This window comes from Pseudomonas sp. 28 E 9 (assembly GCF_900004785.1).
GTDB classification, from domain to species: Bacteria; Pseudomonadota; Gammaproteobacteria; order Pseudomonadales; family Pseudomonadaceae; genus Aquipseudomonas; species Aquipseudomonas orientalis_A.
Window position 1 is genome coordinate 243,105 of the sequence record NZ_CVTK01000057.1, and the last position, 56,943, is coordinate 300,047.

Annotated in this window: 52 protein-coding genes and 1 pseudogene (2 of these 53 running past the window's edge); 24 read left to right on the forward strand and 29 right to left on the reverse strand. The window is 61.4% G+C overall.

The features are described from left to right. From BFQ00_RS25860 to gap, 4 genes are all read right to left on the reverse strand, one after another. A protein-coding gene (locus BFQ00_RS25860) for a TonB-dependent receptor (RefSeq protein WP_065935138.1) crosses the window boundary here: on the reverse strand, positions 1–1,037 show its beginning. Its footprint begins 1,528 nt before the window's first position; the window shows 1,037 of its 2,565 coding nt (coding positions 1–1,037); its start codon is at positions 1,035–1,037; its stop codon lies beyond the left edge, outside the window. Between the two features lie 117 nt (positions 1,038–1,154). Continuing rightward, the gene (locus tag BFQ00_RS25865; protein ID WP_065887561.1) at positions 1,155–2,123 is read right to left on the reverse strand and encodes a FecR family protein; all 969 of its coding nucleotides are present in this window, start codon (positions 2,121–2,123) and stop codon (positions 1,155–1,157) included. Positions 2,124–2,198: 75 nt separating this feature from the next. Beyond that, positions 2,199–2,717: an RNA polymerase sigma factor gene (locus BFQ00_RS25870; protein ID WP_065887562.1), complete on the reverse strand. Its 519-nt coding sequence runs from the start codon at positions 2,715–2,717 to the stop codon at positions 2,199–2,201. Between the two features lie 192 nt (positions 2,718–2,909). Then, positions 2,910–3,911: a type I glyceraldehyde-3-phosphate dehydrogenase gene (gene gap, locus BFQ00_RS25875; RefSeq protein WP_057723881.1), complete on the reverse strand. Its 1,002-nt coding sequence runs from the start codon at positions 3,909–3,911 to the stop codon at positions 2,910–2,912. A 222-nt stretch (positions 3,912–4,133) separates the two neighbouring features. Here gap and edd point away from each other — a divergent pair, with 222 nt between their 5' ends. From edd to BFQ00_RS25895, 4 genes are all read left to right on the forward strand, one after another. Continuing rightward, positions 4,134–5,960: a phosphogluconate dehydratase gene (gene edd / locus BFQ00_RS25880; protein ID WP_065887564.1), complete on the forward strand. Its 1,827-nt coding sequence runs from the start codon at positions 4,134–4,136 to the stop codon at positions 5,958–5,960. Then, entirely contained in the window at positions 5,957–6,913 is a 957-nt protein-coding gene (locus BFQ00_RS25885; RefSeq protein ID WP_065887565.1) for a glucokinase, read from the forward strand. The genes edd and BFQ00_RS25885 overlap by 4 nt, the downstream gene beginning before the upstream one ends. A gap of 138 nt (positions 6,914–7,051) precedes the next feature. Continuing rightward, positions 7,052–7,786: a response regulator gene (locus BFQ00_RS25890; RefSeq protein ID WP_065935139.1), complete on the forward strand. Its 735-nt coding sequence runs from the start codon at positions 7,052–7,054 to the stop codon at positions 7,784–7,786. 31 nt (positions 7,787–7,817) lie between these two features. Beyond that, on the forward strand, positions 7,818–9,245 hold the full coding sequence (locus tag BFQ00_RS25895) for an ATP-binding protein (protein WP_205929255.1): 1,428 nt from the start codon (positions 7,818–7,820) through the stop codon (positions 9,243–9,245). A 121-nt stretch (positions 9,246–9,366) separates the two neighbouring features. Here the strand turns inward: BFQ00_RS25895 and BFQ00_RS25900 are convergent, their stop codons facing one another. Further along, a complete protein-coding gene (locus BFQ00_RS25900; RefSeq protein ID WP_065935140.1) occupies positions 9,367–10,296 on the reverse strand; it encodes an AraC family transcriptional regulator in 930 nt (309 codons plus the stop codon). Positions 10,297–10,624: 328 nt separating this feature from the next. On the opposite strand from BFQ00_RS25900, the gene BFQ00_RS25905 reads away from it, so the two are divergent. Then, a complete protein-coding gene (locus BFQ00_RS25905) occupies positions 10,625–10,966 on the forward strand; it encodes a putative quinol monooxygenase (RefSeq protein WP_065887569.1) in 342 nt (113 codons plus the stop codon). A gap of 41 nt (positions 10,967–11,007) precedes the next feature. Continuing rightward, positions 11,008–11,253 carry a hypothetical protein gene (locus BFQ00_RS25910; protein WP_065887570.1) on the forward strand — a complete coding sequence of 82 codons (246 nt, stop codon included), beginning with the start codon at positions 11,008–11,010 and terminating at the stop codon, positions 11,251–11,253. A gap of 106 nt (positions 11,254–11,359) precedes the next feature. Here the strand turns inward: BFQ00_RS25910 and BFQ00_RS25915 are convergent, their stop codons facing one another. The 5 genes from BFQ00_RS25915 to BFQ00_RS25935 all read right to left on the reverse strand — a co-directional run bounded on the left by BFQ00_RS25915 (position 11,360) and on the right by BFQ00_RS25935 (position 18,460). Further along, positions 11,360–11,992: a flavin reductase family protein gene (locus BFQ00_RS25915; RefSeq protein WP_065935141.1), complete on the reverse strand. Its 633-nt coding sequence runs from the start codon at positions 11,990–11,992 to the stop codon at positions 11,360–11,362. A gap of 91 nt (positions 11,993–12,083) precedes the next feature. After that, positions 12,084–13,403 carry an MFS transporter gene (locus BFQ00_RS25920; RefSeq protein ID WP_065935142.1) on the reverse strand — a complete coding sequence of 440 codons (1,320 nt, stop codon included), beginning with the start codon at positions 13,401–13,403 and terminating at the stop codon, positions 12,084–12,086. Positions 13,404–13,675: 272 nt separating this feature from the next. Beyond that, a complete protein-coding gene (locus BFQ00_RS25925) occupies positions 13,676–15,001 on the reverse strand; it encodes a sigma-54-dependent transcriptional regulator (RefSeq protein WP_065935143.1) in 1,326 nt (441 codons plus the stop codon). Further along, the gene (locus BFQ00_RS25930) at positions 14,995–16,761 is read right to left on the reverse strand and encodes an ATP-binding protein (protein WP_065935144.1); all 1,767 of its coding nucleotides are present in this window, start codon (positions 16,759–16,761) and stop codon (positions 14,995–14,997) included. The genes BFQ00_RS25925 and BFQ00_RS25930 overlap by 7 nt, the downstream gene beginning before the upstream one ends. A gap of 175 nt (positions 16,762–16,936) precedes the next feature. Further along, positions 16,937–18,460, reverse strand: a complete 1,524-nt coding sequence (locus BFQ00_RS25935; RefSeq protein ID WP_065887574.1) for a fumarate hydratase — start codon at positions 18,458–18,460, stop codon at positions 16,937–16,939. Between the two features lie 214 nt (positions 18,461–18,674). On the opposite strand from BFQ00_RS25935, the gene BFQ00_RS25940 reads away from it, so the two are divergent. Next, positions 18,675–19,607, forward strand: a complete 933-nt coding sequence (locus BFQ00_RS25940; RefSeq protein WP_065935145.1) for an iron-sulfur-binding ferredoxin reductase — start codon at positions 18,675–18,677, stop codon at positions 19,605–19,607. Between the two features lie 597 nt (positions 19,608–20,204). Here BFQ00_RS25940 and pyk read toward each other — a convergent pair. Further along, on the reverse strand, positions 20,205–21,656 hold the full coding sequence (gene pyk / locus BFQ00_RS25945; RefSeq protein WP_065887576.1) for a pyruvate kinase: 1,452 nt from the start codon (positions 21,654–21,656) through the stop codon (positions 20,205–20,207). A 176-nt stretch (positions 21,657–21,832) separates the two neighbouring features. On the opposite strand from pyk, the gene BFQ00_RS25950 reads away from it, so the two are divergent. Beyond that, positions 21,833–22,207, forward strand: coding sequence for a tetratricopeptide repeat protein (locus tag BFQ00_RS25950; RefSeq protein ID WP_065887577.1), 375 nt, complete (start codon positions 21,833–21,835; stop codon positions 22,205–22,207). A 203-nt stretch (positions 22,208–22,410) separates the two neighbouring features. Further along, complete coding sequence (locus BFQ00_RS25955; RefSeq protein WP_065935146.1) at positions 22,411–22,770, forward strand: PilZ domain-containing protein; 360 nt, start codon at positions 22,411–22,413, stop codon at positions 22,768–22,770. Positions 22,771–22,825: 55 nt separating this feature from the next. On the opposite strand, the gene BFQ00_RS25960 is transcribed toward BFQ00_RS25955, so the two are convergent. The 6 genes from BFQ00_RS25960 to BFQ00_RS25985 are packed head-to-tail and all read right to left on the reverse strand — an operon-like array spanning position 22,826 to position 29,493. Next, positions 22,826–24,157: a DUF58 domain-containing protein gene (locus BFQ00_RS25960; RefSeq protein WP_065935147.1), complete on the reverse strand. Its 1,332-nt coding sequence runs from the start codon at positions 24,155–24,157 to the stop codon at positions 22,826–22,828. Positions 24,158–24,164: 7 nt separating this feature from the next. After that, the gene (locus BFQ00_RS25965) at positions 24,165–25,163 is read right to left on the reverse strand and encodes an AAA family ATPase (protein WP_065887580.1); all 999 of its coding nucleotides are present in this window, start codon (positions 25,161–25,163) and stop codon (positions 24,165–24,167) included. Then, positions 25,160–26,317, reverse strand: coding sequence for a DUF4350 domain-containing protein (locus tag BFQ00_RS25970; protein ID WP_065935148.1), 1,158 nt, complete (start codon positions 26,315–26,317; stop codon positions 25,160–25,162). The genes BFQ00_RS25965 and BFQ00_RS25970 overlap by 4 nt, the downstream gene beginning before the upstream one ends. After that, positions 26,314–27,843, reverse strand: coding sequence for a DUF4129 domain-containing protein (locus BFQ00_RS25975; RefSeq protein WP_065935149.1), 1,530 nt, complete (start codon positions 27,841–27,843; stop codon positions 26,314–26,316). The genes BFQ00_RS25970 and BFQ00_RS25975 overlap by 4 nt, the downstream gene beginning before the upstream one ends. Continuing rightward, the gene (locus BFQ00_RS25980; RefSeq protein WP_065935150.1) at positions 27,830–28,804 is read right to left on the reverse strand and encodes a stage II sporulation protein M; all 975 of its coding nucleotides are present in this window, start codon (positions 28,802–28,804) and stop codon (positions 27,830–27,832) included. The genes BFQ00_RS25975 and BFQ00_RS25980 overlap by 14 nt, the downstream gene beginning before the upstream one ends. After that, the gene (locus tag BFQ00_RS25985) at positions 28,801–29,493 is read right to left on the reverse strand and encodes an RDD family protein (protein ID WP_065935151.1); all 693 of its coding nucleotides are present in this window, start codon (positions 29,491–29,493) and stop codon (positions 28,801–28,803) included. The genes BFQ00_RS25980 and BFQ00_RS25985 overlap by 4 nt, the downstream gene beginning before the upstream one ends. A gap of 166 nt (positions 29,494–29,659) precedes the next feature. Here BFQ00_RS25985 and sbcB point away from each other — a divergent pair, with 166 nt between their 5' ends. Further along, the gene (gene sbcB / locus BFQ00_RS25990) at positions 29,660–31,087 is read left to right on the forward strand and encodes an exodeoxyribonuclease I (protein WP_065935152.1); all 1,428 of its coding nucleotides are present in this window, start codon (positions 29,660–29,662) and stop codon (positions 31,085–31,087) included. A 90-nt stretch (positions 31,088–31,177) separates the two neighbouring features. Here the strand turns inward: sbcB and mvaT are convergent, their stop codons facing one another. Continuing rightward, positions 31,178–31,552 carry a histone-like nucleoid-structuring protein MvaT gene (gene mvaT, locus BFQ00_RS25995; protein WP_003175830.1) on the reverse strand — a complete coding sequence of 125 codons (375 nt, stop codon included), beginning with the start codon at positions 31,550–31,552 and terminating at the stop codon, positions 31,178–31,180. Positions 31,553–31,896: 344 nt separating this feature from the next. On the opposite strand from mvaT, the gene purU reads away from it, so the two are divergent. Further along, positions 31,897–32,745, forward strand: coding sequence for a formyltetrahydrofolate deformylase (gene purU / locus BFQ00_RS26000; RefSeq protein WP_019821236.1), 849 nt, complete (start codon positions 31,897–31,899; stop codon positions 32,743–32,745). Between the two features lie 115 nt (positions 32,746–32,860). On the opposite strand, the gene BFQ00_RS26005 is transcribed toward purU, so the two are convergent. From BFQ00_RS26005 to BFQ00_RS26015, 3 genes are read right to left on the reverse strand one after another with little or no spacing between them, the layout of a single operon-like run. Continuing rightward, positions 32,861–33,970, reverse strand: a complete 1,110-nt coding sequence (locus BFQ00_RS26005) for a lysylphosphatidylglycerol synthase transmembrane domain-containing protein (RefSeq protein WP_065935153.1) — start codon at positions 33,968–33,970, stop codon at positions 32,861–32,863. Next, entirely contained in the window at positions 33,958–34,710 is a 753-nt protein-coding gene (locus BFQ00_RS26010) for a DUF2334 domain-containing protein (RefSeq protein WP_065935154.1), read from the reverse strand. The genes BFQ00_RS26005 and BFQ00_RS26010 overlap by 13 nt, the downstream gene beginning before the upstream one ends. Beyond that, a complete protein-coding gene (locus BFQ00_RS26015) occupies positions 34,703–35,815 on the reverse strand; it encodes a glycosyltransferase family 4 protein (protein ID WP_371914215.1) in 1,113 nt (370 codons plus the stop codon). The genes BFQ00_RS26010 and BFQ00_RS26015 overlap by 8 nt, the downstream gene beginning before the upstream one ends. Before the next feature lie 168 nt (positions 35,816–35,983). On the opposite strand from BFQ00_RS26015, the gene BFQ00_RS29730 reads away from it, so the two are divergent. Continuing rightward, positions 35,984–36,346: a hypothetical protein gene (locus BFQ00_RS29730; protein WP_065935156.1), complete on the forward strand. Its 363-nt coding sequence runs from the start codon at positions 35,984–35,986 to the stop codon at positions 36,344–36,346. A gap of 139 nt (positions 36,347–36,485) precedes the next feature. Here the strand turns inward: BFQ00_RS29730 and BFQ00_RS30590 are convergent, their stop codons facing one another. Beyond that, a complete protein-coding gene (locus BFQ00_RS30590; protein ID WP_370671690.1) occupies positions 36,486–37,250 on the reverse strand; it encodes a methyl-accepting chemotaxis protein in 765 nt (254 codons plus the stop codon). 93 nt (positions 37,251–37,343) lie between these two features. Further along, a pseudogene (locus tag BFQ00_RS30595) lies at positions 37,344–38,375 on the reverse strand (cache domain-containing protein); the annotation flags it as partial. A gap of 205 nt (positions 38,376–38,580) precedes the next feature. On the opposite strand from BFQ00_RS30595, the gene BFQ00_RS26030 reads away from it, so the two are divergent. Next, a complete protein-coding gene (locus BFQ00_RS26030) occupies positions 38,581–40,059 on the forward strand; it encodes a helicase HerA-like domain-containing protein (protein ID WP_065935158.1) in 1,479 nt (492 codons plus the stop codon). Positions 40,060–40,062: 3 nt separating this feature from the next. Here BFQ00_RS26030 and BFQ00_RS26035 read toward each other — a convergent pair whose 3' ends face one another. Further along, positions 40,063–40,518: a DUF721 domain-containing protein gene (locus BFQ00_RS26035; protein WP_065935159.1), complete on the reverse strand. Its 456-nt coding sequence runs from the start codon at positions 40,516–40,518 to the stop codon at positions 40,063–40,065. Between the two features lie 305 nt (positions 40,519–40,823). On the opposite strand from BFQ00_RS26035, the gene secA reads away from it, so the two are divergent. From secA to BFQ00_RS26050, 3 genes are all read left to right on the forward strand, one after another. After that, positions 40,824–43,559, forward strand: coding sequence for a preprotein translocase subunit SecA (gene secA, locus BFQ00_RS26040; protein WP_065935160.1), 2,736 nt, complete (start codon positions 40,824–40,826; stop codon positions 43,557–43,559). Between the two features lie 120 nt (positions 43,560–43,679). Next, the gene (gene argJ / locus BFQ00_RS26045; RefSeq protein ID WP_065895085.1) at positions 43,680–44,897 is read left to right on the forward strand and encodes a bifunctional glutamate N-acetyltransferase/amino-acid acetyltransferase ArgJ; all 1,218 of its coding nucleotides are present in this window, start codon (positions 43,680–43,682) and stop codon (positions 44,895–44,897) included. Positions 44,898–45,026: 129 nt separating this feature from the next. Further along, positions 45,027–45,971: a Nudix family hydrolase gene (locus tag BFQ00_RS26050; RefSeq protein ID WP_065935249.1), complete on the forward strand. Its 945-nt coding sequence runs from the start codon at positions 45,027–45,029 to the stop codon at positions 45,969–45,971. Between the two features lie 159 nt (positions 45,972–46,130). Here BFQ00_RS26050 and BFQ00_RS26055 read toward each other — a convergent pair whose 3' ends face one another. The 3 genes from BFQ00_RS26055 to BFQ00_RS26065 are packed head-to-tail and all read right to left on the reverse strand — an operon-like array spanning position 46,131 to position 49,711. Then, positions 46,131–46,709 carry a cob(I)yrinic acid a,c-diamide adenosyltransferase gene (locus tag BFQ00_RS26055; protein ID WP_065935161.1) on the reverse strand — a complete coding sequence of 193 codons (579 nt, stop codon included), beginning with the start codon at positions 46,707–46,709 and terminating at the stop codon, positions 46,131–46,133. A 2-nt stretch (positions 46,710–46,711) separates the two neighbouring features. After that, positions 46,712–48,748, reverse strand: coding sequence for a sensor histidine kinase (locus BFQ00_RS26060; protein ID WP_065887769.1), 2,037 nt, complete (start codon positions 48,746–48,748; stop codon positions 46,712–46,714). A gap of 45 nt (positions 48,749–48,793) precedes the next feature. Beyond that, positions 48,794–49,711 carry a putative 2-dehydropantoate 2-reductase gene (locus BFQ00_RS26065; protein ID WP_065935162.1) on the reverse strand — a complete coding sequence of 306 codons (918 nt, stop codon included), beginning with the start codon at positions 49,709–49,711 and terminating at the stop codon, positions 48,794–48,796. A 123-nt stretch (positions 49,712–49,834) separates the two neighbouring features. Here BFQ00_RS26065 and BFQ00_RS26070 point away from each other — a divergent pair, with 123 nt between their 5' ends. Then, positions 49,835–50,320, forward strand: coding sequence for a YajQ family cyclic di-GMP-binding protein (locus tag BFQ00_RS26070; protein WP_003193880.1), 486 nt, complete (start codon positions 49,835–49,837; stop codon positions 50,318–50,320). A gap of 136 nt (positions 50,321–50,456) precedes the next feature. Then, a complete protein-coding gene (locus BFQ00_RS26075) occupies positions 50,457–51,299 on the forward strand; it encodes a mechanosensitive ion channel family protein (protein ID WP_065887596.1) in 843 nt (280 codons plus the stop codon). A 212-nt stretch (positions 51,300–51,511) separates the two neighbouring features. Here the strand turns inward: BFQ00_RS26075 and BFQ00_RS26080 are convergent, their stop codons facing one another. Further along, the gene (locus BFQ00_RS26080; RefSeq protein WP_065887597.1) at positions 51,512–52,792 is read right to left on the reverse strand and encodes an OprD family porin; all 1,281 of its coding nucleotides are present in this window, start codon (positions 52,790–52,792) and stop codon (positions 51,512–51,514) included. Between the two features lie 742 nt (positions 52,793–53,534). Here BFQ00_RS26080 and BFQ00_RS26085 point away from each other — a divergent pair. Both BFQ00_RS26085 and BFQ00_RS26090 read left to right on the forward strand, forming a co-directional pair. Beyond that, positions 53,535–53,960 (forward strand): HIT domain-containing protein, encoded by a 426-nt coding sequence (locus BFQ00_RS26085; protein ID WP_065935163.1) that lies wholly within the window; start codon positions 53,535–53,537, stop codon positions 53,958–53,960. Positions 53,961–53,963: 3 nt separating this feature from the next. Beyond that, positions 53,964–54,170 carry a SlyX family protein gene (locus tag BFQ00_RS26090; RefSeq protein ID WP_057723846.1) on the forward strand — a complete coding sequence of 69 codons (207 nt, stop codon included), beginning with the start codon at positions 53,964–53,966 and terminating at the stop codon, positions 54,168–54,170. Between the two features lie 70 nt (positions 54,171–54,240). Here BFQ00_RS26090 and BFQ00_RS30260 read toward each other — a convergent pair whose 3' ends face one another. After that, on the reverse strand, positions 54,241–54,843 hold the full coding sequence (locus BFQ00_RS30260; RefSeq protein ID WP_005790922.1) for a cold-shock protein: 603 nt from the start codon (positions 54,841–54,843) through the stop codon (positions 54,241–54,243). A gap of 427 nt (positions 54,844–55,270) precedes the next feature. Here BFQ00_RS30260 and BFQ00_RS26100 point away from each other — a divergent pair, with 427 nt between their 5' ends. The 4 genes from BFQ00_RS26100 to aspS form a co-directional block, all read left to right on the forward strand. Next, positions 55,271–55,744 carry a Dps family protein gene (locus BFQ00_RS26100; protein WP_003193874.1) on the forward strand — a complete coding sequence of 158 codons (474 nt, stop codon included), beginning with the start codon at positions 55,271–55,273 and terminating at the stop codon, positions 55,742–55,744. A gap of 182 nt (positions 55,745–55,926) precedes the next feature. Next, the gene (locus tag BFQ00_RS26105) at positions 55,927–56,265 is read left to right on the forward strand and encodes a ribbon-helix-helix domain-containing protein (protein ID WP_065887599.1); all 339 of its coding nucleotides are present in this window, start codon (positions 55,927–55,929) and stop codon (positions 56,263–56,265) included. Positions 56,266–56,437: 172 nt separating this feature from the next. Continuing rightward, complete coding sequence (locus BFQ00_RS26110; protein WP_003193872.1) at positions 56,438–56,659, forward strand: FmdB family zinc ribbon protein; 222 nt, start codon at positions 56,438–56,440, stop codon at positions 56,657–56,659. Positions 56,660–56,767: 108 nt separating this feature from the next. Further along, positions 56,768–56,943, forward strand: partial view of an aspartate--tRNA ligase gene (gene aspS / locus BFQ00_RS26115; protein ID WP_065895080.1) — the 5' portion only. Its footprint extends 1,600 nt past the window's final position; only the first 176 of its 1,776 coding nucleotides appear in the window; the start codon lies at positions 56,768–56,770; its stop codon lies beyond the right edge, outside the window.

Consider the following 56,943-nt stretch of genomic DNA (forward strand, 5'->3'; position numbering starts at 1 on the left):
TCGTCGCCATAATTCCAGCCCAACTTGGCCAGCACATTGGTGGTGCGCGCGTCTTCCGGGTTGGCGCCGGTGCGGGCGAGGCCGGTGGCGTTGTTGCCATCATAGGATTCGGTTTCGTGGCCGTTGCGCTGGCTCAGGTGCAGCAAGCCGTCGACATCCTGCACGCGGCCGGCGACGGTGGCGGAGGTCAGCCAGCTTTCGTCGGCGGAACTGTAGCCGGTTTTCAGGCGCGCGCCGACGTCCTGGCCGGGCTTGATGATGTCATCCGCGTCGAGGGTGAAATAACTCACTGCGCCACCGATGGCGCTGCTGCCGTACAGGGCCGACGCCGGGCCGCGCAGGATCTCCACGCGCTTGACGATTTCCGGGTCGACGTAGTTGCGCCGGGTCTTGGCGTAGGGGCCGTTGAAGAAGCTGTCCGGCACTTCCACGCCGTCGACCTGGGTCAGAATGCGGTCGCCGTCGATACCGCGAATGTTATAGCCCGCGTTGCCCGAGCGGGTGCCGGCGCCGCCCACGGACACGCCCGGTTCGTAGCGTACCAGCTCACGGCTGTTGTTGACGTTCTGGCGATCCAGTTCCTGGCGGTCGTGCACGCTGACCATGCTCGGTACGCTGTCGACAGCCTGCTCGGTACGGGTGGCGCTGATGGTCACTTGCTGCAGGTTGAGGGCGCTGCCGGCGGCGCGTTTTTCCAGGACGATGTTGTTGTTGCCCAGTTTGCGGTAGCTCAGGTTGGTCCCCACCAACAGCCGCTCCAGCGCTTTCTCCGGCGACAACGCACCGCGCACCCCCGGGGACGACACACCCTGGCCCAACTCGGCCGGCAGGCCGACTTGCCAGCCGGTCACGCCGGTAAACGCGTTCAGCGCCGCCACCAGCGGCTGCTGTTCGATGCTGAAGTGGTAGTTGCCGTGGCTGCGCGGCGCAGGTTCGGCGGCAGTGGCGGCCATTGCCGGCCCGCCGGCCAGCAGGATGGCGGCGGTCAGCAAGGACAGAACGGGGGAACAAGACCGGCGGTTGAAACAAGAGGACATTGAGAGCGCTCCGGAAATACAAATCTTATAGTTGCGAAAAGAAACCAAATAGGAATCAGTTGCATTGGCTATAACGAGACGTATCGCCGGTTAACATCGAGTAAAAATATTTCTCATTCAGTTCAAAATCACCAGCGCCGGGTATTCCGACAGCTTGGCCGAGGTGATGTGGGCCAGGGAACGCACCACGTCCAACGGTTGGTCGAGGCGATAGTTACCGGTGACGGCGACGCTGGCGAGCTTGTCGTTGGTGTTGACGATCCAGCCCGGGTAATAGCGGCGCAACTCCGCCAGCACTTCGCTCATCGGGCAGTTTTCGAACACCAGTCGGCCCTGGACCCAGGCCAGGTCCTTGCCGGCGTCCAGCTTGGCCGGCTGACTAAAGCCCTTGGGGCCGACGCGAATGCTTTGGCCGGCACTCAGGCGCACCCGGGCGTCGTCGAAGGTGTTGCTCAGGTCGACATCACCGCGTTGCACTTGCACCTGGGCTTCGCCGTCCAGATAGCGCACGGCAAATGCGGTGTCGCGCACGCTGGCGCGCACCGGGCCGGCGTCGATTTCCAGCGGCAGGCCACGGGCGGGGGCGATGTCGAAAAACGCTTCGCCCTGGTAGAGGCGGGCGATGCGCTGATGATCCTGGATGCGGCTGGAAAATGCCGAATTGGTGTTCAGCAGTACGTTGGAGCCGTCATCCAGTTGCAGACGCTGGCGCTCACCGACCACGGTGAGGTGGTCGGCCTGCAGGCGTACCGGCAGGTTGCTGAAGCTGAACAGGCCGAGCAGCAGCACGGCAGCGGTGGCCAGGGGTTTCCAATGCGGTTTGACCCGGCGCCAGGCGCTTGGTCTGCGCGGCGCGGCCAACGCCACGGCGGCGCTGTGCACCGGCGCGCCACCCCAGGCGGACTGGGCCTTGCTGAACGCATGGGCATGCGCCGCGTCCTGCGCCAGCCAGGCCTGGAAAGCGGCTTGCTGGCCGGGTTGCGGGCACTGCAAGGCGATCAGCCAATCGAGCGCTTGGTCCATGGCTGTGTCTTGCAGCACCTCATGAGCCAGCTCATGGGGGCGCAGTTTATTCGGGTCCGTCACGGTGTTCCTCGGGTCTTCGCCACGTTTTATTCATTATTTCCTACAGCTTGGATCGATACCTCTGTCGGATGGAGCTTAAGGCTGATCCAACCGTTCGGCCACACCTACACAGATGGCCATGATCAATTTCAGTTCCTTTTGCACGGTGCTCAAGGACACCTGCAACTGATCGGCAATCTCCTGGTAGCTGCAACCGTGGAGGCGACTGAGGATGAAGATACGTTGCTGGCGCGCGCTCAGTCGGCCCAGGCTGACGCTCAGGTGCTCAAGCAATTGCTCGGCCTGGGTGGCGTCTTCGGGCGTGCTGATGGGGGCGGCGACGCTTTGCAGGATATCCAGCGGGACATCTTCCTGCAGGGTGCGGGCCTGGATCCTGCGCGAACGCAGATGGTCCAGCGCCAGGTTGCGCGCGGTCTGGTAGACGAAGGGTTCAAGGTGGTCGATCGGCCGTTCACTCAAGGCCCGAGTCACGCGCAGGTAGGTTTCCTGCAACAGGTCCTCGGCGGTGCTGTGGTTATTCACCATGCGCTGCAGCGTGCGCAGCAGGATCACCCGTTGGGCGAGAAAGACGTGGTTGAAGCGAGATTGGCTCACAGTGATACCAGACTGACATGCAGTGAATGATAATGCTTATCATCAACTGAAATGGCAAGTGGCACTTTGCTAAGCGTTAATCCTGTAGGAGCGAGCTTGCTCGCGAAGGTCGTCAACGATAACGCTGGCAGCCTGAATGAACGCGGTGTTTATGCGTTCTTCGCGAGCAAGCTCGCTCCTACAGTCCGAGCATTACTCGGCGTTACACAGCGCCAGGCAGTTATCCAGCATCCGGTTGGAGAAGCCCCATTCGTTGTCGTACCACGCCAGCACCTTGAGCAGCTTGCCGCTGACCTTGGTGTGGTTGGCATCGAAGATCGACGACAGCGGGTTATGGTTGAAGTCACTGGAAACCAGCGGCAGTGTGTTGTAGCCGAGGATCTTCGAGTGCTGGCTGGCCTGTTTCAACAGCGCGTTGACTTCGTCGGCCGTGGCTTCTTTTTTCAGCTGTACGGTGAGGTCCACCAGCGATACGTTGATCACCGGCACGCGCACGGCCATGCCGGTCAGCTTGCCCGCCAGTTCAGGCAATACCAGGCCGACGGCTTCGGCGGCGCCGGTTTTGCTCGGGATCATGTTCTGGGTCGCCGAACGCGCACGGTACGGGTCGGTGTGATAGACGTCGGTCAGGTTCTGGTCGTTGGTGTAGGCATGAATAGTGGTCATCAGGCCGCTTTCGATGCCCAGTTCGCGGTGCAGCACCTGGGCAACCGGCGCCAGGCAGTTGGTGGTGCAAGAAGCGTTGGAGATGATCTGGTGCGATTGACGCAGAATGTCATGGTTTACGCCATAGACCACGGTCGCGTCCGCGCCCTTGGCCGGTGCGGAGATGATCACCTTGCGCGCGCCGGCGCTGATATGGGCGGCAGCCTTGTCACGGTCGGTGAACAGGCCGGTGCATTCGAACACCACGTCGATCTTGTGCGCGGCCCACGGCAGGTCGGCCGGGTTGCGAATGGCACTCACGGCAATCCGGTCACCGTTGACGGTCAGGCCTTCCTGATCGTGGGTGACCTCTGCGTCGAATGTGCCATGTACGGTGTCGTATTTGAGCAGGTGGGCGTTGATCGAACTGTCGCCCAGGTCGTTGATGGCGACGATCTGCAAATCCTGGCGATAGCCTTGGGTATACAGTGCGCGCAGGACATTACGGCCGATACGGCCAAAACCATTGATTGCGATACGTAGAGTCATTGGAAAAGTGCCTGTCGTCGATTTGTTGTAAGAATTACAAGATTATTCGCATAAAAATAGAAAACAAGCCTTTTTAGTGGCAATATTTTGTTCAATCTACAACGAGTGACCTGAATCAACTGGTCCGATGATCCAAACGACCCCCTGCCATCCCATGAGCCGTGGGCGTTTGATCAGCATAGACTCTCAGGTCGCCACATCCGTTAGCCTGGAGTTCTATACATGCATCCCCGCGTTCTTGAGGTCACCGAACGGCTTATCGCCCGCAGCCGCGCCACCCGCCAGGCCTACCTTGCGCTCATTCGCGGCGCCGCCAGCGACGGTCCGATGCGCGGCAAGCTGCAATGCGCCAACTTTGCCCATGGCGTAGCCGGTTGCGGCACCGAGGACAAAAACAGCCTGCGCATGATGAATGCCGCCAACGTGGCAATTGTTTCTTCATATAACGACATGCTCTCGGCGCATCAGCCGTACGAACATTTCCCTGAACAGATCAAAAAAGCCCTGCGCGAAGTCGGCTCGGTCGGCCAGTTCGCCGGCGGCACCCCGGCCATGTGCGACGGCGTGACCCAGGGCGAGCCGGGCATGGAACTGAGCCTGCTCAGCCGTGAAGTCATCGCCATGTCCACGGCGGTAGCGCTGTCCCATAACATGTTCGACGCCGCGCTGATGCTGGGCATCTGCGACAAGATCGTCCCCGGCCTGATGATGGGCGCGCTGCGCTACGGTCACCTGCCGATGATCTTCGTGCCCGGCGGGCCGATGCCGTCGGGTATCTCCAACAAGCAGAAGGCCGATGTGCGCCAGCGCTACGCCGAAGGCAAGGCCAGCCGCGAAGAGCTGCTGGAGTCGGAGATGAAGTCCTACCACAGCCCCGGCACCTGCACCTTCTACGGCACCGCCAACACCAACCAACTGTTGATGGAAGTCATGGGCCTGCACCTGCCGGGCGCCTCGTTCGTCAACCCGTACACGCCGCTGCGTGATGCATTGACCCGCGAGGCCGCGCACCAGGTCACGCGCCTGACCAAGGCCAACGGCAACTTCACGCCGATCGGCGAGATCGTCGACGAAAAATCCATCGTCAACTCAATCGTCGCCCTCAACGCCACGGGCGGGTCGACCAACCACACCCTGCATATGCCGGCCATCGCCATGTCGGCGGGCATCATCCTGACCTGGCAGGACATGGCCGACCTTTCCGAGGTGGTGCCGACCCTGTCCCACGTGTACCCGAACGGCAAGGCCGACATCAACCACTTCCAGGCGGCGGGCGGCATGTCGTTCCTGATCCGTGAACTGCTCGAAGCCGGCCTGCTCCACGAAGACGTCAACACCGTGGCGGGCAAGGGCTTGAGCCGTTACACCCAGGAGCCGTTCCTGGTCGACGGCGAACTGATCTGGCGCGACGGCCCCATCGAAAGCCTCGACGAAACCATCCTGCGTCCCGTGGCCCGTGCGTTTTCGCCCGAAGGCGGCCTGCGTGTGATGGAAGGCAACCTGGGCCGTGGGGTGATGAAAGTGTCTGCGGTCGCACCGGAGCATCAGGTGGTCGAAGCCCCGGCGGTGGTGTTCCAGGATCAACAGGACCTGGCCGATGCCTTCAAGGCGGGCCAACTGGAAAAAGACTTCGTTGCGGTGATGCGCTTCCAGGGCCCGCGCTCCAACGGCATGCCCGAATTGCACAAGATGACCCCGTTCCTGGGCGTGTTGCAGGACCGTGGTTTCAAAGTGGCGTTGGTAACAGACGGGCGTATGTCCGGCGCCTCGGGTAAGATTCCCGCCGCGATCCACGTCAACCCCGAAGCCCAGAGCGGCGGGCCGCTGGCACGGGTCCAGGATGGCGATATCATTCGCGTCGATGGCGTCACCGGCACCCTGGAGCTTAAGGTGGACGCCGACGTATTTGCAGCGCGTACGCCTGCCACCGGCCTGTTGGGCAATAACGTGGGCGCCGGTCGCGAGTTGTTTGCATTCATGCGCTTGGCCGCAAGCTCCGCAGAGCAGGGCGCCAGCGCCTTTACCTCTGCCTTGGAGACGCTTAAGTGAAGTTAGCGCTGGTCGGTGATATCGGCGGTACCAACGCCCGTTTTGCGTTGTGGCGGGATCAGGCATTGCATTCGATTCGTGTGCATGCCACGGCGGACTACGCCAGCCCTGAAGACGCGATCAGGTTCTATCTGGCGGAAGAAGGCTTGAATATCGGCGATATCGGCGCAGTTTGCCTGTCGGTGGCCGGGCCGGTGAGCGGCGATGAATTCAAGTTCACCAATAATCACTGGCGCCTGAGCAAGACCGCGTTTTGCCAGGCGTTGCAGGTGGATGAATTGCTGCTGGTCAATGACTTCTCGGCCATGGCCCTGGGCATGACCCGCCTGCAGCCCGACGAATTCCGCGTGGTGTGCGAAGGCACCCCGGAACCGTTGCGCCCGGCGGTGGTGATCGGCCCGGGCACCGGCCTGGGCGTCGGCACCCTGCTGGACCTTGGCGCAGGGCGCTTTGCGGCATTGCCGGGGGAGGGCGGCCATGTCGACCTGCCCCTGAGCAGTGCGCGCGAAACCCAGTTGTGGCAGCACATCCACAGCGAAATCGGCCATGTCAGCGCCGAAACCGCCTTGAGCGGCGGCGGTTTGCCGCGCCTGTACCGGGCGATCTGTGCGGTGGACGGCCACACACCGGTGCTGGACACGCCCGAAGCCATCACGGCGGCGGGCCTGGCCGGCGATCCGGTGGCGATGGAAGTCCTGGACCAGTTCAGCATCTGGCTGGGCCGGGTGGCGGGCAACAACGTGCTGACCACCGGCGGGCGTGGTGGCGTGTACATCGTGGGCGGGGTGATACCGAGGTTTGCCGACTTCTTTATCAACAGCGGTTTTGCCAGGAGCTTCGCCGATAAAGGCTGCATGAGCGACTACTTCAAGGGCATCCCGGTATGGTTGGTGACGGCACCGTATTCCGGGTTGACCGGGGCGGGTGTGGCGCTTGAGCAGGCATTTGCCTAGGCTGTGAGGGCCTCATCGGGGGCAAGTCGAATCGTCGCACCGCCCCTCCCACATTTGAAGGTATTCACAACTCGATAGGTGGGAGGGGGCTTGCCCCCGATGAGGCCCTCAAGAACACCCCATAACAAGGAGGACCCCGTGAGCGCAATCAGTAAATCCATTCTCCTCGTCGACGACGACCAGGAAATCCGCGAATTGCTGCAGACCTACCTCAGTCGCGCCGGCTTCCAGGTCCGTGGCGTGGCCGATGGCGCGGGGTTTCGCCAGGCGATGAGCGAGGCGCCGTGCGACCTGGTGATCCTCGATGTGATGTTGCCGGATGAAGACGGTTTCAGCCTCTGCCGCTGGGTTCGCCAGCACCCGCGCCAGGCGCAGGTGCCGATCATCATGCTCACCGCCAGTTCCGACGAAGCCGACCGCGTGATCGGCCTGGAACTGGGCGCCGATGACTATATCGGCAAGCCGTTCAGCCCCCGCGAGTTGCAGGCGCGGATCAAGGCGCTGCTGCGTCGCTGCCAGTTCGGCCAGGAACGCAGCAGCGGCGGCGAAGTGCTGGTGTTCGACGAATGGCGCCTGGATACGGTCAGCCACCGCCTGTTTCACGTGGACGGCGAAGAGGTGATCCTCTCCGGTGCCGACTTTGCCTTGCTCAAGCTGTTTCTCGACCACCCGCAACAGATCCTCGACCGCGACACCATCGGCAACGCCACCCGTGGCCGCGACCTGATGCCGTTGGACCGTATCGTCGACATGGCCGTCAGCCGCCTGCGCCAACGCCTGCGCGATACCGAGAAACCTGCGCGACTGATCCGCACCGTGCGCGGCAGCGGCTATCAATTGGCAGCCAGCGTGGTTGCCGGCAATGCCCACTGAACACCTGAGCGAACGCCGCCGCCGTTTTCCCGTGCCACGCTCGTTGCTGGGGCGCATGTTGCTGCTGACCTTGCTCGCCGTGTTGTTCGCCCAGGCGCTGTCCAGCGTGATCTGGCTCTCGCAGCTGCGCGCCACGCAGTTGGAAGGCCTGGTCACCAGCGCCCGTAGCCTGGCGCATTCGATGACCGCCAGCGTGAGTTACTTCCGTTCATTGCCGGTGGCCTATCGCCCGCTGGTGCTCGACCAGTTGCGCAGCATGGGCGGCACGCGTTTTGTGGTGACCCTCAATGATCGTCCGCTGGACATGCAGGTATTGCCCGAAACCCCGCGCAAGCAGGCGGTGCTGGTGGCTGTGGACGACGTGTTGCGCCAGACCCTCGGCGCCGATGTGCATATCTCGGTGGAGTTCGTCAGCGCCGAAGACCTGCGCATCTTCAATGCCGGCCTCAAGCTCGACGAACTGCCGCGCTCCTGGGCCCACTACGCGCTGACCCTGGAGCCGGTCAACCCGCCGGTGCTGGTCACCCAGATTCAGCTGGCGCAGGGGGAATGGCTGTACATCGCCTCGCTGTTGCCCGAACCCTACACCAGCCTTGAAGAGCAGGGCCTGCCCGCCCAGCAGGTGTGGTTTATCGTGTTGACCAGCGGCTTCCTGCTGCTGTTTATCGGCCTGCTGGTGCATTGGCAAAGCCGACCGCTCAAGCGCCTGGCGCGGGCGGCGCGGGACATGTCCCTGGGCGCGGATGTGGAACCGGTGGCCGAAGGCGGCGGCAGTGAAGTGGTGGAAGTGGGGCGTGCGTTCAATGCCATGCGTGAGCGCATCAGCCGCTACCTGACCGAGCGCAGCCAGTTGTTCAGCGCCATCTCCCACGACCTGCGCACACCCATCACGCGCCTGCGCCTGCGCGTGGAGCTGCTCGACGATGAGAACCTGCAGACCAAGTTCGGGCGTGACCTGGATGAGCTGGAATTGCTGGTCAAGGGCGCGCTGCAATGCGTGAAAGACACCGATATCCACGAGAACATCCAGCCGGTGGACCTCAACCACGTCCTCGAATGCCTGGTGGAGCCCTACCTTGCGCCCAACGGCAACGGGCGAGTGACCCAGCATGGGCAGGCCCTGGCCACCTACCCGGGCAAGCCGCTGGCGCTCAAGCGCTGTATTGGCAACCTGATCGACAATGCGCTGAAATACGGACAAAACGCCCATTTGCACATCGAGGACGATGGCGCCGAGTTCATCCTGCACGTGGACGACGAAGGCCCCGGCGTGCCGGAACAGCGCCTGGAACAAGTGTTCGAGCCCCACTTTCGCCTGGCCGGGCAGCAGCAGGGCTATGGGCTGGGGTTGGGCATTGCGCGCAACATTGCCCACAGCCATGGGGGCGAAGTGAGTTTGCAGAACCTGCGCGAAGGCGGCCTGCGCGTCACCCTGAAGCTACCCCGCGGATTGGACTGACTGAACGCGGACCAATGTGGGAGGGGGCTTGCCCCCGATAGCGGTGTATCAGTCAGCTCATTTGCAACTGACCCACCGCAATCGGGGGCAAGCCCCCTCCCACATTTTGAAACTCATTGTGTCAGATGCTTTGGCGCAAGCGGGCCAAGTCGCGCAAGGGCGGCGCACCAAACAACCGGCTGTACTCCCGGCTGAACTGCGACGGGCTTTCATACCCCACTCGATACCCCGCCGCCGAGGCCTCCAGCCCTTCGGCAATCATCAGTCGCCGAGCTTCCTGCAGGCGCAGCTGTTTCTGGTATTGCAGCGGGCTCATGGCAGTGATCGCCTTGAAGCGGTGGTGCAGCGTCGAGACGCTCAGGTTCACTTCCCGGGCCAGGTCATCGATGCGCAGCGGCTGTTCGTAGTTGCCGTTCAACCACTTGATCGCCTGGCTCACCCGGTGGCTCTGGCTGTTGGCGACGGCAATTTCATACAGGCGATAGCCCTGGGGCCCACGTAACAAACGGTAGAGAATTTCGCGGCTGATCAGCGGCGCAAGCATCGCGATATCTTTGGGCGTATCCAGCAGGCGGGTCAGGCGCAGCACGGCGTCGAGCAGTTGATTGTCGATGCGGTCGACGTACATGCCACGGGACGTGGGACGCGACGGCACGCCCATCGGCCCGGCTTCGGCAATCAATGCGGTGAGCTGGGCCGGGTCGATATTGATGCGCACCGACAGGTTGGGGTCTTCCGGCGTGGCCTCGATAATCCGCCCGGCCACCGGCATGGCCACCGAGAACACCAGATAGTTGAGCGGGTCATAGGCGAAGATTTCATCGGCCAGGCGCACTTCCTTGCTGCCACTGGCGAGGATGCACAATGCCGGCTCCACCAGCACCGGCATGAAGTCGCGCGGCGTGTTGTGGCGGTTGAGGTACAGCGAGGTGATCGCCGTGCCGTAGGAACCGTCTTCCCAGGTATGGCGGTGCACGATGCTGGCCAGTTCGGCACGCTGCTTTTCCATCTCGGCATCGAGAGGCGTGGGCTTAAGGTCGGGCGACGACATGAGGCGTCCTCTACACGCGGGTTTGATGGGGCTCAGCTTAGCGGTGGAGTTGCAAACAGTGTTACGTCGATTCTGCACAATCCTTGCCTGATCCTGCGGCCTTTCGTGAATCAGGCAAGCAAAGCGCCTGTCATGTCCCTGAAACAAGCCGCTCGGGCGTGGAATAAAACGGCTGCGCAAGCGTCCTGCCTACGCTTCTCGCAGGATTGTGCAATAAGCCTGCAGGAATTGACTAACCGCGCCCTACCCTGCGCCGCTATCTTTGATCCTGTGGCAACACGCCCTCACAGTGCTTGCCGAGCATCACTTCTCAACGGGAGAGTCGAACATGTCCACCCCCATTCCCGCGAGCCATATGGCCTTTATCCGTGCCCGTAACGGGTGCAGCACCGAGCTGGGTGCACGCTTGAGCAGTTTGATCGAACCGGGCCGACAGGCTCAGGGTTGCCTGCAATTTTCGTTGCAGCATTCCCAGGTCGACCCCGATGTGTGGTTGGTCACAGGTTTATGGAGCAGCGAGCAGGCGATGAGCGCCTACTTCAATTCCCCGGCCCTGATGATCTTCACCGAGTTGTTGAACGACATGGTCGTGCGCAGCATGGACTTCCAGACCTTCACCGACGCATCCGCCGTCAACGCCTACGGCGAGTACCTGCAACTGGCCGGTTAGGGGTTAGAATGGCCGACTTTTCATTGGCCAGGACCTGCAACATGGCACGTAAACAGTTTGCCCACCACGAAGCCGTTTCCGCCGTCGTACCGGGAGAGAGTGGCTACAGCGCCGCCGTTGCCGTCAAGGCACTCGATGGCATGGGCGCTCCGAGGTTTCACAAGATCCTGGACGGTCAGACCTTCAAGACCGCGTCCGATGCCGATGATGCGGCGGCGGTGGAGCTTGAGCGCCTGGTCGATGTGGATGCGGAAGGCCAACTGGTTTGGGCGCCTGCCGCTGACTAAATGTGGGAGGGGGCTTGCCCCCGATAGCGGTTTGTCAGCCAGCAAATTTGCAACTGATACCTAGTCATCGGGGGCAAGCCCCCTCCCGCATTTGATTGCATTTCAGTCAGGGTTTTGTGGCGCCTGGTCGGTACATTTTGAACAGCGCTTCAGGGCCTAACTGGAAATAATCCGCCGGGCCGCCACCGCGCAGAATCGGCTCGGCGGCTGCCGTGTCGTAGATCCCATCCTTGAGCAGCCATTTGGCGATATGCACCGCGACCACTTCGCCCAGCACCAGCCAGCTGGGGACCAATTGCTGGTCGGCGCGTTGCAGCTGGATAATCTGCGTCACCTTGCATTCGAACGACACCGGGCTCTCGCCCACTCGCGGTACGCCGACGACTTTCGAAGCCACCGGCGTCAGGCCGGCCAGTTCGAATTCATTCACGTCCGGCGAAACAGCCGCGCAACTCTGGTTCATCCGCTCGGCCAGCGGGCGGGTCGCCAGGTTCCACACAAACTCGCCGGTCTGCTCGATATTGTTCAGGCTGTCTTTACGCCCGACGCTGGAAAACCCAATGATCGGCGGGACGTAGTTGAACGCGTTGAAGAAACTGTAAGGCGCCAGGTTCAGGCGACCTTCGCGGTCGTGTGACGAGATCCAGCCGATCGGACGTGGGCCGACGATGGCATTGAACGGATCATGGGGAAGGCCGTGGCCGTTGGCGGGTTCGTAGAAGTGGATATCGTCGGACATGGGCCGGTCCTGCTCTCAATTCTGGAGCCCACATCATATCCAATGTGGGAGGGGGCAAGCCTCCTCCCACAGGTTTTATCTCATCATCCAGTTAGTCGGTGGTGATCCGCGAATGCTTGCGGGTGTCTTTCATGGTCACATAGACCAGCAACGACACCGCAATACACGCGGTCACGTACCAGTAGTAGCCGGTCTCCATGCCGATGCTCTTGAACCACAAGGCGATGTATTCAGCGGTACCGCCGAAGATCGACACGGTCAGGGCATACGGCAGGCCAACGCCGAGGGCGCGGATTTCGGTCGGGAACAGCTCGGCTTTGACCACTGCATTGATCGAGGTATAGCCGCTGACGATGATCAGCGCGGCCATGATCAGGAAGAACGCGCCCCACCAGGTCTGGATGGTGTGCAGGGTGGTGAGGATAGGCACGGTGAACAGGGTGCCGAGGACGCCGAAGGCGATCAGGATCGGGCGCCGGCCAATCTTGTCCGACAGCCCGCCTACCAGGGGTTGCAGGCACATGAACAGAAACAGCGTCGCCGCCGAGATAGTGGTGGAATCGGAGATGCTCATGCCGACGGTGTTCACCAGGTATTTCTGCATGTAGGTGGTGTAAGTGTAGAACGCCAGGGTGCCGCCCATGGTCAGGCCGACCACGGTGAGCAGTTCCTTGGGGTGGCGCATCAAGGTGCGCATTGCGCTTTCCTTGGCTTTTTCCTTCTTGGTGAACGACTCGGTCTCTTCCATGCCGCGACGCAGATACAGCGCCACCACTGCACACAGGGCGCCGATGGCGAACGGAATGCGCCAGCCCCAGGCATACAGCTGTTCGGTGGTCAGGGTTTGCTGCAGCACGATCAGCACGCCCAGCGCGATGAGCTGGCCGGAGATCAGGGTGACGTACTGGAAGCTGGAGTAGAAACCGCGGCGTTCGCGGGTCGCCATCTCGCTGAGGTACGTGGCGGAGGTGCCGTACTCGCCACCTACCGACAGCCCCTGCAGCAAGCGGGCAAATACCAGCAGGATGGGCGCACCGATACCGATGAGTTCATAGCTTGGGCTCAGGGCGATCAACAGTGAGCCGAAGCACATCAGGTAGACCGAAGCCATCAGGGCTTTTTTACGCCCGACTTTGTCGGCGTAGAGGCCCATCAGCCAGCCGCCGATAGGGCGCATCAGAAAACCCACGGCGAAGATCGCGGCGGTGTTGAGCAATTGGGCGGTGGTGTCGCCTTTGGGGAAGAAGGTCTTGGCGAAGTACAGCGAGAAGGCGGCATAGACGTACCAGTCATACCACTCGACCATGTTGCCGACGGAGCCGCTGAAGATCGATTTGATCCGGCTGGAGGTCGTGCGTTCTTTCGCCGGCGCAGCAGCCGACCCCAGAGGCAAGGTATTGGAGTTATCCATTGAAGGATCCTTCATCTAGTTGTTTTTATGAAGCGTGCCTGAGCACTGCCTGGCTTGGGCTATAGCAGAAGCTGTGCCATGTGGATGAAGGCCCGGGATAGAAGGGTTGCGAGGTTTTTTTGAGCGGAAAGTCGCTGATGGTTTTGGGGGGATGAGCGGAAATCCGCTTATGGCTGCGGGCGCCATCGGGGGCAAGCCCCCTCCCACACTTGGATGTGTTCACAAATCAAAATGTGGGAGGGGGCTTGCCCCCGATGGCGATCGGAAGGCCGCTAGAGAAACATCTCCCTTACCAATCCATGCCGCTGCATCTTTTCATTGAGGGTGCGGCGCGGCAGTTGCAGCTCCGCCAGCACCGCCTTGATATCGCCTTTATGCCGGGCCAGCGCAGCTTTCAGGCAATGCGCCTCGAAGGCTTCCTGTTGCGCCGCCAACGATTGCCCGGCCTCGACACCTTCAGGTTCCGGCTCTCCAAGCCCCAGCACCTGGCGCTCGGCAACGTTCGCCAGCTCACGTACGTTGCCCGGCCAGTCATGGCTGAGCAGGCGCCCCAACTGCGGCCCGCTCAAGGGCTCGACCTGGCGGCCCAAACGCTCGGCAGCGCTTTGCGCAAAATGTTCATACAGCAACGGGATGTCTTCGCGGCGCTCGCGCAGCGCCGGCAGGCGCAGTTGCGCGACGTTCAGGCGATACGCCAGGTCTTCGCGAAAACGCCCGGCACGGGCCTCTTCCAGCAGGTCCGGCTTGGTGGCGGCAATGATGCGCAAATCCACCTGGATGCTTTGATTGGAGCCCAATCGCTCCAGCTTCTGCTCCTGCAGCACCCGCAACAATTTCACCTGTTGGGCCAGGGGCATGCTTTCGATTTCATCGAGGAACAGCGTGCCGCCGTGGGCATATTCCAGCTTGCCGATACGCTTGCCCTGGGCGCCGGTGAACGCGCCGCTTTCATGGCCGAACAACTCGGCCTCGAACAACTGCTCGGGAATGGCCGCGCAATTGAGCGCGACAAACGGCTTCTTCGCCCGTGGGCCGAAATCATGCAGGCAGCGGGCGACCAATTCCTTGCCGCTGCCGGTCTCGCCACGGATCAACACATTGACCGGCAGCGTGGCCAAGTCCAGCACCTGGCGGCGCAGGTTCTGCAGACTGCGGGACACCCCCAGCAGGCTGGATTCGAGCTGGGCGCGGTGGTCGGCCTGCTGATGCAAGCGGCGGTTTTCCAGGACCAGGCCGCGTTTGTCGAGCGCTCGACGCAGGCTATTGAGCAGGGTATCGGGGCTGAAGGGTTTTTCCAGGAAGTCGTAGGCGCCGTCGCGCATGGCGTCGACGGCCATGGGGACATCGCCATGGCCTGTGAGCAGGATGACCGGCAGGTCGGCATCGCGCCGCTGTACTTCAGCCAGTAACTCCAGGCCGCTGAGGCCGGGCATACGCACATCGCTCAGGATCACGCCGGGGAAGTCCCTGGGCAACTGCGCCAGGCATTCTTCGGCACGGCTGAACAGCTGCACCTCGAAACCCGACAGGCTCAACCATTGTTCGACGGCCGTACGAATGCTGGCTTCGTCATCAACCACAATCACCGCGTTCAACATAGATCGGGCGTCTCCAGCGCGACAGGCAAGGTCAAGGTAAACACTGCGCCGTCGCCCCGGTTGCCGGCGATCAGGCGTCCGCCCAGTTCGTGCACGATAGCGTAGGACACCGCCAACCCCAAGCCGAGCCCGTCGCCCACCGGCTTGGTGGTGAAGAAGGGGTCGAAGACGTTGTTCAAGTGCTCTTCGGCAATCCCGCCACCGCTGTCGCTGACGCTTAACTGCCAGAGCTGCTGGTCGGCGTGCAAACGAATCTCCAGGCGTTTGCGCGGTTTGTCGGCCATGGCATCCAGGGCGTTGCGCAGCAGGTTGATCAACACCTGTTCGAGGCGAATCGCGTCGCCGCGTACCCAGGCAGGGCGGGTCAGGTCCAGCGCTACGCCGATATGTTCATCGCGCAGGCGCGCGTCGAGCAGGTGCAGGGACTGGTCGACCACGGTGGCCAGGTCCAGGCGTTCGCGCAGGCCGCTGGGGCTTTTGCGGGCGAAGGTCTTGAGGTGGCCCGTCAGCGCCGCCATGCGCGTGAGCATGTCGTCCAGCGGTGTGAGTGCCTTGTAGGCATCGTCCACGCGGCCGTGGTCGAGCAACAGCCGCAGCGTCGCCAATTGCATGCGTTGCGCGGTCAGCGGTTGGTTGATTTCGTGGGCAAGAGCAGCGGACATCTGCCCCAGCGCCGCCAGTTTGGCCGACTGCACCAGGCCATCCTGGGCGGTGCGCAGAGCCTGGGTGCGCTCCTCCACCAATTGCTCAAGCTCTTCGCGGCTGCGTTGACGCAGGCGCGCCAGGCGCCAACGCTGGCTCAGGAACAGCACAAGGAACACCAGGGCCAGCCACGAACCGGCGGCGGCAAGGCCGGCGTTGCGCTGGTCTTCCAGCGGGAACTGGGGTTTGCGCAGCAGGTGCAGGGTCCAGCCTTCGGCCTTGAGCGGCAGCGACTCCCAGATGTAGTTGGCACTGCCGTCGGGGCCGTTGACGCGCATCAAGTGGCTGTTGTCGTCGAAGCGTTGCAGGGTGCGGGTCTCCAGCGGCTGCAGTTGTTTCTTGTCGTATTGACGGGTGGCCTTGAGTTCAGCCAGGTCGCTCTCTGACAACGGCCGCAGGTTGCGATAGCGCCAGCCCGGCTGGTTGGCGATAAACACAATGCCGCGTGCATCGCTGACCAGCAGCAAGTCATTGCCCTGGGCCCATTCGCGTTCCAGTTCGGGAAACTCCAGCTTGACCACCATGGCGCCGAGGAACTGCTCGTGCTCATCGACCACCGCACTGGAAAGGAAGTAGCCCGGGATGCCGGTGGTCACCCCCACGGCATAAAAGCGCCCGGTGCCCTGGCTCAGGGTCTGGCTGAAATAAGGCCGAAATGCGTAGTTGTGTCCCACGTAACTGCTGGGCAGCTTCCAGTTGCTGGCGGCCACGGCCAGGCCGGTGCGGTCCATCAATTCCAGGGTGGACGACTGCGCGGCGCTGTTGATGCGCTCCAGTTTGCGGTTGAGCAGGTCCTGGGTGCCGGAATCCAGCGGGCCCTTCAAGGCGTTGATCATCTCCGAGTCCAGGGCCAGCACGGCGGGCAGGGCGCGGTAGCGTTCGATCAGGGTGTGCAGCGAGTTGGCATACAGCGCGAGCTGCTGGTTGGCGCGAGCGGCATCGTCCACCAGGGCCTGGCGTTCGGCATGGCGCGTGGCCAGGGCGGCAGCCAGCACGGCACCGGCGATGATCAGCAGGGAATAGAACGTCAGGCGCAGGGGGCGAGGGATCGCGATCATACGATGATGAACAGGCCGGTAAGGGGCGAGCACCATACCATGAGCCATTGGGTAGTGCAGTGAGGGGGCTTGTGTGGGAGGGAGCAAGCCCCCTCCCACATTTGACTGCACTCATCATGAAAAAAGGCGACTGGGCCGTGGGGCCGCAGTCGCCTTTATCCTTGGAGGGAGGTGCTTACTGCACTTCCACCGCCAGGCTCTCACTGATCTTCTTCTGCCAGATGGCAGGACCGGTGATGTGTACCGACTCGCCGTTGCTGTCCACCGCAACGGTGACCGGCATGTCCTTCACGTCGAACTCGTAGATCGCTTCCATGCCCAGTTCGGCGAAAGCGACGACGCGCGATTTTTTGATGGCTTGGGCCACCAGGTAAGCGGCGCCGCCTACGGCCATCAGGTAGACGGCCTTGTGGTCCTTGATCGCTTCGATAGCGGTCGGGCCGCGCTCGGATTTGCCGATCATGCCCAACAGGCCGGTTTGTTCGAGGATCTGACGGGTGAACTTGTCCATCCGCGTCGCGGTGGTCGGGCCTGCCGGGCCAACCACTTCTTCGCGCACCGGATCAACCGGGCCGACGTAGTAGATGAAGCGACCCTTGAGGTCCACCGGCAGGGTCTCGCCCTTGTTCAGCATCTCGACCATGCGCTTGTGCGCGGCGTCGCGACCGGTGAGCATCTTGCCGTTGAGCAACACGGTTTCGCCCGGCTTCCAGCTCTGCACTTCTTCCGGGGTCAGGGTGTCGAGGTTGACGCGACGGGCCGATGGGCCGGCCTCCCAGACGATCTCCGGGTAGGCGTCCAGCGGTGGCGCTTCCAGCGATGCCGGGCCTGAACCGTCGAGCACGAAATGCGCATGGCGGGTGGCGGCGCAGTTGGGGATCATGCACACCGGCAGGGAAGCGGCGTGAGTCGGGTAGTCCATGATCTTCACGTCGAGCACGGTGGTCAGGCCACCCAGGCCCTGGGCGCCGATGCCCAGTTGGTTGACCTTCTCGAACAGCTCCAGGCGCATCTCTTCGATACGGTTCTGCGGGCCGCGCTTCTTCAACTCATGGATGTCGATGGATTCCATCAACACTTCCTTGGCCATCACCGCGGCTTTCTCGGCGGTGCCGCCGATGCCGATGCCGAGCATGCCCGGTGGGCACCAGCCGGCGCCCATGGTCGGAACGGTCTTGAGCACCCAGTCGACGATCGAGTCGGACGGGTTGAGCATGGCCATTTTCGACTTGTTTTCGGAACCACCGCCCTTGGCGGCCACGTCCACTTCCACGGTGTTACCCGGGACGATGGAGTAGTGGATCACCGCCGGGGTGTTGTCCTTGGTGTTTTTGCGCGCGCCTGCCGGGTCGGCGAGGATGGATGCGCGCAGGACGTTTTCCGGCAGGTTGTAGGCGCGACGCACGCCTTCGTTGATCATGTCGTCCAGGCCCATGGTGGCGCCATCCCAACGTACGTCCATGCCCACGCGCACGAACACGGTGACGATGCCGGTGTCCTGGCAGATCGGGCGATGGCCGGTGGCGCACATGCGCGAGTTGATGAGGATCTGGGCGATGGAGTCACGGGCCGCCGGCGATTCTTCGCGCAGGTAGGCCTCGTGCATCGCCTGGATGAAATCAACCGGGTGGTAGTAGGAAATGAATTGCAGGGCGTCGGCAACGCTCTGAATCAGGTCGTCTTGCTTGATCACGGTCATGAGTCGCGCTCCTCTATAAGGGAACATTCAATAAAGGTGGCTTCAGTGTTGCATCGGTCGGCTGAAGCCACCTTCCACAGGCACGCCATTGGTGCAGGCGCGACGCTAAAAAGGCGCGGCAGTATAACCCGTGGCGGTGGCCGATACACCCGACTATGGTCAAACTGTCGCAGGCATGATTCCCTGTGCGCGTCCCTTCTGATAGAGCCTTTATATGCCTGAACTGCACGTCGGCGAACGCCACTGGTCGGTCGCCACCGGCAGCAACCTGCTGGATGCCCTGAACCAGGCAGGTGTGGCCGTGCCCTACAGTTGCCGCGCCGGCAGTTGCCATGCCTGCCTGGTACGTTGCCAGGGCGAGGTTCAGGACCGCCAACCTGACGCGTTGAGCCCGCAGCAACGCCAGCACGGTTGGCGCCTGGCGTGCCAGTGCCAGGTGGTTGGCGATCTGCAGGTCGAAGCCTTTGATCCTGTGCGCGATGGCGTGGCGGCGCAGGTGGTGGGTGCCGATTGGCTGACGGCGTCGGTGCTGCGTCTGCGCCTGCAACCGCAGCGCGGCCTGCGGTACAGCGCGGGGCAGCACTTGGTGTTATGGGCGGGGCAGGTGGCGCGGCCATATTCCCTGGCGAGTTTGCCGCAGGAGGATCCGTACCTGGAGTTTCATCTGGATTGCCGTTTACCCGGCGAATTCAGCGATGCGGCGCGGCAGTTGAACCTGGGGGATTGTCTGCGCCTGGGCGAGTTGCGCGGCGGGGCGCTGCATTACGATCCGGACTGGCAGGCGCGACCGCTGTGGCTGCTCGCCTCCGGTACCGGGCTGGGGCCCTTGTGGGGGGTGTTGCGTGAGGCGTTGCGGCAGGATCACCAAGGTGCCATTCGCGTGGTTCATCTGGCGCATGATGCTGATGGGCATTATCTGGCCGGGCCCCTGGCGGAGCTCGCCGCGCAGTATTCCAACCTGACGGTGGAGCTGTGGACGGCGGCGCAGTTGGACCAGGCATTGGGGCAACTGCGGCTTGTTTCGCGGCAAACTCAGGCTTTACTGTGCGGGCACCCTGGCAGTGTCGAGGTGTTTGCCAAGCGTTTGTTTTTGGCGGGGTTGCCGCGTAGTCAGTTGCTGGCTGATGTGTTTGTGCCTCGTGGTTGAGGGGGGACGCGATTAACTGTGGGAGGGGGCTTGCCCCCGATGGCGGCCTCTGGGCCGACCAGGATTTTGTGTCGAGCCTGGCCCAAATGTGGGAGGGGGCTTGCTCCCGATGGCGACCTCTGGGCCGACCAGGATGTTGGATTGGACCGAGTACATATCCGTTTCTGCGGTAACGGCTGCTAATGGTTCCGCTTTTACAGCGGCTCACTTTTGAAAAGCGCAAAAGTAAGCAAAACGCTCTTGCCCCACCACTCGGCACCTCGCTTAGGCTCGGTGTGCCCGTAATCCGCCATGGATTTGGGGGGCCGCCGCCACGCGCCATCCATGGCGCGGGGCGGCTAAACCGGCATCCCTGCCGGTTTACCCCCCAAATCCATGGCGAATTCCGGCCAGCGTGGTTTAACGGGGCGCCTAAGATCAAAAGCGAGATCAAGAGCAAGAGCGACTCGCTTCGCATCGTGGTTACGGTTGAGCGCTACAGAGTTGTGTAGATACCTTTGCCCCGATGAGGCCTGACGGTGCAACACCTCGACCGGCATTTGAAATGAAAAAGCCCCGCCATTCTCATGGCGGGGCTTTTGTTTTTTTGCGTGTCACTCAGTACTGCGGGTCGCCTACGTGCAGGATCTTCATGCCATTGGTGCCACCGGTGGTGTGGTAGCTGTCGCCTTTAGTCAGGATGACCCAGTCGCCTTTCTCTACGACGCCGCGTTTGACCAGTTCGTCGATGGCTTTCTGGCTGACTTCGTTGGGTGCCAGCGAGGCCGGATCGAAGGGGATGGTGTACACGCCGCGGAACATCGCCGCGCGGGCCTGGGCTTCGCGGTGAGGGGTGAACGCGTAGATCGGCACCGAGGAACGGATGCGCGACATGATCAACGGCGTATAGCCACTTTCGGTCAGGGCGATGATTGCCTTGACGCCCGGGAAGTGGTTGGCGGTGTACATGGCCGCCAGGGCGATGCTCTGGTCGCAGCTTTCGAAAACCTTGCCGATGCGGTGGCTGGAGGTCTTGCTGGTGGGGTGCTTTTCAGCGCCGACGCAGATGCGCGCCATGGCCTGGACGGCCTCCAACGGGTACGGGCCGGCGGCGCTTTCAGCCGAGAGCATCACGGCGTCGGTGTAGTCGAGCACGGCGTTGGCCACGTCGGACACTTCGGCGCGGGTCGGCATCGGGTTCTGGATCATCGACTCCATCATCTGGGTCGCAACGATCACCGCTTTGTTGTGGCGGCGCGCGTGCAGGATGATTTTCTTCTGGATGCCGATCAGCTCGGCGTCGCCGATTTCCACGCCCAGGTCGCCACGGGCAACCATCACGGCGTCCGACGCCTTGATCAGGCCATCGAGGGTTTCGTCATCGGCCACGGCTTCGGCGCGTTCGATCTTCGCCACGAGCCAAGCGGTGCCACCGGCTTCGTCGCGCAGTTTACGGGCGTATTCCATGTCGGCGGCGTCGCGCGGGAAGGACACGGCGAGGTAGTCCACTTCCATCTCGGCGGCGAGCTTGATGTCGGCCTTGTCTTTTTCAGTCAGGGCCGGCGCGGTCAGGCCACCGCCGCGACGGTTGATGCCTTTGTGGTCGGACAGCGGGCCGCCGATGATCACGGTGCAATGCAGTTCGGTCGGGGTCGCGGTGTCGACGCGCATGACCACGCGGCCGTCATCGAGCAGCAGTTCGTCGCCGACGCCGCAGTCCTTGACCAGGTCCGGGTAGTCGATGCCGACGATGTCCTGGGTGCCTTCAGTCAGCGGATGGCTGGTAGAGAAGGTGAATTTGTCACCGATCTTCAGCTCGATCCGCTTGTTGGCGAATTTGGCGATACGGATCTTCGGGCCTTGCAGGTCACCCAGCAGCGCCACGAAACGACCGTGTTTGGCGGCCAGGTCACGCACCAGCTTGGCGCGAGCCTTGTGCTCGTCCGGGGTGCCGTGGGAGAAGTTCAGACGGGCAACGTCCAAACCAGCCAGAATCAGCTGTTCGAGGACTTCCGGCGAGTTGCTGGCCGGGCCAAGGGTGGCGACGATTTTGGTACGACGGACGGACATGCACAGACTCCTGAGTTCAAGCGCTGGGGAAGGCTACTATGCTCTTTCGTTGTAGTCATTGTTCGTTTGCACTACTTATTGACGAACGGCTTGTTTTTGCTGAGGTTGAAAAGACGAACAGCCTTGAAGATTTTCGGCGCGGGGTCGATACACTGCACAAGACAGGAGAACCCCCCATGCGAATTTTGCTCGTTGCTGCCCTGGCCGTCAGTGTTGTCGGCTGCACCCGCTGGTCAATGGACCACCATTTGAACAACGCTTACCGTGCCTATGGGGTGGGCGATTGCGCGCGGGTCACGCTGGAGTTGTCCCAGGTCGACCGCGAGAGCCGCACCCGTCGTTATGTGCAACCCGAGGTTTCGATGCTGCGCGGGCAGTGCCTGGAGCGGCAGAAGCTGTTCGTCGATGCCGCGCAAACCTATCAATTCATCATCAGCCAATACCCGTCCAGCGAGTACGCTTATCGCGCCCGTGCCCGGCTCGATACCTTGCGGCAGTTGGGGCATGACTCCGGCGCAAGTGTGGCGCAACCGCGGCCGACTTCTTTGTAATGATATTTGTCGTTTGATAACTGGCCTGTTGCCAGTCTTGAGCTATTCTTTGAATGCATATTTGTACAACTTTCTATTCGAAAGAATGCAACCCGGGTTCGGTAGCTGTCTCGTGACGACGACCGTTTGTCACACCGATATCCAGGGAGGGCGGGCGATGGGCTCGTTCCGAATCACTGGCTTTATGGGATGGCGACTTCACCATGTTTATCGAACGACGGATCGAACGGCATCAACTGCCTTATTTCTTGCAGGTGTTCAATCGGCTTACGGACAAGCCAATCGGTTTTCTGGGCGACGTTTCCGAGGACGGGTTGATGCTGATCAGCCATTTACCGATGATGATCGGTGCAGACTTCGAGCTGCGCTTGAAGATTCCCGGGCCGCACGGCGAATTCCAGGCTGTCGATCTTACCGCGACCTGCCTGTGGAGCCGGGAAGACGTCAACCCGCAGCATTACGACTCGGGGTTCCGCGTGCTTCAGTCATGCGAAGAATACGCACAGCTGATCAGCGCCTTGTTGCATTACTTCAGTTTCGATCCGCTGCAGGCATCCGCCTGAACGGCGAGTGCAGTCGGCTACGGCGGCCGTGTCCACCGTCGCCATGCGCTTGCGTTCAGAACACGCCGGCTTTTTTCCAGCGCAGGTAACGCGTCACCAGCGCGGCGCCCAATGTTGACGGCAAGCTATCCAGCACGGTCAGCCCATGGGCACCCAGGCGGTCATGCAACTGGTTACGCATGTTGAGGTAGTCAATTGCGCCGCTGTAGGCCAATGCTTCGGGCAGGGTTTGTACCGGGGCCTGGCGCAGTTGATCGAGCACTTCCTCTCGCAAACTCGCGATCAGCACCCGATGGTGCCGACCAATGCGCTTGATCGCACTCACCAGTGCTTCATCGTCTTCATCACGCAGGTTGGTGACCACGATCACTAATGCGCGCCGTGTTTGCCGAGCCAGCAATTGGCTGGCGGCGGCCTCGTAGTCGGCTGTCTTGCGTGTGCTGTGCAAGTCATAGACGGCATTGAGCAAGACGTTCAACTGACCGCTGCCCTTGACCGGCGCCAGGTAACGCGGCTGGTCGCTGGCAAAGGTACACAGCCCGACTGCATCGCCTTGGCGCAAGGCGACGTAACTCAGTAACAGACAGGCATCCAGAGCGTGGTCGAAGTGGGACAACTCGTCGTCCTGGCTGCGCATGCGCCGGCCGCAATCGAGCATGAACACAATCTGTTGGTCACGTTCATCCTCATATTCCCGGGCAATCGGCGTGCGTTGTCGTGCCGTGGCTTTCCAGTCGATCTGACGCAGGCTGTCACCGTCGCGAAACTCGCGTAATTGATGAAACTCCAGGCCCGGTCCACGCCGCTGATGCTGGCGGACACCCAGTTGGCTCAGCCAGTTATCCACCCCCTGCAACTGCGCACCGGATAAGCGTGCGAAGTCCGGGTACACGCGAGTGGCGTCCGGGACGTCGAGCCAGCGCCGCGCCGACCACAACCCCAGGGGGCTGGGCAGATGGATTTCGCAGCGGCTGAAGCTGAAATGTCCACGTCGCACGGGGCGCACACGATAGCCCAGTTCACCACGCTCGCCCGGACGCAGCAAAATGGATTGCGGCAGGTTATCCACAACCAGCCCGTCGGGCACGTGATCGAACACCTGCACGGTCAGCGGCTGTGGATAGTCGTGTTCCAGTGACAGGCGCACTTCTCCCCAGCGCCCCAATGCCAGGCTGCCGGGCAGTGTCCTGCGCACACGTACCGAAGGGCGGCGGCGTAACCGTATGGCGTCGAGCATCGCCAGCACCAGCAGGGCCAGTAGCAGGCCCCAGGCGATTGCGTGCAAGGTCTCGGGCACCTTGACCTGCAAGGCCATCGACGCGCCCAGCAGGATACTGAGGGCCAACAGGACACCCAGCCAGGTCAGGAACAGACGGGTCGGTTTCATGCCGGCGTTACTGCCTGGGGGCCGCAATCTGGTCGAGCAACTGCTTGATCACCTGGTCCACTTCCAGGCCATCGATGTCCAGTTCGGGCGCGAGCCGTACGCGGTGACGCAGCACCGCCAGGGCGCATCCCTTGACGTCATCCGGGGTCACGAAGTCGCCGCCGCGCAACAGCGCACGGGCACGGGCGCCGCGAATCAGGGCGATAGAGGCCCGTGGGCCTGCGCCGATGGTCAAGCCCGGCCAACTGCGCGTGGCCCGCGCCAGGCGCACGGCATAGTCGAGCACCTGTTCATCCAGAGGCATGCCGCTGGCGATCTGCTGCATCTGTACCACGTCTTCGGCCTGCAACACGGTACGCAACGGTTGCACATCGAGCATGTCGGCCCTGGATGAGCGCGTCACTTCGCGCACCATGTCCACTTCCTGCTGCGCGTCGGGATAGTCCATGCGCACCTTGAGCATGAAGCGGTCCAACTCGGCTTCGGGTAACGGGTAGGTGCCTTCCTGCTCGATCGGGTTCTGGGTGGCAAGCACCATGAACGGCGCGCCGATGGGCAATGCCTCGCCCTCCAGGGTGACCTGGCGCTCCTGCATGGCTTCGAGCAGTGCCGCCTGGGTCTTGGCCGGAGCGCGGTTGATTTCGTCGGCCAGTAACAAGTGGGTGAACAACGGCCCCTTGCGCAGCTTGAACTGTTCGGTCTGCAGGTCGTACACCGCGTGGCCGGTGACATCGCTGGGCATCAGGTCCGGCGTGAACTGGATGCGCGCGAAATCGCCGCCGAAACAACGGGCCAGCGCACGCACCAGCAACGTTTTGCCAAGACCGGGTACACCCTCCAGCAGCACATGGCCACCTGCAATCAACGCGGTGAGCACGTCATCGATCACCGCGTCCTGGCCAATCACTGCCTTGCGTAATTCAATGCGCAGGGCCTGGGCCTGTTGCGTGGCGTTTTGGACAGTCTGTTCTGCGGTCAGGGTTGTAGCCGTTGGAGAGTCGCTCATAGGGCATTCCTGAGGGTTTGCAGGCACGCCACCTGTTGGCTGAAATCGGCGCTGGAGAGCCGTTTCAGCGCAGGTGCGCCGAGTGCCTGGCGGATGATAGGGGAGGGTTGTTGCGTCAGGTGTTCCAGCACCTGACATTGTTCTGCCATGTCGAGGTGTTCAAAGCCGGGGTGACGGCGCCGGGCGGCGCGCAATAAATCCTGCTGCAAGGCTTGCAGCAAGGCGCCCTGGCCGCTGCGGCGTAGCAGGAAGTCGGCGCTGGCGCGCAAATGCTCCTGTAGCTGTCGACGCGCCTTGGGCGCGGGTGCCTGGATCGGGCCCTGGCGCATGCCGGCGTGCCAGAGTGCCAGGGCAAGCAGTGCGACCAGCGCGACGAGGGCCTGGGGGAAGTAACGGACAAGCAGGGTCAGCAGGTTGTCCGCGCCGCTGTTGAACAGCAGGGTGACGTCGGTGCCCTGGTTCAGGTACCACAGCAGCCAGGCATTGTCGTGTTTGCCGATGCTCGGGGTTTTCCACAGGTCGCTGTCGGTGAGCACCGTGACGCGGCCTGACCCGAGGTCAACTTGCATCAGATGGCTGGACTTGGCGCTGTTGGCTGAAAACTGCGCCAGGTGCCTGGGGTCGGTAAGGTTGAAGTCGGTGTCAAAACTGAAATACGCCGGCGCGGTTTCATTGTCGACATACAGTTTAGTGAGGTCCGGCGCGATCTTTTTGCGCGGCGCCGCCGGCTCGTCGAAGTCATCGCTAAGGGTTTGGTGAAGATTGAGACGATCGAGCAGCAGGTCGCCGCTTTTACCGGTCTCTTCATCCCATAACGCCTCGGCCACCAGTAACAGGTGCCCCCCGGCTTTTGCCCACGCCAGCAGTTGTTCGACCTGGCCTGGGGTCATGTTGCCACGCTCCCCCAGCAACAGCAGGCTATGGCCTGGGGCGGGCAGATCGGCAAGCCGCTCGAGCCCGTTGGCATGTGTTACCGCCAGGTCTTGCCGGCGCAGGAAGTCCTCCGCCGCGAGGTAGGGGTTGGCCAGTGCGTCCGGCGATGGGCCACGATCCACAACCTCCTCATAGGGAATTGCCTTGTGCCAGGCATACAGGCCGCCCGCTCCCAACAGGCAGGCCAGCAGTGCGGCAATCCACAGTAATGGCCGTTTCATTGGCTGGCCCTGCTACTGAAGAGTGCGCGCCAATCGCTGCACAGCTTTTGCTGGGCGGTGCCGGGAGGCAGTCGATGGCCATAGGCAAGGTTTTGCCAGTGAGCGGTCAATTCGCGGCTGAATGCCAGCAACTGCGGTTGCTGCAACTGATGAACACGCTCCAGTACCTGGCCCTCGGTGTCGGCACTTTTGAGTGGCAGGTCGAACTCATGCAGCAGCCGGCTGAGCAGGCCGCGATACAGCAGGCCGAGGGCTTCCCGCGGGCGGGTGGGCCATAGCTGTTCGGCGGCGCTGGCGATATCGTCGGGCAATGTCTCGACCCCCAGTTCCAGGCCGAACAATTGGGCAGGCGCAGGTCTTGCGGTGATGGGCTGAGGTCGCCGCCTGCGGCTGACAAATGTGCGCAGCCATTCACGGTAGCGCCACACCACCAGGGCCAGCCCGCCAATCACCACGCTCCATAGCAGTATCTCCAAGCCTTGGGCCACGTGCCTGAAGGTGTTGCTGTTGAGGTTGTCGAGCAATTGCTGGAGCCAGGCAGGTAATTTACCGTCCCCGTGGGCTTTGCGGGGCGTGGCGGGTTTTTCCTCGCCAAAACGATAACGGGTGACGGTTTGCGGATTCTTGAACGGCGGTTTTTCCAATAGCGCCTTGATCGATTGGCTGGCCGCCTGGGTGCCGAGGGGCTTGGGCTCAGCTGTCTGATCGGCCAGCGCCGAAGGGCTCAGTTGCACCAGCGTGAGCCCGACGACCAGCAGCAACAGCGGCGCGACACCGCTCAGGCGTTGGCGCAACCGGCGAAACACCAGTTCCAGGTCCCAGGCTTCCAGGACGGTGCGACGGTTGAGGTACAGGCTGAAACCGCAGGCGACGTAGATGGGTTCCCAGAACACCAGGACCAGCGCGTAGAACGCGTTGCTCAGGTGTTCCAGCCACAGCCCCTGCGGGCCTGTCGCCAGTACCAGCCGCTGCCAGTCCCACTGCAGTTCAACCTGCTCGGGGATGAACAGATAGAACAGCGCCATGCACCCGAACCATAGGCCGATCTCCAGATGCACCCCGATGATCGTCAGCCAGCGCGCGGCGCCTGCATTACGCTGTTGCAGTATGCCCAGGCGCTGTTGACGCAATGGCCCATCCAGGCCTTCGAGCTGGCTCACCGGCAGCATGAAGCTGCGGCTCAGGCTCAGCCGGCGCCAGGTCAGGCTGGCGAACAGTTGCCCCCTGAGCAGGCGTGGCCACTGGCGAACGGCCTGTTTCAGGCTCGGGGTTTCACCAAACAGGGCCTTGGAAAGAATGTACAACGGCAAGCGTTCGAAGGCGGGCTTGAGCCACCAGAACAGGAATAAGGCGTAAGACGGGTACTGCCACAGCAGCGCGGTGAGCAGCAGGAACACAGGCAGGCTGACCAGGGCCCAACTGCCCATCAGCACTGCACGATGTTCCCGGGCCATCAGTACGCCGAGGTCCATGGCTTCCCAGGAGGTACGCGGGCGGATGACCACGCTGGCGTCAGTCAGGCGCATGGCGAGTCCGGCCGGCGAAGATCAGGTAGGCGGCCACCAGCAGCCATAGTGCGCTGCCCACCAGGTATTTGATCCAGGGCGCAATGCTTGTGGTGGATGACCAGTAGGCTTCGATGAACGCTGCGATCAGCAGGAACACCATGACTCCGCAGAGCATCTGCACGCTTTTGCGGGCCGCCAGGCGCAGGGATTCGCTACGTGCCAACGGCCCTGGCGCGATCAGTGACCAGCCCAGTTGCAGGCCCGCCGCACCGGCCAGTGCGATGGCGCTGAGTTCGAAGGCACCATGGCCGATCACGAATGACCAGAAGGTCTGGCCGTAGCCGATTTCACTCAGGTACCCGGACACCGCCCCGATGGTCACGCCGTTGAAGACCAGGAAGAACACGCTGCCCAGGCCGAACAGCAAACCGGCGGCAAAGGTCTGGAAGGCGATGCCGATGTTGTGCATCACGTAGTAGCCAAACATCATCCAGTCTTCGCTGGAGGCGCGTTCGGCCGCGCGGCCCAGGCGACTGGCGGCGGGGTCGTACATGCTTTGCATCTCGGCCACCTGTTGCGGGCTGACGATGCTGTAGATCAGGTCGGGAAACAGGTAGACCAACAGGGCTATGCCCAGCAGGCTGCCAAAGAACAGCAGGCTGGCGATCAGCACGAACCGCCATTGTTCGCGTACCAGGCGCGGGAAATCGGCGAGGATGAAGGCCACCACGTTCGCCGTCGTTTGGCTGCGATGGCGATACAGTTGCTGGTGGCCGCGCAGCGCCAGTTGTTGCAGGCGGTCCACCAGGTAACTGCTGTAGCCGCGCTCCTGGGCCAGGGCCAGGTGTTGGCACAGGCGTCGATAGTGATAAGGAAAGTCGGTCACCTCGCAGGCTTTGCCTCGCTCCAACTGTTTCAGTTGTTCGGCGAAAGTCTGCCATTGCTGCTGGTGCCGGCTTTCAAAAAGGCTCTGCTTCATGTCGGCCCCAACAAACCACGGGCCACACCGTTAAGTTGCTCCACGGCGCGAGCCGGGGACACCTGCAAGGGCGCCGCAAGGATTGCAGCCAGTTCGTGCACCCGCTCGGCAGACAGGTCGGCCTGGCGTTCGGCGAAACCGAGGATTGCGCGCTGTTCGCTCAACGCCAGCGCGAAGGGCAGGCGCAGGGCGGCTGCCTGAGGTAGGGGCGGACGGGCCAGCGACTGTTCGCGGTAGACCACCAGCGTGCCCGCTGCGAGGTCGCCGAGCCGCTTGAAGTGCGCATGTTGCAGGCAACTGATGGCGCCGAAGAAGTAGCCGAAGGGCAGCATGTCGACAAACCGCAGCAGGTTGCGGATCAGTGACGCCGACCAACCGATGGCGGTGCCGTCGTCCTGTACCACCCGCAGGCCCATGACCTGCTTGCCGGGCGAGCAGCCCTGGTTGAGCACTTCGAACAGCACCATGTACCACCAACTGACCAGGAACAGCAGCAGCGCGCCCAGGCCGAGGCCGAGGTTGCCAAGCAGCGCGAGGGGCACCAGCAGGATGCCCATGATCACGCCACGCGCGAGCAGATCGAAGGCGTAGGCCAATGCCCTTGGCGCAAGGCCGGCAGGGCGCAAGGGCAGGTCGATACCCTCGGGGGTCTCGATCTGGTAGCAGGTATCCAGAGGAGCTGTTGGCATTGCGATCCTTGGCAGTGCGAAGCGACTGTGAGACACGGATGCTAGCAGTGTCGAAGCGGGAAGCAACCCTTCAAGATTTTACTGGATGTTTGTCCAGTAAGGTATCGCTGGCCCCTGGCCCCCTGCAGCGCCTAGACTTTGCCGGTCTTCAGCACAGGAACAGCCCGTGACCTCCATTTTCTGGTACGACTATGAAACCACCGGAATCAACCCGCGCAGCGATCGTCCGCTGCAGGTAGCCGGCATTCGTACCGACCTCGAGCTCAACGAGGTCGGCCCGCCGATCAATCTGTATTGCCGGCCCAGCGACGATATCCTGCCCCATCCGGCAGCGTGTGCGATCACCGGTATCACGCCGCAGATCCTGGCGCACAAAGGCCTTGCCGAAGCGGACTTCATGACCCGGGTGCACGCCGAACTCGCGGCCCCCGGCACCTGCGGCGCGGGTTATAACACCCTGCGCTTTGACGATGAAATGACGCGCTACAGTCTCTATCGCAATTTTTTCGACCCATACGCACGCGAATGGCAGGGCGGTAACAGCCGCTGGGACTTGATCGATGTGATGCGTACCGCCTATGCCCTGCGCCCGGAGGGGATTGTATGGCCCGAGCAGGACGGGCGCGTGACGCTCAAGCTCGAACGCCTGACGCAAGCCAACGGCATCGACCACGGCCAGGCCCACGATGCGTTGTCTGACGTGCGAGCGACCATCGCCCTGGCGCGATTGGTGCGGGACAAACAACCCAAGCTGTATGAGTGGCTGTTCCAGTTGCGGAGCAAGCAACGGGTGATGGACCAGGTGCGCCTGTTGCAGCCGTTGGTGCATATTTCCGGACGCTTCAGCGCCGAGCGGCATTATCTGGGGGTGGTCTTGCCATTGGCCTGGCATCCGCGCAATCGCAATGCATTGATTGTGTGTGACTTGGGGCTCGATCCCCAGGCCCTGCTCGAACTGGATGCCCAAACGTTGCGCGAGCGCCTCTATACGCGGCGCGATGAGCTGGCGCAGGGTGAGCTGCCGGTGCCTCTGAAGTTGCTGCACATCAACCGCTGTCCGGTCGTCGCGCCCTTGAAAGTGCTGCGCGCGCAAGATCGCGAGCGGCTGCAATTGGATATGGAGGTTTACCAGGCACGGGCGCTGCGACTAACTGACGCACAGGAAGTTTGGCGTGACAAGTTGGCGAGCGTTTACGCCGAGGAGGAATACGCGCCGAATGCCGATCCGGAGCAGCAGCTCTATGAGGGTTTTATCGGCGACCGTGACCGGCGCTTATGTGAACAAGTTCGCATGGCAGAGCCGGTACAACTGGGACGCCAGCAATGGCCGTTCGATGATCATCGATTGCCTGAATTATTATTCCGCTATCGCGCGCGTAACTTTCCTGAAACCTTGAACAATGAGGAGCAAGAGCGCTGGAGACTTTTCTGTCAGCAACGGTTGTCAGACCCGGTATGGGGCGCACCCAATACCCTGGCGGCATTTAAGCTGGCCCATCAGGAATTGAAAAACAGTGCGACAGCGTTTCAGTGCCAGGTACTGGATGAATGGCAAGACTATGCCGATTCTTTAGCGGCCCGCCTGAATCTGTAGCCGAGCAACTGCAAAACATTCAGACAATAAAAAACGCCAGCGAGCTGGCGTTTTCAATGTGTCGCGTATCGGGTGCAGATCCGACCAGGCTTAGCCCAGCAGGGTAGCCCAACCTTCTACCACGTCACCGCCCCACTTGGCTTTCCACTCTTTCAGCGTCTTGTGATTGCCACCTTTGGTTTCAATCACTTCACCGTTGTGCGGGTTTTTGTACTGCTTGACCTTGCGAGCACGTTTGGTGCCGGTAGTTTTCACAGCGCCACGCGGTGCTTTAACTTTCGATTCCGGATCCAGCAGCGCGATGATGTCACGCAGGGATTTGGAGTATTCGCCCATCAGGGTGCGCAGTTTGCCTTCGAATTCCAGCTCGGTTTTCAGCTTGTCGTCTTGCGACAGGTTCTTCAAACGGGCTTGCAGCTCTTTGATAGCTTCTTCGGTGGCGCGGTATTCGTTGATCAGAGACATGTGGACTACCTTATGTAGAACGCTGATTGACAGGGTGAGTGGCCTAATAATAGTCAGGCAATTTCATCAAGTAAACATTTAAGCAGCTATTTACCTGAATTAGATTGAAGTTTTTCGCCCCGGTGTGAAGTCGAGTTAATTATCGGGCGCGCGGCTAAAAACAAACAGCTTAATTCTGCTAATTGCCGAGCTTGCTGTGTAAGGCCATATAACGCTGGTAAGACCTTACGCTGTTAAGGGGTGTTGCCAGCGCCAGGGATCAGAATAAGGCACAAGGAGTACTGCAGTTTTTCTGCGCAATCGCTAGAATGGCGGCCTTTGCGAAGTTCTGGAGTTTCCCCCTAATGCGCACTTTTCGGCTGGTGATTGCTTGCCCGGACCGGGTTGGCATCGTTGCCAAGGTCAGTAACTTTCTAGCTTCTCATAACGGTTGGATCACCGAGGCGAGCCATCACTCGGATGATCTCAGCGGTTGGTTTTTCATGCGTCACGAAATCCGTGCCGATACGTTGCCTTTTGGTCTGGAAGCCTTCCGTGAGGCGTTTGCGCCGATCGCCGAAGAGTTTTCGATGACCTGGCACATCACCGACACAGAGCAGAAGAAACGCGTCGTGCTGATGGCCAGCCGTGAGTCCCACTGCCTGGCGGACCTGCTGCACCGCTGGCACAGCGATGAGCTCGATTGCGAGATCGCGTGTGTGATCTCCAACCATGACGACCTGCGCAGCATGGTCGAATGGCATGGCATCCCGTATTACCACGTGCCGGTCAACCCGCAGGACAAGGAGCCGGCGTTCGCCGAAGTGTCGCGCCTGGTCAAGCAGCACGATGCCGACGTAGTGGTGCTGGCGCGCTACATGCAGATCCTGCCGCCGGAACTGTGCCGCGAATACGCGGGCAAGGTGATCAACATTCACCACAGCTTCCTGCCGTCGTTCGTGGGTGCCAAGCCTTATCACCAGGCGTCCCTGCGCGGCGTGAAGCTGATCGGCGCAACCTGTCACTATGTCACCGAAGAGCTGGACGCCGGTCCGATCATCGAGCAGGACGTGGTGCGCGTCAGCCACAGCGACAGCATCGAAGACATGGTGCGTTTCGGTCGTGACGTCGAAAAGATGGTGCTGGCCCGTGGCTTGCGTTATCACCTGGAAGATCGTGTGTTGGTGCACGGCAACAAAACCGTGGTGTTCTGACCGACGCGCCTGGTTGAACAAGCAAGGGTCCGGGAGTAAAACTCTCCGGACCCTTTTTATTTTCAGGAGGCGACCATGACCGACCCACTCGACAAGGCGACTTCCAGGCCACCCGCTACCCTGGGCGAGGGCTGTCTGAGTCGCTACGACCCGGATGCGCTGGGTGCTGAGGATGGTACTGACTTTCCCGGCGCCGCCCAGTTGTGGGAGCAGTTGCAGGGGGATGAGAAACCGTGTGCTTCTCCCGAAAAAGACGCTTGAGCAGCGGCTTGCCCACCATCAACAGAAACACGGGCGCACCGGCCAGCAGATAGAAGTAATAAGTCACTGCCCGCCAGATCAGAATGGCCGCCGCCGCTGTGGCATTGCCTACCATCGGCGCGAGCAGTGCCGCCGACGTCAACTCCGCCGCCCCGGCCCCGCCTGGCAGCAGGCTCAATTGCCCTGCAGTCAATGACAGCATCTGGATCAGGAAGCTTAAGGCCCACTGCACCTGCCCACCCAGGCCGCGCAGCGCCAGGTACAAGACGCTGTAGCGTAATAACCAATGCAGGCTGGTCAGCGCGAACACCCCGAGCAGGGTGCTCCAGGGCAATTTCAGCGTTTGGGTGAAGGCCGCAAGGAAGCGCAGCAACCGACGGGCCCAGCGCCGGCGGGTGCCGGCGCGCACCTTCATGGCCTTGAGTGCCCGTCCGGCCAGGCGAATCAGGCGGCGATGAAAGCGCACCACCACCACGCAGCCGACGACGCCACCGACCATCGACACGGCACTGAGCCCCAACAGCTCTTCCAGGCGTGGGCTGAGGCTATGGAACAGCGCATACAGCACGATGCCCAGCAGTGCGCAGAAAAAGAACAGCAAGTCACTCAACTGGTCCATGGCGAACACCGCGCTGCCATGGGCGGGCCGTATGCCGTTGCGTGCCAGCAGGCCCATCAGCGTGAGGGGCCCGCCGCTGCCGCCAGGGGTGGCGCACATGGCGAATTCGGTCGATATCACCACGCCCAGGCTTTTGCGCCATCCCAACCGACTGCGCTGCTGGCCAAGCAACAACCGTATGCGCAGGCTGTTGATCAGCCAGCAGCCGATGATCATGGCAAACATTCCCAGTAACTGGAGCGGGGGAAACTGGCGCAGGCGCGCAACGGTTTCGCCGCCACCCAGCCACACCGGGATCACCAGCGCGACCAGCAGCGCCAGTCCCAGCCAGATCAGCCGGCGCATGGCAGCGTCGACAGCCACGCGGACTTGGTCTGTGGCGTGCGTCCATCGTCAAGCAGGCGCTCCAGGGTCTGCAGCCAATACTGACGGGAAAATTCGTGACGCATATCGACGGGGTGCAACCCTAATCGGATCACCGGTGCGGCCTGCCAGCGTTGCTCGCGTCGATCGCTCAAGACCTTGGACAAGCCTCGGCGCCATGCACTGCGAGCGCTCCACACCAGGCCCGGGGCGTGGACGGGCGTGAAGTCGGGCAGGCGATACAGGTGCTGCGGGTCGCTGGTGTAGCTCAGCGGTAACTGGCGCAACGCCAACCGGGTGCCCTGGCTCATCAACCAGGCGGGTGCAACAAACCCTTGCAGGGGCCAGTCATTGCGTTGGAATACCTCGATGCCGTCGGTCAGGCGCTGCAAGGCTTCGGCTTGCGATAACTGGTAGAACTCGCCCTCATGGGTATAGATGCACCGCATGAACCATTCCCGGGGTGTACGCGGCCGGGGTTGGTCGTCGCAGTGGTAATACCCGTGCAAGGTGAGTTCATCGCCCTTGGCTACCCGGTTGTCGAGCAGGCGCCGGAAGTCGGCATGGGTGGCCAGGGCGTTGTGATGATGAAAGTCCGGGACCACCAGCCAGGTCACAGGGACATTGCCGATGGCATCGACGGCTTCGACAAAGGGCCGGTAATCGGCCCAGGTGCTCGGCGCCACGTCGTGCAGCACCAGCATGACTGAACGTTCAACCATGGGCGAGCATCGGCTTTTGTGTACCCAGCACGGCGTGGTAGTGCCCTAGCAGGCTGTCCACCACCGCATCCCACGCGTAATGCTGTTCGACATGGCGCCGCGCCTGTTCCCCGAGACGGCGACTGTCGGCGCCAAACAGTTCGCGTACCGCATCGGCCATTGCCTTGGGGTTGTTGGGCGCGCAGAGCAGGCCGCAGCGCTCGTCGACAATCTCGGTAAAGGCTCCCGCCGCCACGGCGACCACCGGAATGCCACAGGCCATGGCTTCCAGAATGACCAGGCCGAAGGTTTCCTGGTCCCCGCCATGCAATAACGCATCGGCGCTGGCCATCAAGCGCGCAACATGATCCGCCGGGCGGAAGCCATCGACTACGGTGACATTGTCCGGCACATGGGCCGGCATGCCGGAACCCACCAGCAATAGGTGATAACCTTCGCCCAGGCGCTTCATGCAGTTGAGTAGCACCGGCAGGTTTTTTTCCTTGGAGCCACGCCCGGCGAAAATCAGCAGCCGGGTGTCTTCATCGATCCCCAGTTCGGCGCGCAGGCCGGGGTCGCGTACCTGTGGCGTGAAGGTTTGCAGGTCGACGCCCAAGGGTTGCACGAAGACGTTTTTTACCCCAAGTCCAATGAGTTTGTCGGCCATTACCTGGCTGGGAGCCAGTACCCGGTCAAAATTCCCATAGAGCTTGCTGACATAAGCTTCGACGTTGGGGGTAAACCAGGCGCCCATGCGGTTACGCACCAGCAGGGGGAGGTCGGAGTGGTAAAAACCGATGACGGGCACATCCAACTGGCGCCGGGCGTCCAGGGCGGCCCAGGCGGTCAGGTAGGGATCGCCGACTTCGATCAGGTCAGGCTGCAAATCGTGCAGGACATTTCGCCATGGCGCCAGGCGCAGGGGGAAGCGGTAGCCTTTGCCGAAGGGCAGCGGCGGCGCCGGCACCTGGAAAATGCCATCGCGCTCGCTCAAGTGGGCGCCCGGCACCAACAGGCTGTGGCGAATGCCGGGCTTGAGCGCCAGGCGCCGGTGCTTGGCGTCCAGATAAGTGCGTACGCCACCGCTGGCCGGGGCGTAGAACATGGTTATGTCAGCGATATGCACGATGAACATCCCTCCGATCCATTGCTCTCCTTAACGTGGACCTGAGGTAAGGATAGATGTTCGATCGGGATTGGGGTCGTGCTGCGTGTTCGAGCTTGAAATGATGGAGGAGGGTGCTTGCCCTGATACCAGTCAGTTAAGCGAACACCGCCGTCTGTAGGAGCGAGCTTGCTCGCGAAAAACTTACAGGCACAGCGTTCATTCAGGAAGCACGCGTTATTGTTGACGTTTTTCGCGAGCAAGCTCGCTCCTACAGACGGCGATGCCCCCACCCTAACCACGATGCGAAGCGAGCCGCTTTTGATCTTGATCTTAGGCGCCCCCGTCAAACCACGCTGGCCGAACGCAGGCTTGAATCCGTGGGCAACCCGGCAGGACGCCGGGTTAGCCGCACTGGGCCATGGATGGCCCATTGCGGCGGCCCACGGATTCAAGCCGGAGAGAGGGCACACCGAGCCCAAGCGAGGTGCCGAGTGGTGGGGCAAGAGCGTTTTGCTTACTTTTGCGCTTTTCAAAAGTGAGCCGCTGTAAAAGCGGAACCATTAGCAGCCGTTACTGCAGAAACGGATATGTACTCGGTCTGATCCAACATCCTGGTCGGCCCGGAGGCCGCCATCGGGGGCAAGCCCCCTCCCACATTTTACCGAGTACCGCCAAGCACCTCTGTGTATCAGATGCGGAAGCTGCCCACCAATTGCTTCAGGCGCGACGCCTGTTGCTCCAGGTCCGTGCAGGCGCGCAGCGTCGATTGCAGGTTTTCCACGCCTTCCTGGTTGAGGGTGTTGATTTCAGTAATGTCCATATTGATCGACTCCACGACCGAGGTCTGCTCTTCGGTGGCGGTGGCCACGGACTGGTTCATCCCGTCGATCTCGCCAATGCGCTGGGTCACGCTGTTCAGGCGCTCGCCGGCCAGGTTGGCGATTTCCACGCTGTCCTGGCTGTGGCGCTGACTTTCACTCATGGTGCTCACCGAGTCGCGGGCGCCGACTTGCAGTTCCTCGATCATCTTCTGCACCTGTTGCGCCGATTCCTGGGTGCGGTGCGCCAGGTTGCGCACTTCATCGGCCACCACCGCGAAGCCGCGACCGGCTTCACCGGCACGCGCGGCTTCGATGGCGGCGTTGAGTGCCAGCAAGTTGGTTTGCTGGGAAATACTGGTGATCACTTCAAGGATCTGGCCAATGTTCACCGTCTTGCTGTTCAGCGCCTCGATATTGCTGCTGGAGGCGCTGATCATGCTCGACAGCTGGGTCATGGCCTTGATATTGCGCTCTACCACCTGCTGGCCGTCTTCGGCCAAATGCCGCGCATCACTGGCCTGGCTGGAGGCCTGCGCCGCGTTGCGCGCGATTTCCTGGGCGGCAGCGCCCAGCTGATTGATCGCAGCGGCAACGCTGTTGGTGCGGTTGGCCTGTTCGTCTGAATTGACCATCGACGAGTTGGACGCGCTGACCACCCGCAGTGCCACTTCATTGACCTGCTCGGTGGCCGACGACACTTCGCGGATCGAGGTGTGGATGCGTTCTACGAAACGGTTGAACGCGGTGCCCAGGGTGCCGAACTCGTCGTTGTTCTGGATGGTCAGGCGCCGGGTCAGATCGCCTTCGCCGTCGGCAATGTCCTGCATGGCGCGGGTCATCACGTGCAGCGGTTGCAACAACACGCGGATCAGCATGCCCAGCAACGCGATAATGATCACCACGGCGATGAGGGTGGCGATGACTGCCGACGTGCGGAACTGGGTGAGCATGGCGAACGATTTGGCTTTATCCACCGAAATGCCCAGGTACCAGTTGACCGAGGGCAGGCCCTTGATCGGGGTAAACGTAACGATATTGGTCTTGCCATTGGCCTGCACTTCGCTGAAATCAGCGCTGATCTTCGGCGTGTCGTTGGGGTACACGTCAGCCAGGGTCTTCATGACCAGGGCCTTGTCCGGGTGCACCAGCACTTTGCCGTCGGCACTGACCAGGAACGCGTAACCCATGCCGCCCAGGTCCAGCGCGCCAATGTTGTCCACCAGAGTTTGCAGGCTCAGGTCACCGCCCACCACGCCGATGCTCTGGCCGGCCTTGGCACTCGGTGTGGCGATGGAAATAATCAAACTCCCCGTGGCCGCGTCGATATAGGGCTCGGTCAGGGTCGAGCCGTTGCTGTTCTGGGCGTCTTTGTACCAGGGGCGCACACGCGGGTCGAAACCGTCGGGCATCCTGGTGTCGGGGCGGATCGTGAACTTGCCCTGGCTGTCGCCGACGTAGGTGGCCATGAACGATGAGGTCAAGGCTTTCTGCTCCAGCAGGCTGGCAACCACGGCAGGTTCGGGATTGAGGGCGATATTCTGTGCGGCGTTTTCGACCAGTGCGATACGCCCGGTGAGCCAGGTCTGGATACTGCCGGCGGTGACGTCGCCCATTTCATGCAGGTAGCTATTGAGATCGTCACGAATCGCATTGCGCTGAAGGTAGTCGTTATAGAGGGTAAACAACGCAAAGGCGGCGATGACGATAAGGGAGGCTGCAAGCAAAATTTTGTGGCTGAAGCGCAGGTTTTTATTCATGGCTTGTAAGGTCCGCTAAGGTCTTGATGTCCGGGGCGCGCCCTCTAGACAAGGCGCAAAATGGCAGCGTAAAAAAAGGTGTGATATTTCTGCTGATAGCTCCGTTGGTCCGTATAGGAATTATCTGACTATTTTTTAGTCTTTGTCGGGCTTATATCCGTCTATATCGACCTCGCGGCACTAAAGATTAACCATAGGTGACGAAATGCCTGACTCCACACAACTGCTTATCGGTGCCGGCCCGGATGGCCAGCCCATCGCCCAGCCCATGCGCCTGGCCAACCGTCACGGGTTGATCGCCGGCGCCACGGGCACCGGCAAGACCGTCACCTTGCAGCGCCTGGCGGAAGCGTTCAGTGACGCGGGGGTGGCGGTATTCGCCGCCGACATCAAGGGCGACCTGTGCGGCCTGGGCGCTGCGGCCAATCCCCAGGGCAAAGTCGCCGAACGCATCGCCGGGATGCCCTTCCTTGATTACGCGCCGAAGGCTTATCCGGTCACGCTGTGGGATATCCACGGTCAGTCCGGTCATCCGTTGCGCACCACCATCAGTGAAATGGGCCCGTTGTTGCTCGGCAGCCTGCTGGAACTCACCGACAGCCAGCAGTCGGCGCTGTACGCGACGTTCAAGGTGGCTGACCGGGAAGGCCTGTTGCTGCTGGACCTTAAGGACCTCAAGGCATTGCTCAACCACCTGCGTTATCACCCTGAACTGTTGGGCGACGATGCGGCGCTGATGACCACCGGTTCCAGCCAGGCGTTGTTGCGGCGCCTCGCGGTGCTGGAGCAGCAGGGCGCCGAGGCCCTGTTCGGCGAGCCGGCCCTGCAGCTCGAGGATATTTTGCAGCCCGCCGGCGACGGGCGCGGCCGTATTCATCTGCTGGACGCCAGCCGCCTGGTGCATGACGCGCCGAAGGTCTATGCGACCTTCCTGTTGTGGCTGCTGGCGGAACTGTTCGAGCAGTTGCCCGAGCGCGGTGATGCGGAAAAACCGCTGTTGGCGCTGTTTTTCGATGAAGCGCACCTGTTGTTCGCCGACACTCCCAAGGCGTTGCAGGACCGTCTGGAGCAAGTGGTGCGGTTGATTCGCTCCAAAGGGGTGGGCGTGTACTTCGTCACGCAGTCGCCGGGCGACTTGCCTGACACGGTGCTGGCGCAACTGGGCCTGCGTATTCAGCATGGCCTGCGGGCATTCACCACCAAGGAGCAAAAATCCCTGCGGGCGGTGGCGGACGGTTTCCGCCCCAACCCGGCCTTCGATGCCCTGGCGGTGTTGACCGAGTTGGGCACCGGTGAAGCGCTGGTGGGCACCTTGCAGGAAAAGGGCACGCCGGAGGTGGTCCAGCGAGTGCTGGTCGCACCGCCACAGTCGCGGATCGGGCCGCTGACCGAGGCCGAACGGGCGGCATTGATCGCCCGTTCGCCGCTGCAGGGCCGTTACGACAAGCCGATTGACCGCGAATCGGCCTACGAGGTGCTGATGGCGCGCAAGGACTTGGGGCCGACCGAGGAGACCAAGCCTGCGACGCAAGAGCCCAGCTTTACCGACAAGGCCGGTGCGTTCCTGGGGACCACGGCAGGCAAGGCGCTGAAATCCGCCATGCAGCAGGCCGCCAATCAGATGGGGCGGCAGTTGGTGCGCGGCTTGCTGGGCTCGTTGCTGGGCGGCAGCAAGCGCAAGTGAGGTTCAGGGTTTGGGCCTGGCATGGGCGGCCAGCCGTTGCAGTGCCGCGCGCAGACCCGGATCGTTGATCCCTTCAGCGGTGGCCTCAAGGGTTTCGGCGGCATTTTCCGACAGGTCCATCGTATGCCCCGCCGTGCTGCGCAGCACGGTGGGCGGCTGGACCTTGAACTGGATACGCACCAGGCCGGCAAACTCATCGAACACCATCAATTGGCGCTGCAGGCGTTTTTGCTGGTAACGCAAACGGGTCGCCCAATGGCCGTCAGTGACAATTAATAGCAGATTGCCTTCACGCCAGGACGCCACATGACAGTGTTCGCGCGCGGCCGGTTGCAACTGGCTTTCGAGCAGGCGTTGCAAATGCCCGAGCCGTTTCGCGTGGCCGAAGATGGCTTTCAACGGCTTGGCTTCGCGAAGCAACACGCCGGGAGCGCGGGCTGGAAGAGGGCGAAAGGCCATGTTTAGACACCTTAGGTAACAGAGCCGCCATCTTAACAGAAAGCGTCCGTGGGCCCCGAAGCCATGCATCGGCAGGGCTTTTCCCGTGAAATCAATAAGTAACTTCTGCGCTTGATGGGTTGAAGTTCCAGCAAAAGCCCTTATTTTAAACAGGCCCTCTCACAGCGCCGTGCCCGCATCCGGGAACAACGCCACTTTCCTCACCCACGATTCCGGGTAGAATGCGCGTTCGCATGCGGCCGTGAGGGCTGCTCGGGCCACTGACGGTGCGCCCTCCATCCCTATGTGTGGAAGAACCTGCCGATATGTTTGCGCCTTTGTTAAAGAAACTTTTTGGAAGCAAGAATGAGCGCGAAGTCAAACGCATGCTCAAGACGGTGCAGCTGGTCAATGCCTTCGAAGAGCAGATGGTTGCCCTGTCGGACGAGCAATTGCGCGCCAAGACCGAAGAGTTCAAGGCCCGCATAGCCAAAGGTGAAACCCTCGACAAGCTGCTTCCCGAAGCCTTTGCGGTCGCCCGTGAAGCCGGTAAGCGCGTCATGGGCATGCGCCACTTCGACGTCCAGTTGATCGGCGGCATGACCTTGCATGAAGGCATGATTGCCGAAATGCGCACCGGTGAAGGCAAGACCCTGGTGGCAACCCTGGGCGTTTACCTCAACGCATTGTCCGGCAAGGGCGTGCACGTTGTGACGGTGAACGACTACCTGGCTCGCCGCGACGCCAACTGGATGCGCCCGCTGTATGAATTCCTCGGCCTGACCGTCGGCGTGGTAACGCCGTTCCAGCCGCCGGAAGAGAAGCGCGCCGCCTACGCCGCCGACATCACCTACGGCACCAACAACGAATTCGGTTTCGACTACCTGCGCGACAACATGGCGTTCAGCATGGAAGAAAAATTCCAGCGCGAACTCAACTTTGCCGTGATCGACGAAGTCGACTCCATCCTCATCGACGAAGCCCGTACCCCGCTGATCATCTCCGGCCAGGCCGAAGACAGCTCGCGCCTGTACACCGAGATCAACAAGTTGATCCCGCGTCTGGAGCAGCACATCGAGGAAGTCGAAGGCGTGGTGACCAAAGAAGGTCATTTCACCATCGACGAGAAGACCCGTCAGGTCGAACTCAACGAAGCCGGTCACCAGTTCGTCGAAGACATGCTGACCCAGATCGGCCTGCTGGCCGAGGGCGAGAGCCTGTACTCGGCGCATAACCTGGGCCTGCTGACCCACGTGTATGCCGGCCTGCGCGCGCACAAGCTGTTCCATCGCAACGTCGAATACATCGTGCAGGACGGCCAGGTCGTTCTGGTCGACGAACACACCGGCCGTACCATGCCCGGTCGTCGTCTGTCCGAAGGCCTGCATCAGGCCATCGAAGCCAAGGAAATGCTCAACATCCAGGCCGAGAGCCAGACGTTGGCGTCCACCACCTTCCAGAACTACTTCCGTCTGTACAACAAGCTGTCCGGCATGACCGGTACGGCCGACACCGAGGCGTTCGAATTCCACCAGATCTATGGCCTGTCGGTGGTGGTCATCCCGCCGAACAAGCCACTGGCGCGTAAAGACTATAACGACCTGGTGTTCCTGACCGCCGAAGAGAAATACGCGGCGATCATCAACGACATCAAGGACGGCATGGCCAAGGGCCGCCCGATCCTGGTGGGTACCGCGACCATCGAGACGTCCGAGCACGTGTCCAACCTGCTCAACAAGGAAGGCATCGAGCACAAGGTCCTCAACGCCAAGTTCCACGAGAAGGAAGCCGAGATCATCGCCCAGGCCGGTCGCCCCGGCGCACTGACCATCGCCACCAACATGGCCGGTCGTGGTACCGACATCCTGTTGGGCGGTAACTGGGAAGTGGAAGTGGCCTCCCTCGACAACCCGACCCCCGAGCAGATCGCCCAGATCAAGGCGGACTGGCAGAAACGCCACCAGGCCGTGCTGGAATCCGGCGGTTTGCAGGTGATTGCGTCCGAGCGTCACGAATCGCGGCGTATCGACAACCAGTTGCGTGGTCGTGCCGGTCGCCAGGGCGACGCCGGTTCCAGCCGTTTCTACCTGTCCCTGGAAGACAGCCTGATGCGTATCTTCGCCTCGGACCGGGTGAAGAACTTCATGAAGGCCCTGGGCATGCAGTCCGGGGAAGCGATCGAACACCGCATGGTGACCAACGCCATCGAGAAGGCCCAGCGCAAGGTCGAAGGGCGTAACTTCGACATTCGCAAGCAACTGCTCGAGTTCGATGACGTCAACAACGAACAACGTAAAGTGATCTATCACATGCGTAACACGTTGCTGGCCGCCGACAACATTGGCGAAACCATCGCTGACTTCCGTCAGGACGTGCTCAACGCCACCGTCAGCGCGCACATCCCGCCGCAGTCGCTGCCTGAGCAGTGGGATGTGGCCGGCCTGGAAGCCGCGTTGAAAAGCGACTTCGGCGTCGACCTGCCGGTTCAGCAATGGCTGGACGAAGACGATCACCTGTACGAAGAGACGCTGCGCGAGAAGCTGATGACCGAGCTGCTGGCCGCGTACAACGAGAAAGAAGAGCAGGCGAGTGCCGAAGCACTGCGCACCTTCGAGAAGCAAATTGTCCTGCGCGTGCTGGACGACCTGTGGAAAGACCACCTGTCGACCATGGACCACTTGCGCCACGGTATCCATTTGCGTGGCTACGCCCAGAAGAACCCGAAGCAGGAGTACAAGCGCGAGTCGTTCACGTTGTTCTCCGAGCTGCTGGATTCGATCAAGCGCGACTCGATTCGCGTGCTGTCCCACGTTCAGGTGCGTCGCGAAGACCCGATCGAGGAAGAAGCACGCCTGCGTCAGGAAGCCGAGGCACTGGCTGCGCGCATGCAGTTCCAGCATGACGAAGCGCCTGGCCTGGACGCGCCTGAGGTATTGGGCGAAGAGGTCGATGTGGCCCTGGCTCAAACCCCGGTACGCAATGATCAGAAGCTGGGCCGCAATGAGCTGTGCTACTGCGGTTCGGGCAAGAAATTCAAACACTGCCACGGCCAGATCGAATAAGATTTTCGCCTGACGCTGCAACATCCTGCGCCGCGACCGGCATCAGCCGTCGCGGCGTTTTGCCATTAATTCCCGTCGACAGTGACGGCATACACATCCTCTCTCTCAAGGAGCGCATACATGGCTGTTGGTCTTGGTCCTTTGCCCACATTGCACCCGGTCGCCGGTTTTGAACTCGGTATCGCTTCGGCCGGTATCAAGCGTCCGGGGCGCAAGGATGTGGTGGTGATGCGCTGCGCTGAAGGCTCGACCGTCGCCGGTGTGTTCACCCTCAACGCCTTTTGCGCTGCGCCGGTGATCCTGGCCAAGCAACGTGTGGCCGGGTCGATTCGTTACCTGCTGACCAACACCGGCAACGCCAACGCCGGTACCGGCGAGCCTGGCCTGGTCGCCGCCGCGCGCACCTGCGCCAAGCTGGCCCAGTTGACCGGCGTAGACGCCAGCCAGGTGCTGCCCTATTCCACCGGTGTGATCGGTGAGCCGCTGCCGGTGGAGAAAATCGAAGGCGCCCTGCAAGCCGCGCTGGATGACCTGTCTGTGGATAACTGGGCGGCTGCGGCCACCGGCATCATGACCACCGACACCTTGCCCAAGGGCGCGAGCCGTCAGTTCGTGCACGATGGCGTCACCGTCACGGTGACCGGTATCAGCAAGGGCGCCGGCATGATCCGCCCGAACATGGCCACCATGCTCGGTTATATCGCCACTGACGCCAAGGTCTCCCGCGATGTGTTGCAGCGCCTGATGCTGGACGGCGCAAACAAGTCGTTCAACCGCATCACCATCGACGGTGACACCTCCACCAACGACTGCTGCATGCTGATCGCCACCGGCCAGGCCAACCTGCCGGAAATCACCTCCACCGAAGGCCCGCTGTTTGCAGCGTTGAAGCAGGCGGTATTCGAGGTGTGCATGGACGTGGCCCAGGCCATCGTGCGGGACGGCGAGGGCGCGACCAAGTTCGTCACCGTTGAAGTCAACGGCGGCGGCAACCATCAGGAATGCCTGGACGTGGGTTACACCGTGGCGCACTCGCCGCTGATCAAGACCGCATTGTTCGCTTCCGACCCGAACTGGGGCCGCATCCTCGCAGCCGTTGGTCGCGCCGGGGTGCCTGACCTGGACGTGAGCAAAATCGACGTGTTCCTCGGCGACGTGTGCATTGCCAGCCGTGGCGCCCGCGCCGAAACGTATACCGAAGCCCAGGGCTCGGCAGTGATGCAGCAGGAAGAAATCACCATCCGCATCGAGCTGGGTCGCGGCGAGTGCAGCGAAACCATCTGGACCACGGACCTGTCCCACGAATACGTGAAGATCAACGCGGAATATCGCACCTGAAAGCAGGAGCGAGCTTGCTCGAGAAAAACTCAACGCCACCGCGTTCATCCAGGGTGTACGCGTTATGGTTGACGTTCTTCGCGAGCAAGCTCGCTCCTACAAGGGTTACAACGAGAGGAAGCAGTGGCGGTGAAACGAGTGCATGTAGCAGCAGCGGTGATCCGCGGTGTCGATGGCAGGATCCTGCTGGCACGCCGCGCCGATACTCAACATCAAGGCGGCCTCTGGGAGTTTCCCGGCGGTAAGGTGGAGGCGGATGAGTCGGTCCCCACGGCCTTGTCCCGCGAATTGCAGGAAGAGCTGGGTATCCAGGTCACCACCGCGCGGCCGTTGATCCAGGTGCAACATGACTACCCGGACAAACAGGTGCTGCTGGATGTCTGGGAGGTCTCGGCCTTCACCGGCGAGCCCCACGGCGCTGAAGGGCAGCCGTTGGAGTGGGTGACGCCACGGGACCTGGTCAACTATGCGTTCCCAGCGGCGAATACACCGATTGTCGCTGCTGCGCGCTTGCCCGCCGAGTACCTGATCACCCCTGGCGAGCTGGAAACCCCGACGCTGCTGCGTGGCATCCAGAAGGCTATCGCCGGTGGCATCAAGCTGGTTCAACTGCGCGCACCCAACGGCTACGACCCCAAATACCGTGACCTGGCAGTGGATGCAGTGGGCCTGTGTGCCGGCAAGGCGCAATTGATGATCAAGGGGCCGTTCGAATGGCTGGGGGATTTCCCCGCAGCCGGCTGGCACATGACCTCGGCGCAATTGCGCAAATATGCGAGCAAGGGCCGTCCGCTGCCTAAGGATCGTTGGCTGGCGGCTTCTTGCCACAATGCTGAGGAGCTGGCGCTGGCGGAATTGATGGACGTGGATTTTGTCACGCTGTCACCGGTTCAGCCGACTCAAACCCATCCCGAGGCCCAGCCGTTGGGTTGGGAGCAGGCAGCGGAGCTGATCCGTGGGTTCAGCAAGCCGGTGTTCTTACTGGGCGGAGTTGGGCCTGCGCAGCGTGAACAGGCGTGGGCGGCTGGAGCGCAGGGTGTGGCGGGGATTCGGGCGTTTTGGCCCGAAGACTGATGCTGCTCTGGCGGGCGCTATCGGGATGTAGGAGCGAGCTTGCTCGCGAAAAGCGTCAACGATAACGCGAGCTTTCTGAATGGGCGCGGCGCCTGTGAGTTTTTCGCGAGCAAGCTCGCTCCTACACCCGATGAGGCCCTGTCAGTCACCCGGGAAACATCAGTGTGGCTTGGCCGCCGCCTGCCACAACACCTCGGCAACCCCTTGGCGCCTGGCAATCACCCTGGCCGCCACAAACAGCAAATCCGACAACCGATTGATATACGCCAACCCCACCCCCTCCAACGGCTCCAGCGCATTCAAATGCTGACAGCGACGTTCGGCACTGCGCGCCAAGCTGCGGCACACATGGGCCTGGGCGATCAGCGCTGAACCACCGGGCAGGATGAAATTCTCCAACGGCCCCACCTCTTCGTTCCAGCGATCGATTGCCGCTTCCAGCCGATCCACTTCCGCTGCAGTCAACGCCTTGTAAACCGGCATCGCCAGCTCGCCGCCGAGGTCGAACAATCGATGCTGACAGGGCGTGAGCACTTCGATGACATCATTCAATTCGGGGTGCTTGCCGCTCTGTTCCTCCAGATTGGCCAACAGCAACCCCAACTGACTGTTCAGCGTATCCACCTCGCCAATGGCCTCGACCCTGGGGTGATCCTTGGGCACGCGGCGGCCGTCGCCGAGGCCGGTTTCGCCCTGGTCGCCGGTGCGGGTGTAGATCTTTGACAGGCGAAAGCCCATGGTCATTGCTCCAGTCGGGTGAGTTCAGCAGGGGATAATTGGCTGCCGGCCAGCGGCAGGCGCAAGGTGAAACACGTGCCTTGGCCGAGGGTCGAGTGCACTTCCATCTGGCCCTTGTGGTTATTGGTAATGATGAAATACGACACCGACAACCCAAGCCCGGTGCCCTGGCCTATTTCCTTGGTGGTGAAGAACGGCTCGAAGGTGCGTTTGCGCACGTTTTCGCTCATGCCGATGCCATTGTCTTCCACCTGGATCTCGGCCCAGGGCGGGTTGAGGCGGGTGCGCAGGATGATGCGCCCCGGTTCGCTGTCGTCTTCACGCAGGTGAATCGCCTGGGCGGCATTTTTCAGCAGGTTGAGCAGCACTTGCTCCAGTTCGTTGGCCGTGCCCGGCACCGGGCCCAGTTGCGGATCGAACTGGCGGATGATTGCCTGGCCCTTGAAGTCAAAGCCGATGGCCAGGTCGAAATCGTTACCCGCGATCTCCACGGCCTGGTCGATCAGGGCCGGCAAGTCGCAGGGCGCCATTTGCCGATTGCTGCGTCGGCTGAAGCTGAGCATGTGCGTGACGATTTTCGCTGCACGCGCGCCCGCCTGTTGAATGCCGTCAAGTAACTGCGGGACTTCGCGCGCTTGCAGGTAACGATTGACCGTTTCCAGTTCGATACCTGCCTGTTCGGCGTGTTCCAGGTTCCTGGGCAGGTCGGGTGACAGGCGCCGCCGGATGTTTTGCACGTTGTGCAGGATCGCGCCCAGCGGGTTGTTGATTTCATGGGCCATGCCGGCCGCCAGACCACCGACCGAGAGCATTTTTTCCGATTGCACCATCATTTCTTCCAGGGACAGGCGCTGGGTGATGTCGTCGATGCGGATCACCACGCCACGCCCGGCACCGCCCATCAACGGGTAGAACGTCAGGGCGTAGTGCTTTGGCTCGTCGTCCTTGACCCAGGTGACCCGCTCGATCCGCTCCACCGTGTGCTGTTCCACCGTGGCCTTGATTTGCGGCAGGTACGGCTTGAGCGGTTGGAACGCGAGGAAGATCGGCTGATTGAGGGCTTCATCCAGGCGCGTGCCGGAAAGCGCAGTGGCTTCCTGATTCCACTGGGTGACGTAGAGCTGTTCGTCCAGGGCAATCAGCGCTGAAGGCATTGAGTCGATAATGCTGTTGAGGTAATTCTGAAAACCGGTGAGCTTTTTCTCGATTTTGCTGCGCACCTGGACTTCCAGTTCCAGCTTGCGGTTGGTATGGCGGGTTTCCTCGGCCAGGCCCTGGGCCTGGTCGTAGGCGGCCTGGGAATCATCCCGCGCACGTTTGAGCTGTTGTTCACGGGCCTCGATGCGCGACAGCATGGTGTTGAACGCTTCCGCCAGGCTGCCGATTTCGTCACGGTTGCCGGGGCCTGCGCGCAGGGCGTAGTTCTCTTCGCGCGTCACCTGGCGCGACAGTTCCTCAAGCTCATGGATGGGGCGGGTGATCAGGCGTTTGATCTGCCGGGCAATCACCAGCCACAGCAAGACGCTGAAAATCAGGATGCCCAGGCTCGCGGTCAGGGTGCCGGTATAGAACGCCACCGGTAGCTCACTGCTGGCCACCAGCAACAGATGCCCCGAAGGCTGGCCGGGGCGGGGCAGGGTGATGATCTGGTTGCTGCGAAACTCGGTGAGGCGCCAGGCTTCGACATGCCGGTAATTGTCGGGCAGGTGCAGGCGGTCGCCGTGTTGCATCTGCGCCAGGCGATTGCCCTCGCCGTCGTACAGGGCGGCGGCGCGCAACGGTGAATAGCTGGTCAGCTCATTGAGCAGGGCATCGGCCTTGTCCGGGGATTGAAGGGCCTCGGCGGCGAGTGCCGGGTTGGACACCAGTCGACCGATGGCCTGCAACGCCTGGGGCGCCATGCTTTCCTGGGAGATCCAGTAGGCGGCGCTGATAAAGGTCAGGTTGGCCACCAGCAATACGGTGGTCAGCAGTACCAGCAGGGCGGCCAGCAATTTCTGCCCTACCGGTAAGTTTTCAAGACGCTGGCGCAGTGGCATCAGGTTTTTCGCAGGCAATATATATAAGGCAGGGTAGCGCGTGCCTCAGTCGTGGGGCAATCGGCGTGCAACCAAGTGTTCGATCAAACGCGCCTGCACCTGCTGCAGATGCGGCAGCACCCGTCGATGGCGCGCCGCCGCCTGGCAGGCGTAGCCCAATAAGTAGCTGATTTCGGTACGCCGCGCGTTGGCCACGTCCTGGTACATGGACGAGTAGTTGGCCGCGGTGGCCTGGATCACCCGTTGCACTTCACTGAGCAAATCCTGCGCAGCCGCAGGCTGGCCGCAGCACTCCAGCAGTTCGCTCAATTCGGCGCACAAGGTGGCGACTTCGCATTGATGGGCCTGGAGTCCCCCGTTGCGGCAGTGGTAAAGCACGGTCAGTGGGTTGATCGCGCAATTGAGCGCCAGCTTGCGCCACAGGCGCGTGAGAATATCGGTGCTCCATTCATGGGCAATGGCGGCGGCCTGCAAGTCCTCCAGCCACAGCGGCGCGGTCGGGCGCGCGGGGTCCCCCAGCCAGGTGTAGCCGTGGCCGGCAAATACCACGCGCCACTCGCCATCGCGGAACGCGCCTTCGGTGCTGGAGGCAAAGATGCAACGCGCCTGCGGCACCTGCGCGGCGACGGCATCCTGGCTGCCGAGGCCGTTTTGCAGCAGGATCAGTTCCGCGTCAGGCGCCAGGCGATGTTGCAACTGTGCGACAGCGCTTTGGGCGTCGTAGGCTTTGCACGCCACCAGCAGGCGGTGGATAGGTTCAGGGCTGTCGGGCGTTTCGCCGGTTACGCGGTAGGTGTGCGCAACGCCTTGTTCGACCAGGGTCAGGCCCGCGCCCGACGCATAGCTGGCCAGGCGCGCCTGATCGCGCAGGATCAACCGCACCGGCACGCCCGCCCGCGCCAGACGCGTGGCCCAGAGGGTGCCCAGGCTACCGGCGCCGAGAATATGCCAGGTGGTCGCCATCAGTGTGTGCTCCTTGGGGTCGCCAGCGGTGAACGCGGCGAAAGAACCGCTATAATGCCCCGGCATTTTAGCTCGGGCGCGCTCCATCTCTACTGAGCCCGCCCCTTATATTGGAGAAATGACATGCCTTCGTTCGACGTGGTATCCGAACTGGACAAACACGAAGTCACCAACGCCGTCGAAAACGCCGTCAAGGAACTGGACCGTCGCTATGACTTGAAAGGCAAGGGCAGCTTCGAATTCAAGGAAAAGGAACTGACCGTCAACCTGACCGCTGAAGCCGATTTCCAGCTGGAAGCGATGATCGAAATCCTCAAGCTGGCCCTGGTCAAGCGCAAGATCGACGTGCAGTGCCTTGAAGTCAAGGACGCCTATGCTTCCGGCAAGCTGATGAAGCAGGAAGCCGTGCTCAAGGAAGGCATCGACAAGGAACTGGCGAAGAAGATCGTCGCCCACATCAAGGATGCCAAGCTCAAAGTCCAGGCGGCCATCCAGGGCGAACAGGTGCGTGTCACCGGCAAGAAGCGCGACGACCTGCAAGAGGCCATCGCGGCCCTGCGCGCCAAGACGTTCGACATGCCGCTGCAATTCAATAACTTCCGCGACTGATGGCCATTTGTGGAACCTGTGGCCGTTTTTGACGTCCCACGGCCCAGAATCGGCGCCTACAATTGAGCCCTACGGGCTCAATTGCGTTTTCAGGCAGTCAATCAAGCCGCATATCCGCTAAGACAGGAGAAGCTACATGGATTTAAACGCAGAAGTGGATCACTTGATCAAAACCTCGCAGTCCTGGATCCCGATGATCATGGAATACGGCAGCCGGGTGCTGCTGGCCGTTATCACCCTGGCCATCGGTTGGTGGCTGATCAACGTGTTTACCCACCGCGTAGGGCGCCTGCTGGCGCTGCGTAACGCCGACCTGGCGCTGCAGCACTTCATCACCAGCCTTGCGAACATTGCGCTGAAAGTCATGCTGATCGTCAGCGTGGCGTCGATGATCGGCGTGGCGACCACCTCGTTCGTCGCCGCCATCGGTGCGGCTACCCTGGCGATTGGCCTGGCACTGCAAGGCAGCCTGGCCAACTTCGCCGGCGGCGTGCTGATCCTGCTGTTCCGTCCGTTCCGTATCGGTGACTGGATCGAAGCCCAGGGCACCTCGGGCACCGTCGACAGTATCCAGATTTTCCACACGGTGCTGCGTACCGGCGACAACAAGACCGTGATCGTGCCGAACGGCATTCTGTCCAACGGCATCATCACCAACACCAACCGCCAGCCGACCCGCAAGGTCGTATTCGATGTGGGCGTGGACTACGAGGCTGACCTGCAGAAAGCCCGTGAAGTGTTGCTGGAACTGGCCAAGGACCCGCGCGTGCTGGCGGACCCTGCGCCCGTCGCAGTGGTATCGACCCTGGGCGACAGTTCCATCACCGTTTCCCTGCGCTGCTGGACCAAAACTGCGGATTATTGGGATGTTGTGTTCATGCTCAATGAACTGGCGCGCGACCGCTTGAAAGCGGCGGACATTGATATTCCGTTCCCGCAGCGCGTTATTCGCGTGATGCAGGAAGCCCCGGTGAAGTGATAAAGCCGTGTTGCCTTTAAGTTGGCCGAAAGGTCAGCTTAAACGCGACAGTGAAATATCGTTATTGGCTGTCATACGGAATAGTTACTTAGCTTGCTAGTTACTTTTTCGTTGCCATATAACTGCAATAAAAAAGCCGCTCCCTTGTAAACAGGGGAGCGGCTTTTATTCAAGGTCGAAACCTTAAGTCATCGTTGTAACGGCTTGCGCAATTACAGGATGTTCAACGGGTAGTTCGCGATCAGACGCAGTTCGTCGATCGAAGGCGAACCGTAGTAAACGCCATCACCGGAACGATAGGTCGCTTGACGCAGACGCAGGCTGAGGTTTTTAGCCGGGCCGCTCTGGATCACGTACTTGGCTTCGATGTCACGTTCCCACTCTTTACCGTTGCTGGTGGTGGCCGTGTTGGCGCCGCTACCGGTAACGTAACGGGTCATGAAGCTCAGGCCGGGAATGCCGAAGGTCGCCATGTTGATGTCGTAACGCGCCTGGTAGGACTTCTCGCCTTCGGCGTTGAAGTCGGAACGGGCGATGGAGTTGGCCAGGAACACGGTGCCGCCGCCATCTACGCCATAGCCGTAGTCGCCGTCGCCGGAAACCTTCTGCGCAGCCAGGGTAAAGGTGTGAGCGCCGATGGTGTACGCGCCCTGCAGGCTGAATGCGCGGTTGTCGAGCTTGGTCACGCCATCTTTCGCCGCGCGCTGCAGGCCGGCGCCTTCGCTCTTGGTGTCGTAGATGTTGAAGTCCAGCGCGAACGACTGGTCATCGCTCAGGGCGTGGGTCCAGTTCAGGTTGCTGTAGTACTTGCGGAAGTAATCTTCGGTTTTCGCGTAGTACAGGCTGCCGGTGACTTCAGGCGTGAAGGCATAGACGCCGCCGACAAAGTCGGTCTTGGTCAGGCCCAGGCTGTCATGGAAGGTCTGGTTCTGCGCGACGCTGGAAGTGAAGTGACCGCCTTCGAGCTTCAGGCCCTTGATTTCGTTGCTGGTGATCGAGATACCTTGTGGCAGCTCGGGCAGCAGGCGGCTGTCATCGGAAGCGAATACAGGGGCTGTGGTGTACTGGTCACCGATTTTCAGCACGGTATTGGAGATGCGGAACTTAACGGCAGCGCCGCCTTTGGAGTAATCGTCCTGCGAGCGACCGTCGGAACCGGTAGGGAACAGGCCGGTGCCGGCGCGGCCCTTGCCGCTGTCGAGCTTGAGGCCCATCAGGCCGATCACGTCGACACCGACACCAACGGTGCCCTGGGTGAAGCCCGATTCGTACAACGCGTTGAAGCCCAGGCCGGTTTCTTCGGCACGGCTTTTGGAGCCGGGGCCCGACGGGTTGTTACGGAAGTCGCGGCTGAAGTACAGAGCGCGAGTATTGATGCTGAACGTGCTGTCTTCAACAAAGCCCTTGGAATCGTCCTGGGCGGACGCCATTGCGAACTGCGAGGTGCCTGCTGAAACAGCCAGGGCGATCATGCTCCACTTCATCACGCGCATCGTGATTTGCTCCTTTGGTTTTAGGAAGAGTACTGCCGTCCCACCTGTATTTTTATCTGGGCGGCTCTTTCTTTATTGTGTCGGCGCAAAGTTATCTCACGCCGGCGCTATTGACGATACTTACTCAACTATCCTTTCAGCTTCTTTACGAGGCTGTCGTAAATTGCTAGCTCCGTGTCGCAAATCACAGCCCGGCTATCACCCGGCTGACAACTTCAATGTTCTCTTCAAACGGTTTAAAAGTTTGAAACTCGTCCCTGATACACATTGAAACGCTACTGTTTCCTATCGCGAAACCCTGGCATCCCTCCAGGTGTCGTTGCCGACGATAAGGAGGTGAATGCAACAAGCGTGCACAAAGCGCTGATCGAATGTCATTTTTTCGTGAAAAATGTTACGGGAATGTAAAAACCGCATAAACACGGGCCCTTTAAGCCGTTTGGTTCTCACTTGGCATGCGGGTGTTAACCCCGTTCAGGTGGTCCGCCACATCCGCACCTGAGCAAAACGTTACCGATTGACCCTCCAGTGGGTAGCCTTGGACCTCTTTGAGGCACGGCTGGGTCATTTTGGTGCATCCCCTCGAGGCCCGAGTTAGGGTGGTTCAAACCTCCCGTTGCCTCGAAAGGGTGCGTGGATGCGATCCGTCTGCCTCAAGGCTTCCTGCGCATTCACCGTGAAGCCGTGAGCATTCGGCGTTATGCTGGGCACCTGAAATTGACCTGCCGAACGGAGTGCCCACGTGTTCGCTTTAGATCAACGCCTGCAACAAGACACTCTGGCCATTGGGGACTTCCCGCTCTGTCGCCTGCTGCTGTCCAATGACGCGAACTACCCCTGGTTCATCCTGGTGCCGCGTATCAACGGTATCAACGAAGTGTTTCAGATGGATGTCGCCGATCAACAGCGGTTGTGGCAGGAAACGACGACCCTCGCCCAGCTGCTGAACGAAGGCCTGTGCGCCGACAAGATGAACATCGGCGCGCTGGGCAATGTCGTCAGCCAGTTGCATGTGCATGTCATCGTGCGCAAGCGCGATGACGCAGCCTGGCCGGCGCCGGTGTGGGGCAGGCATCCGGCCGTTCCCTACAGCCCGGAGCAGCTGGCGGCGATCCGCAGCCGACTGCGCGAATTATTGCCTGCCGACTTCATTTTTACCCAGGACTGAACCATGGACCTGCAAGATCGCGTCACCGACCTGGAAAGCCGCCTGGCCTTCCAGGACGATACCATCGAAACCCTCAATGACATTCTGGTCGCCCAGCAGCACGCCGTGGAGCGCCTGCAATTGCAGATGAACGCATTGCTCAAGCGCCAGGAAGAGATGGGCGGCCAGTTCGAAACCTCGGAAGAAGAAGCACCGCCGCCGCACTATTGAATGAGCGCGCAATAAAAAACCGCGATCCGGGCAACGCCGGATCGCGGTTTTTTTGCAGCGCCGTCTGGAATCAGCGACGCGGCAGGGCAGCGATTACATCTTCAGCTTGCAGGCCTTTGTCGCGGTTCATCACCGAGAACTCCACGCGCTGGCCTTCGACCAGGACGCGGTGGCCTTCACCGCGGATAGCCCGGAAGTGGACGAAGATATCGTCGCCCGAGTCGCGCGAAATGAAGCCGAAGCCTTTGGAGGTGTTGAACCACTTGACGGTCCCGGTATCCCGGTTGGTCATGTCGTAGTTTTGCGACGCGGCCGCTGGGGACGAACGGTAGAAGCTGATGGCCAGGTGAAGAACGATGGCGACCACAGCAATCACCAGGCTGAGCAGGATGGCCGGATGGCCGCCCACTTCAGGCATGGGTGCCAGCAGGGTGAGGGTTTGAACGACAACGGTCAGTACCAGCAGCGCGCTGACCAGGTTTTGCAGTTGATGACGCGTGCCTTTGTTCCAGTAAGGGATTACCGGTGCCAGTGTCAGGTTGAGAAGGCCGAACAAGGCCAGGTATAGAGCGTCGTGTTGTTGCAGGTAGGGCAGGCTTTCAGGCTGCAGGCTCGGGATAAAGGACAGCAGCAAAGCCGCAACGCCCGTCAGCAGGTGGACGATTTTCAACATTTTGATTAACTCACGTTAAGACGGATCACAAGGAAGAGCTGACTGGCACGGTTCGCTTCTGAACAATGGGAGGCGTTGAGCACGTGCGCGGGTATCAGCCTATGTGACGTGCCGCAGAAATGAACGGCAGCCACACGATGCCTATTTAACAGCAAAGGCTGTGCCTACTCAAATCAAGCGTTTCGGGGTGTTGCAATCGCGGCGGCATTTTTGCGCCGAAGGCTTGTCCTAGACGGGTGCAGGTAATTTGAGCGGCCTCTCGAGCGTTTTTCCTACAGGATACCGGCTCGCCGGCCGCTGCCTCGCAAGTGATGCGGGGCGATTTGCCGCACGTCGCCTGGACGTGCCGGGCTGCACGTGAGCGACACTCTTGCTAGAGTGGTCCTGCACCTGATCAATGAATGCTCATCAATTGAAGGGGAAAAACATGGCAATCGATATTGGTATCAGTGAAGAAGACCGTAAATCCATCGTCGACGGACTTTCGCGGCTGCTGTCCGATACCTATGTACTGTATCTGAAGACCCACAACTTCCATTGGAACGTCACGGGCCCCATGTTTCGTACGCTGCACCTGATGTTCGAGGAGCAGTACAACGAACTGGCGCTGGCGGTGGATTCCATCGCCGAGCGTATCCGTGCCCTGGGCTTCCCGGCGCCGGGCGCCTACTCGATCTACGCCCGTCTGTCTTCGATCAAGGAAGAAGAGGGTGTGCCGAGCGCCGAAGAGATGATCAAGCAACTGGTGGCCGGCCAAGAGGCCGTCACTCGCACCGCGCGGGGCATTTTCCCGTTGCTCGACAAGGTCAGCGATGAGCCGACGGCTGACCTGCTGACCCAGCGTATGCAAGTGCACGAAAAAACCGCCTGGATGCTGCGCTCGCTGCTCGAAAACCAGTAACCGTCAAGCTTGGGTGGCGTCTTCATGCCGCCACCCACTTGTTTCCCTGTGTTTCCTGGCGTTGTCCTACGACGCCCAACTCCCGCGTCTTCTGGCTGCGCATCGCTTCCTGCGGTTTTATAGGCCTACCGTCCAATGGGACAAACCCATGGACCGTTGTTTGGCAAGGGAGTGTCAGGTGTATGTCGTGTGGATTGGGTAAGGGCGTGGAAACCGCAGGTTTTCACAAGATAAAGGTCGACCCTTTCGCGAAAGGGTTCGACATGGGGCTCGCCAAACCCTTATCGCGGTCGGTGCGCCTCAACGGGTTTTCCACGTGCCTGCGGCTTGAACAGATCTATTGGAACATCCTGACGGAAATAGCCAGGATCAATACCTGCTCGGTCAGTGCGTTGTTGTCCTACGTCGACCGCGAAGTGCATCTGCGTTATGGCGGTGTGAAGAACTTCAGCGGGCTGGTGCGGGTGGTGTGCGTCGTTCACCTGTTGAAAGATCGCGTTGGCACCTGCGGGTCAGTCTGACTGGAGGGCGCGAGGGCCCGGCCCATGCTTGCGGCGGGCCGGGCCTCGGGCAGAAAGCCGGCTGCGCTGCCTCGATTTACCAGATATAATCCCGCGCTTTGCTGCGCATGCCGGGTTATATGCACGACGGCAAGGCGTGGCGCCGTTACGATCTGATCGCCGAGACATCTCCATGCCCATGTACGACTATCAATGTGCTTCCTGTGGTCATCAGTTGGAAGCCATTCAGAAGATCAGCGCCGCGCCGTTGGTCGATTGCCCAGCCTGCCAGGCACCTGAGTTGAAAAAGATGTTGTCCATGCCGGGCTTCCGCCTGAGCGGCAGCGGCTGGTACGAGACCGATTTCAAGACCGGCGCCAAGAAGAACCTGGCGGGCGGCGACAAAGCAGACTGAGTTGAACTCTACGCGCAGGCTCCTGCATTATCCGTCCCCTGCTTTAATGTACGGTGACGCGGCAGGCCTGCCACCGAATTTCGAATTACGAGAAGTGAAACCACTACCATGATGCGCAGCCACTATTGCGGCCAACTGAACGAGACCCTGGAAGGTCAGGAAATCACCCTTTGCGGATGGGTTCACCGTCGCCGCGACCACGGCGGGGTGATCTTCCTCGATATCCGTGATCGTGATGGTCTGGCCCAGGTGGTGTTCGACCCGGATCGCGCCGAGAGCTTCGC

Coding starts and splice junctions, on each gene's coding strand:
- BFQ00_RS25970 (WP_065935148.1), bottom strand. CDS start 26,317: ATGAAACGGCCATTACTGTGGATTGCCGCACTGCTGGCCTGCCTGTTG.
- BFQ00_RS26070 (WP_003193880.1), top strand. CDS start 49,835: ATGCCTTCGTTCGACGTGGTATCCGAACTGGACAAACACGAAGTCACC.
- BFQ00_RS26110 (WP_003193872.1), top strand. CDS start 56,438: ATGCCCATGTACGACTATCAATGTGCTTCCTGTGGTCATCAGTTGGAA.
- BFQ00_RS26010 (WP_065935154.1), bottom strand. CDS start 34,710: ATGGTTGAACGTTCAGTCATGCTGGTGCTGCACGACGTGGCGCCGAGC.
- BFQ00_RS26090 (WP_057723846.1), top strand. CDS start 53,964: ATGGACCTGCAAGATCGCGTCACCGACCTGGAAAGCCGCCTGGCCTTC.
- BFQ00_RS25950 (WP_065887577.1), top strand. CDS start 21,833: ATGCGAATTTTGCTCGTTGCTGCCCTGGCCGTCAGTGTTGTCGGCTGC.
- BFQ00_RS26065 (WP_065935162.1), bottom strand. CDS start 49,711: ATGGCGACCACCTGGCATATTCTCGGCGCCGGTAGCCTGGGCACCCTC.
- mvaT (WP_003175830.1), bottom strand. CDS start 31,552: ATGTCTCTGATCAACGAATACCGCGCCACCGAAGAAGCTATCAAAGAG.
- BFQ00_RS25920 (WP_065935142.1), bottom strand. CDS start 13,403: ATGGATAACTCCAATACCTTGCCTCTGGGGTCGGCTGCTGCGCCGGCG.
- BFQ00_RS26060 (WP_065887769.1), bottom strand. CDS start 48,748: ATGCCACTGCGCCAGCGTCTTGAAAACTTACCGGTAGGGCAGAAATTG.
- BFQ00_RS25965 (WP_065887580.1), bottom strand. CDS start 25,163: ATGAGCGACTCTCCAACGGCTACAACCCTGACCGCAGAACAGACTGTC.
- BFQ00_RS25905 (WP_065887569.1), top strand. CDS start 10,625: ATGTCCACCCCCATTCCCGCGAGCCATATGGCCTTTATCCGTGCCCGT.
- BFQ00_RS25915 (WP_065935141.1), bottom strand. CDS start 11,992: ATGTCCGACGATATCCACTTCTACGAACCCGCCAACGGCCACGGCCTT.
- BFQ00_RS26080 (WP_065887597.1), bottom strand. CDS start 52,792: ATGCGCGTGATGAAGTGGAGCATGATCGCCCTGGCTGTTTCAGCAGGC.
- BFQ00_RS25940 (WP_065935145.1), top strand. CDS start 18,675: ATGCCTGAACTGCACGTCGGCGAACGCCACTGGTCGGTCGCCACCGGC.
- BFQ00_RS25980 (WP_065935150.1), bottom strand. CDS start 28,804: ATGAAGCAGAGCCTTTTTGAAAGCCGGCACCAGCAGCAATGGCAGACT.
- BFQ00_RS26055 (WP_065935161.1), bottom strand. CDS start 46,709: ATGGGCTTTCGCCTGTCAAAGATCTACACCCGCACCGGCGACCAGGGC.
- BFQ00_RS25960 (WP_065935147.1), bottom strand. CDS start 24,157: ATGAAACCGACCCGTCTGTTCCTGACCTGGCTGGGTGTCCTGTTGGCC.
- BFQ00_RS26005 (WP_065935153.1), bottom strand. CDS start 33,970: ATGCGCCGGCTGATCTGGCTGGGACTGGCGCTGCTGGTCGCGCTGGTG.
- BFQ00_RS25935 (WP_065887574.1), bottom strand. CDS start 18,460: ATGACCGTGATCAAGCAAGACGACCTGATTCAGAGCGTTGCCGACGCC.
- BFQ00_RS25910 (WP_065887570.1), top strand. CDS start 11,008: ATGGCACGTAAACAGTTTGCCCACCACGAAGCCGTTTCCGCCGTCGTA.
- gap (WP_057723881.1), bottom strand. CDS start 3,911: ATGACTCTACGTATCGCAATCAATGGTTTTGGCCGTATCGGCCGTAAT.
- BFQ00_RS26105 (WP_065887599.1), top strand. CDS start 55,927: ATGTCGTGTGGATTGGGTAAGGGCGTGGAAACCGCAGGTTTTCACAAG.
- BFQ00_RS30590 (WP_370671690.1), bottom strand. CDS start 37,250: ATGGTCAATTCAGACGAACAGGCCAACCGCACCAACAGCGTTGCCGCT.
- BFQ00_RS25900 (WP_065935140.1), bottom strand. CDS start 10,296: ATGTCGTCGCCCGACCTTAAGCCCACGCCTCTCGATGCCGAGATGGAA.
- BFQ00_RS26030 (WP_065935158.1), top strand. CDS start 38,581: ATGCCTGACTCCACACAACTGCTTATCGGTGCCGGCCCGGATGGCCAG.
- argJ (WP_065895085.1), top strand. CDS start 43,680: ATGGCTGTTGGTCTTGGTCCTTTGCCCACATTGCACCCGGTCGCCGGT.
- secA (WP_065935160.1), top strand. CDS start 40,824: ATGTTTGCGCCTTTGTTAAAGAAACTTTTTGGAAGCAAGAATGAGCGC.
- BFQ00_RS25925 (WP_065935143.1), bottom strand. CDS start 15,001: ATGTTGAACGCGGTGATTGTGGTTGATGACGAAGCCAGCATTCGTACG.
- BFQ00_RS26035 (WP_065935159.1), bottom strand. CDS start 40,518: ATGGCCTTTCGCCCTCTTCCAGCCCGCGCTCCCGGCGTGTTGCTTCGC.
- BFQ00_RS30260 (WP_005790922.1), bottom strand. CDS start 54,843: ATGTTGAAAATCGTCCACCTGCTGACGGGCGTTGCGGCTTTGCTGCTG.
- BFQ00_RS26075 (WP_065887596.1), top strand. CDS start 50,457: ATGGATTTAAACGCAGAAGTGGATCACTTGATCAAAACCTCGCAGTCC.
- BFQ00_RS25975 (WP_065935149.1), bottom strand. CDS start 27,843: ATGCGCCTGACTGACGCCAGCGTGGTCATCCGCCCGCGTACCTCCTGG.
- purU (WP_019821236.1), top strand. CDS start 31,897: ATGCGCACTTTTCGGCTGGTGATTGCTTGCCCGGACCGGGTTGGCATC.
- BFQ00_RS26100 (WP_003193874.1), top strand. CDS start 55,271: ATGGCAATCGATATTGGTATCAGTGAAGAAGACCGTAAATCCATCGTC.
- edd (WP_065887564.1), top strand. CDS start 4,134: ATGCATCCCCGCGTTCTTGAGGTCACCGAACGGCTTATCGCCCGCAGC.
- BFQ00_RS25955 (WP_065935146.1), top strand. CDS start 22,411: ATGTTTATCGAACGACGGATCGAACGGCATCAACTGCCTTATTTCTTG.
- pyk (WP_065887576.1), bottom strand. CDS start 21,656: ATGTCCGTCCGTCGTACCAAAATCGTCGCCACCCTTGGCCCGGCCAGC.
- BFQ00_RS25930 (WP_065935144.1), bottom strand. CDS start 16,761: ATGATCGCGATCCCTCGCCCCCTGCGCCTGACGTTCTATTCCCTGCTG.
- BFQ00_RS25985 (WP_065935151.1), bottom strand. CDS start 29,493: ATGCCAACAGCTCCTCTGGATACCTGCTACCAGATCGAGACCCCCGAG.